We start from the raw sequence: 57,671 nt of genomic DNA, 5'->3' as shown, positions 1-57,671 counted from the left end.
GTCCGTACCCGTATTCACTCAAGATGCGCGTTGCCGGACCGAGCGGGCACCTGTCCAATCCGGACTGCGCCGTGTTTGCAGCGGATCTGGTGAAAAGCGGCACGCGAACGCTTGTGCTGGCGCACCTGAGTGAGAAAAACAACATGCCGGAGCTGGCGCGGCAGCAAACGCTGTCGGCGCTGCGCGGACTGCCCGCGTGCGAGGTGCTCGTTGCGCCGAAGGAGCACATGGAGCATCCGGTATCATTTGGGGAGGAAAGGCTATGCTCTCTGTCCGGCTGATCTGCGTCGGAAAGCTCGGAGAAAAATTCTGGGCAGACGCTGTAAAGGAATATACCAAGCGCCTCGGTGCATATTGTAAATTAGAGATCATCGAGCTGCCCGAGCAGCGCTTGCCGCAGACGCCCTCTGAGGGCGAGATCGCGCAGGCGCTCGAAAAGGAAGCCGCGCTCATCGAGAGCAAGCTGCTGCCCGGCGCGTCTGTGATTGCGATGTGCGTGGAAGGCAAGCCGATGTCCTCTGAGCAGCTGGCGGACTATTTCGGCAAGCTGACCGTATCGGGGACAAGCAAGATCTGCGTGCTCATTGGCGGCTCGTGCGGCCTGTCCGAGCGGGTGAAAAAGAAGGCGGCGCTGCGGCTGTCCATGTCACCGATGACGTTTCCGCATCATTTAGCAAGAGTGATGGTGCTCGAGCAGATTTACCGCGCGCTCAATATCGCGGCAGGCGGCAAGTACCACAAGTGAGAAGAGGGACAGCATGACAAAAGAACAGCTCGCGGCGATCGCCGTGGTGCTGCTGCTCGGCGTAGTCTTTTTTGTGCGGCTGTACCGTCGGCAGCAGGAACCGCCGAAAGAGCCGCCAAAGCCGAGGCCGCTGCCGAAAACCGGTAAAATGCGCTGTCCGATGTGCGGCGCGGAAGCAAAAGTCACGGGCAAACAGTGGGAGTGTCCGTGGTGCGGAGACTCCGGCTGGCTCAAATAAAGTTTGGGTATAAAAACAACCCGGTTAAATGTGGCTAACATCAAGAAAAACCATTTACTTTATTCATAAGATTTTGTAAAATGTAATATAGATGAGAACGCGGTTATTCGCACGGGACAAATGCGAAGCCGCGATGAGGGAAATTATATTTCAGGAGGGGCGTCCCATGATTATCACGATAACGCTTAACGCTGCACTGGACCGTACGCAGCGTATCGAGCACCCGCTGCAGGTGGGCAAGCTTAATCGCGCGGTGTCCAGTCATCTGGAACCGGGCGGCAAGGGCATCAACGTGTCGCGCGCGATCAAGGCGTTGGGCGGCAGCAGTATTGCGCTTGGCTTCAGTGCGGGCACGAACGGTCGCATTATGAAGGACATGCTGACAGCAGCGGACATTCACCACGATTTTGTTGATATTGCGGGACAGCTCCGTATCAATACGCAGATCATTGATGCGCAGGGCGGCCATACAGAGGTAAATGAGCCGGGCAACAAGCTGGATGATTCGGATTTCCTGCGCTTGCTCGACCGCATGGAGAACTATCTGGACGAGGGCAATATCTTCGTTCTGGCGGGTTCTACGCCGCCGGAGTTCCCGCTGAAGAACTACCGTAAGCTGTGCAAGACCATCAAGAAGCACGGCTGCAAGCTGATCATCGACGCACAGGGCGAGCTGCTGCAGGAGGCACTGAGGTGCGAGCCGGACTTTGTAAAGCCGAACATCTTCGAGCTGGCTGAGGCTGTAGGCGACAAGCCGTCCGCCGATCCCGAGGTCGTTGTACATTCCGCACGCAAGATGCTGGATATGGGCGCAAAGGCTGTCTGCGTTTCCATGGGTCAGGAGGGCGCTCTGCTCACCGCAAAGGACGAGCCGGAGTCGCTGTACGTTACCACCAACCCGAAAATCTACGACGAAGGTGCGGTCGGTACCGGCGATGCAATGGTCGGCGCAATTGCAAACGCTATGCACGCGGGCATGAAGTTTGACGAGGTGGCACGCTACGCTGTTGCGATGGGCCGTGCATGTGCCCGTCTGGCCGGCACCGAGATGGCCTCTCTCAAGAAGGTTTACGAGGTGTACGAGACCACGCAGGTTTACGTTCTCTGAGCTGTCGCGGAATCACGGTTCCGCCGACAAGCAGGAACGGACCGCAGGCCGTTCCAAAGTCGTCCGAAAGTTCCTATACAGAAACTTTCTTCCTCTTAAAGTCAAAAAGAGTGATATATGCTCCCTCTTTTTTGGCATTTGCAATGCAAATGCTATTTTATACGCGCTGCCGCGCGGGACGATGAAATCTGGTAGTTAGTTGAGAAATGGAGAGAACAACAGATTGTTGTTCTCTCTTTTACGCTTTTCGCAATTACTTTAAGGAGTTAACAAATATGGATAAAAAACAATTACAGCAGCGCGTCACGGAGCAGCGCCGCCGCGTACGCCGCAGACTGACCATTCGCGGCGTACTGTCGCTTCTGGTCGTGCTGACATTCATCCGCTGTGCGTTCATGCAGCGGTATGAGAATATGTTCGTGTGCGTGCTGTCGCTTGTGCTGCTGGCGATGCCGACGCTGATTGAAAAACAGCTTGCCATCGACATCCCGCCGATGATGGAAGCTATCATCTACTGCTTCATCTATGCCGCCGAGATCCTGGGTGAGATCAATTCGTTCTACACCATCATTCCCGGATGGGACACCATGCTGCACACGATAAACGGATTTCTGGTCGCGGCGGTCGGCTTCTGCCTGGTTGACCTGTTTAACCGAAGCGAACGGTTTACCTTCAAGCTGTCGCCGCTGTTCCTGGCTATCGTGGCGTTTTGCTTCTCCATGACGGTCGGCGTGCTGTGGGAATTTTTCGAGTTCACCGCCGATCAGGTGATGCACACGGACATGCAGAAGGACTATGTCGTGCACGAGGTCAACTCGGTGTCGCTCAACCCGGACGGCCTGAATGTGCCGGTGCATGTGCAGATTGAGTCGGTCAGCGTTAACGGTGAGGACTGGACGGAGCAGCTTGGCGGCTATCTGGATATTGGCCTGATCGACACGATGAAGGATCTGCAGGTCAACTGCATCGGTGCGATCGCGTTTTCCATCATCGGCTTCTTCTACGTCAAGCACCGCGGCAAGGGCAAGCTGGCAGCAGCGCTCATTCCGGTTGTGCTCGATCCCGAAAAAGAAAAAAGTAAAAAAGATGAGCGAAACAGGGAACCAAATGACGAGTGATTCCGTCTAATTCAATACTATCCCCGAAAACGATTTGAAGGAGAGTATGGAAGTATGATGAAAAAACGAATGACCGCAGGTGCGCTTGCGGCTTTGATGGCGGCAACTCTGCCGATTTCCGCGTGCGCGGCTCAGAATTCGGCACCGCAGCCGCAGCTGAATACCGCAGAGCACATGCAGTATATGAACGGCTACACGGACGGCACCTTCCGTCCGGATGCATCCATCACCCGTGCAGAGGCGAGCAAGCTGCTGGCCTCTCTGCTGGTGAACAAGGTCAAGAATGAGGACCATCTGTTTAATGACGTTTCGGTTTCCGCGTGGTATGCGGACGCTGTTCGTCAAATGACCGGTTTCGGTCTGGTGAACGGTTATACGGACGGCACGTTCAAGCCGAACGCTAAGATTACCCGTGCGGAGTTTGTAGCGATTCTGTCGCGCTTCCCGCACACCGATATCGGCACGGACAAGTCGTTCGCCGATGTACCCAAGACCAGCTGGGCGTACAACGCGGTGCAGACTGCTCTGGCTCAGGGCTGGATTTCGGCAGGCACGAATTTCCGTCCGAATGCGCCGATTACCCGTGCGGAGACGGTAACCATCCTCAACCGTGTGCTCGGCCGTCAGGCGGACGAGTTTACGATCAATACGAGTGAGGGCATCCGTATTATGCCGGACGTGCCGAACACGCACTGGGCATACTGGGATATGCTTGAGGCAACCACCGACCATAAGTTTGACAAGTCGAGCGGCTCCGAACAGTGGACCTCATTCGATAAGGAGACCACCGATTTGACGCCGGGCTGGCATAACATTGGCGGCAAGCTGTTCCATGTCAATGAGGACAAGCAGTTTGACCATGACAAGTTCATCGGCTCGCTCGAGCTTGACCACAACGGCTACTACATCACCGGCTCGACCGAACTGGACGCGCTGCTGGCTTCGGCAGTAAAGAGCGTTGTCAAGGACAGCATGACCCAGCAGCAGAAGCTGCGTGCGGTGTATGATTACGCGAAGAATACGTTCGGTTACCTCGGCATCGGCGCGGCTGACACTTCGAAGAGCGACTGGGCGCTGACCTCCGCGACTGATATGCTTAAGACCCACAAGGGCAACTGCTACTCGTGGGCGGCAGGCTTTACTTACCTCGCTCGTCAGGTCGGCTTTGACGCACAGGCGATTCCTGGAACCGGCGTTTCGCCCAAGGGCAGTGAATCGGTTCACGCGTGGACCGAGATCACCATTGACGGTACGGCGTACACCTTTGACCCGCAGATTGAAAGCGTGTATAAGAAGCGCTACAACGAGAATTACGATCTGTTCATGAAGAAGTACGGCGAGGCTGTCTGGGGTTATAAAAAGCCGGAGGTGAGCGAGCCGGAGCAGCCGGAGACCGTCAAGGTGGATAAGCAGCTTTCCGCGCTGGTGAGCAAGATTTACGGTGCGCATCCGTTCGGCGGCATGGGCGTTGCTGAGGAGGCGCTCTACAACGGCATGGGTGAGGACGGCATGAGCCGCGGCCTGTTCTGGTACCTTGGCACGGATGATATCAAGTTTGAGGCAGGCGTGGCCTCCGAGTCTATGATTACTTCGCAGGCACATTCCATCGTTGTTCTGCGCTTTGCGGATGAAAAGCAGGCCGCAGACGCAGCGGCTAAGCTCAAGACCACGGTCGACCCGCGCAAGTGGATCTGCGTAGGCGTTGATGAGGCCAAGGTTGTCTCCAAGGGCAAGCTGGTCTGCGTTGTGATGGACGACGAAAACGGCGATTACTACATCAATAATTTCAAGGCGAATGCCTGAAACTGACCTTGTGAAACTTGCGTGAACTGACACTTTCCTAAAGCCACAATATCGCATACAATAGGCTTACAGACAGAATTACTGGAAAAGAGGGTATGCGATATGACAGGAAAAAACATCAGAAAGCTTGTGCTGGCAGCACTGCTGGCGGCACTGACGGCAGTTGCTACGATGATCATCCGCATTCCGACACCGACACAGGGTTACATTCACCTCGGTGACGGCATGGTGCTGATCTGCGGCATTCTGCTCGGTCCCGGTCTGGGTGCACTGGCAGCCGGTATCGGCTCGATGATGGCGGACCTTATCGGCGGCTACATGGCATGGGTGCCCGGCACGTTTGCCATCAAGGCGCTGACCGCTCTGCTCGGCGGCTGGCTGTACCACCGCATGGCAGGCAAGGGCATGAATACGATTACCCGTGTGGTTCTGTGCGGCATTCCGGCAGAGATCGTCATGGTTCTGGGCTACTTTGTGTACGAGGTCGGCATGGAGGTCGTGATGGGCAGCAGCATGGGCGCTGCGGCAGCCGCGGTTGTTCTCGGCGTGCCGATGAATATCGTGCAGGGCATTGCGGGCATCATCGTTGGTGCGGTGCTGCTTCCGGTACTCAGTCACGCAAGCGCGGAGATGGGCGAGAAGATTCGCGCTTGATAAATGGATAGGAAAAACGGTTCCGTCTCCGGAACCGTTTTTTTATGCGAATTTTGATTTGTTATTGTGTGATTCTCTGTGGAACGGCGGGGGGACCTCACCCCGCTGTTTCTACTTGAATTGCACCAATCAACGTCGATGATATAAATGGATTTGACAAACGGTTTCACACCATACGGTTACGCAATTATCCCCAACCTGTGGATAAGAAAAAAGGACAGGAAATTTTCCTGTCCTTTTGGTCTATATGCGGTTACTCTTCCGAAGCAAATACGCCGTAAATCGCGCTTGCGAGCTTCTTGAAGATATTCACGATACGCGCGAGAACGCCTTCGTCGGCAGCATCCTGATCCGAGGTGATAGCATCATCGTCATCGTCGGTCGAAATCTCCTGCGTGCGCAGGATGAACTGCAGACTGCTCGGTGTCGGGTTCATATTGCTTGTGACAGACTGCAGGTCGGCCGAGGAGTCGATATTGAGGATGTTGGTATCGTCCTCAAGGTCGGTCTTAGCGTCGTCGATGGCATTATGAATATCATCGGTCGCGTTCTGCAGCTTATTCGAGCTGTTCGAGCGGGAAGCCTTATCAAGCACATCGAGCAGGCCGTCGATGGTGGTCTGCGTGCTGGCATCCGCGTCGCTGCGAACCGAACGCAGTGTGCTGTTGACCGTGTCGAGCAGCTGGTAGGACGCGGTGAGCGTTTTGGTAGTGGTGTTGATCAACTCGGTGCCCTTGTCGATGGAGGACGAGGTGATCGAGGTCAGCTGGTTGAGCGACTCGGTCAGTGCCGGAATCTCGGTCAGCTGCTGGTTGACGCGGCCGAGTGTGGTGTTGGCGAGTTCGGTCAGCTTTTTGCCCTCGGCGGTGAAGTCCTGACCGAGACCCTTGTAATCGTCCAGAATGTCGCAGATGTCATCGAGATTGTCGAGCACATCACTGGTGGTTCCCAGGAAATTGTTAAGGGAGCCGCTCAGGCTGGACAAATCGCTGCTCACATCCTGCAAAGAATCACCGAGATTAGAGCTGTTATTCTTCATGGTGTCCAGTGTGCCGTTAATACTGTTATAGCGGTCATCGGAAATGAGGCCGTAGTCGTTCAGGTCTTTCAGTACATCCTGTACATTACTGATTGCAGACACAACATCGGACGAAATACTGCCGACAGGGTCGCTGAGGTCATCCAAATCGTTGCGCAGTGCCTTGAGGTCTTTCTGCATATCGGAGATATTTTTCTTCAGGCTGTCGATATACAGCCACTCCGAACCGGTCTTATCGTCCAGATCGTCCATCAGGTTTTCAAGATTGCCCAGCGAGGTCTTGATGTTCTTGAGAAGTGTCTGATACTCGGTGATATCCGCACCGGACTCCTCGAGCGTATTGAGAATGCTGTTCGTAGTCGCGTTCAGCTTAACGAGCGTGTCCTTGGTGTTGTTCAGCTCCGGAATCAGCGAATCGCTTTCGCCGGTCAGCTTTTCCAGAGCGGTCAGCGCGGCATCCGTCTTGGGATCAATGGTGCCGCGGTCCTTGATCAGCTGCTGGCGCACGGCGTTGATACCCGAAATACCGCTCGACATCGTACCCATGCCGTTCTGCATGGACTGCATGGTGTCGAGCATGCTGCTCATGCCGGAGTACAGGCTGTCGCTGGAATCGCTCAGGCGGTCCTTGACGTCCTTCAGGTCGGAGATGATATCCAGCGAGGACAGAGTAGCCGGCGTCATAAACATGAACATACCCATGTTCTCAAAGTTATCCGAGCCGATACGCACGGTGAACGTGCTTTCCTCGCCCGGCATACCCATGAATACGACCAGCTTGTAGGTTCCCACGGACTGAACCTGTGCACCCGGTGCATCAATGGAAAGCGCCTTGCTCATGTCGATACCGGTGCCGCAGACGAGCATCATATTGTTTTTGTAGTAGTCGCTTGCGTAGCTGTTCGGTACTGCGTGAATGGTGATCTCCACCAGACCGTTTGCGCCTGCACAGTCCTCCGCCTTGACCGAAACGCCGTTCAGCTTGTAGGAAACATCAAAGTTCCACGGCATCTGGATGTTGACATTGTCGGTCGGGATGCACTCGTAGTAGAAGCGCTGCTTGCTGGTGTCGGACAGCTTCCAGTACACCGAATTGTCCTTGATGACCGGCTCGTCGTAGGTGCTCATGTTGTACACATCTGCGTAGCTGCCGAAATCGGTGAACTCGGTGTGGCCGTTCAGGCTGACACCCTTTACGATGCGCGTATTGGTCGGCGCACCGTAGTAATCCATGTTGATATATACCGATTCGTCGGTTTCTACCGTGGGCTCGGCGGCCTGTGCCGCCTGCGGCAGCGTGAACGCAAGAACAAGCGAGGCTGCGGTCAGTCGGCGCAGCTTATCTGTTTTCATGGTCGTTCTCCTCCGTATTATCGTTCTGGTTGTCATTCTGGCTGTCGTTCGGCTTATTCTTGTCGCTGCCGAGACGCTGGGCCAGCTGTTCAAGCTGCTCCTTACGCATCTCAATGCGGTTATGGATGCGCATACGCAACTTTTTGCCGATCATGCGCTTGTGTGCAGATTCTTCGGTCTGCTGCTGTTTGGACGGCTCCTGCGTCGGCGGCGTGTAGTTCTGCGGCAGCTTGAAGCCATCGCCGTTCATCAGGTTCTTGAGCTTGAGGCGCAGCTCCTTGTTGCGCGCCTTGCGGTTCTCGCGGATCTGGTTCTGCAGGTTGACGCGCTGCTGGTGCAGCTCGCTCAGGATCGGCAGCTTGATCTTTGTCGCGCGGATCTTGTTCATCTTGGCGTGTTTCTTTTCTGCGTAATCCGACTTGACGATCCAACGGTCGAACAGCATCAGGCACATCGGCAGGAAGAACAGTACGAGAATGACCGAGATCAGCGCACCGCGGCCGATCAGCTGGCCCAGACCGGAAATCGCTTCGACCGAGGTCATGAAGTACAGGCCGTAGGCAACCGTCATAACGATCAGACCGGAGGTCATAACCGATTCGGCGCTGACCGATACCGCCCGTATTGCGGCTTCTTTTTTATCTCCTTGTGAGCGGGCATCCAGATAGTTGCCGGTCATCAATATTGAATAGTCAACCGTCGCGCCCAGCTGGATACAGCCGACGATGATAAAGCCGAGGTACATGGTTCGCTGACCGTAAATGTACGGCAGAGCGGTGTTGATGAAGATCGCGCATTCAATCGGGATGAGCACGACGATCGGCAGGATCAGTGCCTTGTAGGTGATCGCGATAACGAGTGCTACACCCAGCAGGGAAACGATGTTGACGCGGTTGTAGTCCGGTACAATAATATCCTTAATATCCTGCGTGGACGGCGTTACGCCGACGAGATAGGTCGTTTCGTTCGGGTAATACTTGTCAATGATCGCGCGGATGTTGTCCGAGAATTTGAAGGCATCGTCACTTTCACCGGCGGAACGCACGTTGATGATCACGCGTGCCCAGTTTTTCGAGTGCATCAGGCTGGTGATGTTCTCCGGCAGGAAATCCTCGGGAATGCCTTCCGGCAGAACGGACGACAGGCTGAGCGCGTACTTGACGTAGGACAGGTCGTTGATCTCCTCGGTCATCTTTTTCTCGGTGATGTTGCTGTCGGGCGGGACAAGCGCGATCATCATGTTGCTCTTGCCGAACTTGGCATTCATCTGCTGCTCGGCCTCGTAAACCGGTGTACCGGGTGAGTTTGCAACGGCCTCGTTGCCGTAAGAGAAATTCGCCATACCCTGTGCAATGTAGCACGGAATGATGATGATAAGAACCACAAGAAATACGATGCGACGGATTTTGTACGCAAATTCACCGATGCCGCGGCCCTGTTTGGGGATAAACGGACGGTGCTGCGTCTTGGCAATGATGTTCTGCGAACGCAGGATGAGCGCCGGCATGAGCAGCAGCACGGTCAGCAGACTGAGCGCGATGCCCTTTGCCAGTACGAAGCCCATATCCGGGCCGATGCCGAAGTTCATCAGCGCCATGGCGGCAAAGCCGACGATGGTCGTCATGCCGGAAGCGCCGATGGACGAAAAGGCGGTTCGCCAGGCGTTCGCCATCGCCTGTTCGGGTTCTGCACCGGTTGCGCGCTCCTGCGTGAAGGCGTGCAGCAGGAAGATGGAGTAGTCCATCGAGCAGGCCAGCTGCAGCACCGCACCAACGGCGTTAGACAGGAACGAAATCTCGCCGAAGATGATGTTCGTGCCCATGTTGATGAGGATTGCAATGCCGAGCACGGACAGGAACAGCACCGGCTCAAACCACGAGGTGGTCGTGATTGTCAGAATGATGTAAATAATGACGACGGCCAGTGCCATAACACGGGCGACCTCTTTGTTAATGGTCGGGCCGAGGTTGGTATCCGATACAGCGGAGCCTGCTACCAGACCTTTGTCACCGACGATGTTTTCAATCTCATGCACTGCCTTGTGGGTCTGGTTAGACGAGTCCTTGTCGGTGAAGATAACATCCATGTAGGCGGTGTTATCCTTGTAGTAGTCGTCGATATTGTCGTAGTTGATGAATTCGCTCGAGCCGTAGATATTGGTGGCCATATCGCACCACATGACCATGTCCACACCGTCAACGTCCGCGATACGGTCCTTTATGTTTTTGGCTTCGTACAGCGTCACATCCTCGAGCATGACGCGTCCCATGCCGGGATAGGTAAATTCGTCCTCCATGATGTCCAGCGCCTGTGCGGACGGAGACGAATCCGGCAGGTATTTTGTTAAATCGTAGTTGATCCCAACCATCGGCACACAGATTAAACTGAAGATGATCAGTACGATATAGATCTTTTCAATCAGTTTTCGATTGTTAATGATCAGGTCAACAGGGCTATGTCCTTTAAGTTTCACAAAGAAAACACCATCTTTCTCAGAAATAGATATTGTGTAGGATTTCTTTTCGTGTTATAGTATAGTACATAAGGATAACGAACGCAATAATCAAATATGATAAGAGTGAATGATAACGCACAAAAATATTGTATATGTTCGTTAAAATGCGAATTACGGAAATGGAACGGAAAAAGCAATATGAATGGAGTGAAATACCATGGCAGAAGTGGAGGATAAGCGCATCCGACGAACGAAAAAGCTGCTGCGGCAGGCACTGACGCGGCTGATGCAGCAGAAGGACTTCCAGAGCATCACCGTGACCGACGTAGTGCGCGAAGCGGATATCAACCGCGGCACATTTTATGCGCATTATCGGGACGTGTATGACCTGCGCGATAAGATCGAGACAGGGATGATCGAGGATTTCCGCGGGATGATCGCAGCCATCCGTCCGAGCGAGACGGTAACGCTCAAGCTGGTGCTCAGCCGTCTGATGGATTATCTGGAGGAGAATCGTGAGATCGTCACCGCACTCATCAAGGTCAATGCACCGGATGGTTTCGGCAAAAAGATGATCGGCGTTATCGAGGAATGCCGCATGGAGCTGCTGCCGTACCGCAGTGTCGAGGATGCGTATGCTGCACGCTTCCTTGCGACCGGTGTCATCGGCATGACCGAAAAGTGGATCACTGAGTCGCAGCCTATCCCGAAGACCGAGATGGTCAGCCTGATCACTAAGCTGCTGACACCGCTGACACCGCTGGTGCCGCAGTCGGAGGCAGCGCAGAACTGAGTAAATCAGTAGGAATTTAACGGCACGAAAGGGAGTACCCGCAGGCGGGTACTCCCTTTCACTGTATTATCGTTTACGCAGGACAAATTCAGCCAGCCGTTCGGTGGCATCCGGATGGGCGATCTCGCTCATGGTTCTCCGCACGGTCTCCAGCCGCACCGGATTGCAGAACAGCTCGTACACCGCCTCGTCGATCGGGAAGTGCTTGGTAATGAGCGCCGCCATGCCGTTGTTGACCAGAAAATCAACATTGCGCTCCTCGTGCCCTGGAATCGGATCGAACAGCAGCATCGGCAGGTTTTTCGCCAGAGCCTCGGACACGGTAAGACCGCCCGGCTTGGATACAATGCAGTCGGACGCGCTCATCATCACCTCTACGTTGTGTACAAAGCCGTAGGGATAGATCCTGCAGCTGCCCTGATAGTGTGAGGCAAACTGCTCTACATGGTAGAGCATCTTTTTGTTGTTGCCGCATACCACAAGAAACTGGAACGGCGTACCGATCTGCGACAGGCTTTCGATGTTCTTCACATGGTCGGCGTGGCCCATGCTGCCGCCCATCAGCAGGATGGTTTTCTTATTCGGGTCAATGCCGAGCTGTGCCGCCGCGTCCTCGCGGGACAGCTTTTCGTTGAATTTCGGGTGCACCGGAATGCCGAACGGCAGGATGCGGTCCTCCGGAATGCCGCGCTGCACACAGCGGTAGGTGAGCAGTTCACTCGCAGTGACGATGTACTGCACGCGCGGCACATCCTCCCAGTACGGGTGGAGCGTGTAGTCGGTAACAATGCCGATGGTCTCAATATCGGCGAGTTTTTTGCGTTTTTTCAGTTCATCGACCATCTGCGCCGCAAAAACGTGCGTACAGATGATAACATCGGGCACATGGTTTGCAATGACCTTGGCAAACTTGGACGCACCGAGTGCGTTGATGATATTGATAATGCTCGGCGCAGAGTTAAAATAGCTTGCGCCGTTGTTCTCGGCCAGTTGGTAGACCAGACGGTACAGCGTCTGCATGTGTTTGGAGGAGAACAGATAGCCCTTGTCGATGGTGGTTTTGATCAGGTTGCTGATATAGGCGTAAACATCCAGTGTGTGAACTTCCGCGCCCTTGGATTCCAGCATGTCGCCGATGGCCTTTGCGGTGGCATGGTGGCCGAATCCGGCGGTGACGGATAAAATCAGTACTCTCATACAATGCCTCTCCTTATATTGCGGCGTTTGTGCTGACCGGACTGGTCAGCACGCCTAAAGATATTTTATCGTAAACATGTGAAAAAATCAAACTACACTTTAGTTAAATGTATGCGGATAAGCGATATGCAGCGGTATTTCCGGTATCATATATTCCTTTTTTTCAGGTCCGGCAGGAGTTTTTCTCGGTTAGCTATTTTATTCCGGGCGATTTTGTACTATAATAAATCTGATAAACAAAAATACAGGAGGCTTAGGGAAATGGCTCTGTCTATTAAGCCCTACATTGAAAATAAGGAACGCATCCACCTGATCGGCATCGGCGGCGTATCCATGAATTCACTTGGCGAGCTGCTGCTCAGCCGCGGTGTGCCGATTTCCGGCTCTGACCGTCTGCGTACGGATGTTACCGCACGGCTGGAGGCTCTGGGTGCAAAGATTACCTACGAGCACAAGCCGGAGAACGTCGAGGGTGCGTCGCTCATCGTGCGTACCGCTGCTGTGCATGACGAAAATCCGGAGATTGTCCGCGCCCATGAGCTGGGCATTCCGGTCATGGAGCGTGCCGAGGCATGGGGACACCTCATGCGCGACTACGATAACGTGGTCTGTCTGGCAGGTACGCACGGCAAGACTACCTCGACCTCGATGATGACACTGATGACCATGGAGGCGCAGATGGACCCGACCGTTATGGTCGGCAGCAACCTGCCTGCCATCGGCGGTACGCTCCGGATCGGCGGCAAGGGCTGTTTTGTGGCTGAAAGCTGCGAATACTGCAACTCGTTCCTGCGCTTTGCGCCGACCGTTGCGGTTATCCTCAATGTAGAGGAGGATCATCTCGACTTCTTCAAGGATATCAACGACATCATCCACTCGTTCCATGAGTTTGCCGAGCTGACCCCGATGAACGGTCTTGTTGTCGTCAACGGCGATGACCCGCATGCAATGCGCAGTGTGGCAGGCATCAACCGCAAGGTCCGTACCTTCGGCACGAGCGCAACCTCGGACGTTTACCCGACCGACGTGCGCGATGAGAACGGCTACTACCGCTTTACCGTTATGGTAGAGGGGAAGGAGTACGCTAAGGTGGCACTGTCCGTTCCGGGTCGTCATAACATGCTGAACGCTCTGGCGTGCTGCGCCGCTGCCGAGTTTCTCGGTGTGCCGGGTGACGCTGCCGAGCGCGGTCTGAACAAGTTCACCGGTTCGTCCCGCCGTTTCCAGCTGGTCGGCAAAATGCCGAACGGCGCAACCGTCGTAGACGATTACGCGCATCATCCGAGCGAGATGAAGGCCACGCTGAACACCGCGAAGGAAATGCACTTCGACCGTATCCTGTGCGCGTTCCAGCCGCACACCTATACCCGCACCAAGGCGCTGTTCCCTGAGTTCGTAGATGCGCTCAAGCTGTGCGATCAGGCGGTTCTTGCTCCGATCTACGCCGCCCGCGAGAAGAATACCATCGGCATTTATTCCTCGGATATCGCCAGGGAGGTGCCGGGCGCGGTATCGTTTGACAGCTTTGACGAGATTGCGGATTATCTCCGTAAGGAGGCAGGCCCGAATGATCTGGTGCTCACCATGGGCGCCGGCAATATCAATGAAGTCGGACCGATGCTGATCAAGAATAAGTAAAGAGATAACGAGAAAACCCGCTTTCGAGCGGGTTTTCTTTTGTCAAAATAGATACGGTGTGCCGAGTTGTACCCTGGGGCACCTTCTCTTGCCTTTCGGGCAATTCACCTTGTGCCCCTGCCGGGCAGGCAAGACCCGTTCGCTTTGAAGCGAAAACCAATCAAATTTACAGAATGAAAAAATTTTTGAATCCTACTTGACAAAAACGCATAAATGGTTCATACTACAGATATAGAGAATTGTACAATTTGTATAATTCCGGTTGGTAAGGAGGGTGCGTTATGAATAACAACTTGATTATTACTATTGGTCGTGAATATGGTACCGGTGGTCGTGAGATCGGTCAGAAGCTGGCGCTCCGTCTGGGCGTTCCGTTCTATGACCGGGAACTTATTACCCGTGCGGCTAAAAAGACCGGATTTGACGAAAAACTGTTTGAGCAGCTCGACAAGCGTGCGACCAACAGCTTCCTGTACTCGCTGACGATGTTCGGTTCGGTTGGTCTGAACGGCATGAGCCTGACCGATCAGCTGTATCTGGCTCAGTCCAATATCATCCGCGAGATGGCAGAGGATTCCTCGTGTGTTATCGTCGGCCGCTGTGCAGACCATGTACTGCGTGACTTCCCGAATAAGTTCGATTTCTTCATCCATGGCTCGATTGAGGACCGTGTAAAGCGCGTTCAGACCTGCGGTGATTACGTCATCGAGGGCAAGACGCCCGAGGCTGCTCTCGAAAAGATGGATAAGCAGCGTTCTACCTATTACAATTACTATACCGGCAAGGTATGGGGCAAGTGCGACCATTACGACCTCTGCATTAACGCAGGCCGTCTGGGCGTTGAATATTCCACCGATATTATTCTGGAGTACATCAATCGCCTGAAGAAGTAACTGCTGTATAGGGAAAAGAGAAAAGAGAGAGTGCGGAAAGGTCGTCCCTTGCGGACGGCCTTTCGCATTTTTACAGATAAAAGGATAGGAGAAAAACGATGAAAATACGAAGAATTATTGCTGTATTCGCAGCGGTTTTTGTACCGTTTCTGCTATTTCGTGTGGGATCGGGATTGACCGAGCAGCAGAATGTCACACTGCGCGATTATACGGTTTCCGAGGATGGGAAAACGCTGACACTCCATGCAGCTGTCTTTCCGCCGATTGAGGATATCCGGGATTATAAGGACGAGCCGAAGAACGGCGAACATTATCTCACATTTTACAACGCATTCGGCAGTGCAAACACGATGAGTGCGGGATACACCGTTGTCCTGCCGATTGAGGATATGGATAAGGCGGTTTATTTTAATGATGCCGACGGATTCCATCTGGTTCTGCAGAAGAATGCGCTGACCGGTGAGTGGGTACGACCGTAAATTTCCGCAGAACAGGGAACCAAACCGCCCCGATTTCGTCTAACCGAACAAAGGAGGAATCGCTATGAAAAGATTGCTTGCAGGAACACTCACAGCGGCGCTGGTGCTTGGATTGACAGGATGCGCTGAGCCGGCAGATGAGCCGTTAACTGAAAAACCCGTCATCTACCTATATCCCGAACAGAAGACAGCGGTTTCCGTGTCGCTGGACTACGCGGGCACGCTGACCGCGACCTATCCGGCGTATGAGAACGGCTGGCACGTAACCGCCGAACCGGACGGCACGCTGTATGACGAGGCCGGAAATGAATACTCCTATCTGTTCTGGGAAGGCGAATCGAAGCCGGACTACGATTTTTCCAAGGGCTTCTGCGTCGCGGGAGCGGACACGGCAGACTTCCTCCACGAAACACTGGCTGAGATCGGTCTGACTCCGAAGGAGTACAATGAGTTTATCGTGTACTGGCTGCCGAAAATGCAGGAAAACCCGTACAATCTCATCTCGTTCCAGTCGGAACGCTACACCGACATCGCAAAGCTGGATATTGACCCGACACCGGACAGCGTTCTCCGCGTATTCATGGCGTGGAAGCCGTTGAGCAAGCCGCAGACCATCGAGCCGCAGACGTTCACGCCGTTTGCAAGAGACGGCTTCACCGTTGTGGAATGGGGCGGCTGCGAGGTGAAATGAGCACAAAAAAACCGCCGAAATTTCGGCGGTTTTTTTTTAAAGGGATTTAATCCTGCGAGGTACGCAGCTGCGGCATTGCAGTGCACAGCGGCTTCCAAACCAGGATGGAAATAGAGTAGTCCAGCATGGAGTGAATGACCGTGCCGAGACCAACCAGCAGAACAACGCTTGCAACAAAGCCGTTTGCGAGCTGCTCAGCAGTGAACAGCGCACCGGACATAAAGAACGGCGTAACGATGATCATCTCGGCGGCAGCGTGCAGCAGTGCAATGATGAAGTTGAATACGGTGCTTGCAACCGGACGGTTGATGATATCCGGATTGCGCTTGAGATAGGCTGCACCGATGAACGCGAACACGATATGGGACGCCGCACGCAGTGCAATGATTGCCGGCGTGGTAAGGAAGAAGCCAATGGTTGTGCCGATGCAGACCGCTACGGCAACCGCCGGAGAGATGAACATGCCGAGGAATACGGCAACGTGGCTTGCCAGCGTGAAGGACATCGGGCCAAGTACGATACGCGGCATAAACATCGGGACAACAATGCCAATGGCACAAAGAATACCGGCCAGCACCATGTGGTACAGCTTGTTTTTCGTCATAGTCATAAGTGATACAATTCCTTTCCGATCCCTTTATTTGTGAACAGATAGAAGTATACAACACGGAGCAACACTTGTCAAGACACATTGTTCATAAAAAGTTTGGTTGCCTGAAAAAACAGGTTGTGATATAGTAAGGGCAGACAAGCAGCAAGGTCAGAAAGGAAGACAGGCATGATCTCGATTGACCGATTTGAAGAAATTTTATCCGATCTTGCGGAGGAGATTCCGCAGTCGTTTTACGAGGAGCTGAACGGTGGTATCGTCGTGGAACCCGGGTATCTTCTGCACCCGGAGGACCGCAACGGCACGCTGTATGTGATGGGGCAGTACCGCATTGATCCGGCGATGGGCAAGTATATTGTAATGTACTACGGCTCGTTCAAGCGGGCGTACCGCCATTTGGATGAGGACGAGCTGACCGAAGAAATGCGAAAAGTCCTGCGGCATGAATTCCGCCACCACGTTGAAGGACGAGCCGGTGTGCGTGATCTGGAGGTATGGGATGCGGAGCAGATCGCTATGTATAAGGAGCAGCAGGCAGATAACGAGTAAAAGAAAACCACCCGAACGAAATCTGTCGTTCGGGTGGTTGCGGCTGTCGCGAAACTACAGTTTCGCCGACAAGCAGGAACGGACCGCAGGCCGTTCCAAAGTCGTCCGAAAGTTCCTCCAGAAGTGTAAAAAGCCAGATATATGCTCCGGCTTTTTACGAATTTGCACAGCAAATTCTATTTCATGCGCGCTGCCGCGCGGCAGCGTCAGCATCGCGAAAACGGACTTTATTGATAGACTGAACCACCCGAACGAAATCTATCGTTCGGGTGGTTTTTAGTTATCCTCGAGCAGCAGAAAGCCTTTGTCCTTGAGCCCCTGAATTACGCGTTCGAGCGTTTTCTCATCCGTAGCGCGGATGGTGTGCAGGTGGATGCCGCCGGTCAGGTTGGACAGCGGCCGGGAACCGGACTGCTGAATCTTCTCGTTAAACGCGTCGGCGTCATACCGCGAGAAAATATGCAGCGGTGCACAGATCTGACCGTATACAGCGTGCTCGACCGTCACATCAATCACGGCTCCGCCGAGATCGACAACCGTGTATAGCTCCTCAAGCATGCGGCTGTTGTCGTGGTGGCTGACAATGTGCCGCTCCGCACAGGCCGGCGCCGAGGTGTTCTCCAGAATATATCCGCGCGGCGTAGCGAGCACGGCTAATCCGCCTGCACGCAGCAGCGCAACATCGCCTACAATAATCTGGCGGCTGACACCGCATTGCGCGGCCAGCGCGGTCGCCGATAACGGCCCGTTCGCCTGTGCAAGCAGGTGGGTGATTTTAGTGCGTCGTTCCGCAGCGTTCATGGTTAGTCACTCCTTACATCCTTATATGATAGCAAAAGTTGACGGAGTATGCAAGTGTCAAGATGGGAGAGATTATGCAAGGTAGGAGTGAGGAGGTAAGAGTTGAAGGATAGGTGTAATTCACAGGTGCCGTCCGTAGCCCCAGACGAACGAGTTGCGCGGTGCGAGCATCTCCCGGAGTGCCCTTCGGGCAATTCACCTTGTGTCGCGCCTGCGGAGAGTAGCCGATATGTGTAGCAGTAAGGTATCTGTGAACTGCGAATATTTTACGAAACAAACGCAAGAGTAACCCGACTGCCGTTCCCCTTTTCGAAGCGGTCGCCGGTCTCTGGTATGCGCCAGACTAACAAACAAAAGGAAACTGGAGTCCCAAGAGGATAGAAACCTTGGTGTCTATCCTTTTGGAACCCCAGCTAAGGGTTAGCACCTATTCCTAATTCGTTAGGCAAACAGCGCAAATAAAAATTATCTGCGCTGCACAATCTCATGCGGTCTCCCGCCCTCATACAGCTGCTGCCGAATCGCGGCAAACATCCGCTCTGCCATATCCAGATACCGGCGGACCTCCAGCTCATCAATCTCAAACGGCAGGTCGGTTGGATACCGCGTCTCAATATATAAATCGTTGAGCGCCGCACTCTCGTCCAGATATTCGGAGAACGCCTTCGAGTCCAGCTGGATCGCCTGACGGCACAGGTACGTCAGGTTGTGTCCGTCAAAATGCCGTCCGGTGCGGAACAGCAGATAACCTTTCAGTGCCTTTTCAATCGCCTGCTGGCAGTGGAACGCGATGTTGTAATGATCGCCGCCATAGGTCAGCAGCAGACGTGCGGCCTGCAGGTCGCACAGCGCCTTGTCCAGCCATTTGTAGTAAAAACAGCTGTCGGATGCACCTTTACGTCGCCTGGTCATAAATCACCTTGCCTTTCCGGGCGATCCATGCGGCATACGAGGTACTGTCCGTGCAAAGCTCCGCCCATTCCTCGGTGGTGTAAACGCTCAGACTGACGGGTACGGAAACCGTAATCGCCAGGTGCAGGTGTGTGCGCAGTGTGCGGCAGTTGGCGCTCTCCGGCACGATAATGCAAAGGCTGAATGCCTTGAGCTTGTCGGTTGCCATCGTACGCTTTTCCGCATACAGGATGATTTTGACCGGCTGGCACGCGTCCAAAATGTCGCATACAGCCTGCTCGATCGCTTGCGTCATACCAATCCCTCCTTCGGGTCGGGCAGCGGCGAAAGCGTGGCAAGCGCCTCGAAGCGGGTTCTGCCATCGGCTTCACCGCGAATGTAACGTGCGCTGTCCGCCGTGCCGGTCAGCAGCGAAAGCGATTCGCCGCAGGCGGTTTCGGCGGTGTAGTTGACCTGCAGCTCGGAGACAAAACCCGGCTGCTTGTACAGGTCGAGCGCGTCCGAGATCAGCTCGACCGCACGCACGTTGTTGACATGATTGTTGACATCCAGATCCGAATAACGGACCTCGTGAACATGATGCAGGCGTACATTGTCGCACGACAGCTTGGGCAGCGGCGCAAACAACTCTCCGCGGGAGGTGTGCAGGTACTGCTCGGCTTCGGGAAATGCGCTCGGACGCACAATGCGGTGCGTCTCCGGGTCGAGCGTTACCCACATAGACTGTGCGTCGCCAACCGGCTTGTTATCCACAAAAAACGAGAAACTGCGGTACCAGCTTGCACCCTTGATGCCCGGACACCACGTTTCGCACCGCAGCCGCTCATACGGCAGCAGCGGACGTGTCAGCCGCGCTTTCATGCGCGAGAGTACCCACACGATCCGCAGATCGAGCGGACCGATGTGCAGCGCTTCTGCGTGGACGGTCGCCGCGTCCTGCATGATATTCCATAGGAAGGACGGCTTGGCAATGCCGCGGTTGTCAATGTGGCTGTAATTCACCTCATATTCACGGGTGAGTAGATCGACCATGGGAATGCACCTCCGAAAAAATGTGCGGTTAGCGGAACAGGGAAACGATAAAGCGGGAAAGCATATCCAGCAGGGTAGCCTGCTGCTGTGCTTCCTCCTGGGTGATGGTGCCGGAATTGTCGGTATCCGGCTTGGTGACCGGCTTATCCTCCGCGTAGTGCGTGGTCAGGAAGGCCGGACAGCCGTCGATGGACTCAAGGGAGGCATAGCTGAAAAATACCTCGCCCTGAATATCTATGCTGTCATCGAGCAGAGTAAGCTGACGCTCGATTTCATCCGTGCCGTACCAGGTATCACCGGGCTGCGCTTCCGCCGAACGGTATGCGCCGATGCCGATGTACAGCGCTACATCGCTGGTGGAAACCGCCTTCTGCCACCACTTGACGAGCGTCTGGAAGTCAGCAGGCTCAAAGCCGATCGACCAGTACAGCTGCGGACAGATATAGTCTACTGTGCCGGCGTTGATCCACTGCAGGGAATCGCAGTATAGCTCGCTGTATGAGGACTGCCCCTGCGTGTTGCTGCCCTTGGAGTTTGCGCTCTTGTTTTCCCAGATACCGGCGGGACTGACACCGAACGAGAGGTTCTTATCCAGCGTATGCAGTGTCTCATCCAGAGCAGCGATGAGTGTGTTGACGTTGTCGCGTCTCCAGTCACCGATCCTGCTGAAATCCTGACCGTAGCGCTCGTAAGTCGCCTCATCGGCAAAATCCGTACCCGGATAGAAATAATCGTCCAGATGAATGCCGTCTACGTCGTAATTCTTGACGATCTCAGCCGCACCGTCTACGACAAGCTGCTGTACCGCCGGAATACCGGGATTGAAGTAGTAGTTGTCGTTGTATTTGACAACCCACTCCGGATGCTGCTTGGCCGGACTGGAATCCGGGATTGCATTCCATTCGTCCTCGCCGTCAATCGTAATGCGGTACGGATTGATCCACGCGTGCAGCTGCAGACCGCGCTCGTGCGCTGCGGTTACCCAGTAGCCGAGGGCGTCAAAGCTGCCGTTCGGCGCCTGACCGGCCGTGCCGCTGACATAGCGGCTCCACGGAAACAGCTCGGACGGATACAGTGCATCGGCGGAAGGCCGAACCTGAAGGAATACCGTGTTCAGGCCCATTGCGGCAATATTGTCCAGCTCGGTGTCGGCCTCGGCCTTGAGCTGGTCGGCGGTCATGCCCTGCTCGGAGGGGAAATCAATATTATGTACGGACGCGACCCAGACACCGCGCATATTGTCCTTTGCGGGCTGAGCGGCATAAGCGCCCGGTATCATCAGCATGGTCAGCGCCAGCACGATGGATAGAATGCGTTTTTTCAGCATGAAGAATCTCCTTTTATCCGGAAGCTGCTTTCATAACCATTGCATACTCTGCTTGTGAAAGCAGCTTCGCCAATTTGTTACCCTATATTATACCACAACCGCTCGGGAAATTTAAGTACATAATGTGAATTCTGGCAGACAGGTGCGTTGACAGAAAAGGTTTTTCATTGTATGCTGAAATACAGACAGGGCAATACCGAATAATTGAACAAGAGCGATTTGTGAGTAAATTTTGCGTACTGACAAGACGCGGTTTTGCAGCAATACTTGCCGTATTGCAAGAAATCTCGGCAGCGCGGACGGAACTCGCGCAAGGAACCGAAGCCAAAATCAGAACACAAAATTTTCGCAAAGCGCCGCGGCAGCGCGACCGGAGCCTGCGCAAGAAGCCGCGGCAGCGCGACCGGAGCCTGCGCAAGAAGCCGCAGCTTTAATTGTGCGGTGTTGCCATAGAGTAAGAAGGAGAGCAAATCCATGCAGAAAAAGGTTTTAGCGCTGCACGATCTGTCGGGTTTCGGACGTTCGTCGCTTGTGCCGATCATTGCAGCGATTTCGGCGGCAGGACACCAGTGCGTGCCGCTGCCGACCGCATATTTTTCCACGCACATGGCCATTCCCGGCTGGGAAACGGTCGATCTGACCGGTGTTATGCCGCGTGTCATCGACCAGTACGACCGGTTAGGGTTACGGTTTGAGTCGGTGTACGCGGGCTTTCTCGGCTCGGCAGATCAGATCGACTGCGTGCGGGATGCCGTACTGCGGCTGAAATCCGAAAACGGCACGGCGTTCATCGACCCGGTGATGGGCGACAACGGTGAGGTCTACGCCACCTATACACCCGAAATGTGCACGCGTATGCGCGAGTTGTGCGAAATTGCGGATATCATCACGCCGAATACGACCGAAGCGGCTATCCTGCTCGACCGCGACCCAGCCTCCGCACCGCAGAACGAAACGGAAGCACAGGAGTGGCTGCATGCACTTCACAGCCGCTACGGCGCACAGGTTGTGCTGACCGGTTTGGATTACGAGCCGGGGAAGGTCGGTTCCGGCTGTCTGTCTGCGGACGGCGGCACCATCAGCCTGCACGAGAGGATCGCGCAGTATTATCCCGGCACCGGAGACCTGTTTGCGGCGGTCGTGCTCGGCGCGCTGCTGAACGGCAGGGGGCTTGCCGATGCCTGTGCGCTCGCCGGCGAGTTCGTCAAGGACTGCATCGCCTACACTGCCGCGCAGCATACCGACCCTATGCATGGCGTGCAATTTGAAAAGCTGCTGCCGCGCCTTTTTTCTTGCCACGAGAACCAGACTGAGGTATAATATAGATAGATTCTCAGATATTCCCCGATAGGGGTGCGCTGTAAGAAAGGTGGTTTTTGTATGAAGCAGTCGATCCGCATCACCTCCCGTGTGAACAAGCGACTTTACGCGGACGCGATACCGGGGCATTTTGCCACGAATCATTCGCACATCAACTACTATATTGATATGTCCGAGATCAAGCACAGCATGGCAATGTCCAGAGAAGCCGCGCGCAGCATTGCATACCAGTTATCGTCCACCAGCATTGATACACTGCTGTGCATGGAAGGCACGGAGTACATCGGCGCGTATCTCGCCGGTGAGCTGTCGAGCGTGGGCATGGGCAATGTCAACAGCGGCAAGGATATTTATCTTGTCGAGCCGGACAGCAACGTCAACGGTCAGTTTGTGTTCTCGGATAACCTGCGCCATATGATCGAGCACCGTAATGTGCTTGTGCTGGTCAATTCCGCATCCACCGGTCAGACCTTCTCGCAGGCGAAGGAGTGCGTTGAGTATTACGGCGGCCGCGTTTCCGGCTTTGCGGCGTTGTTCTCCAATATCAGCGAGCTGAGCGGAAAAAAGGTTGTCAGCCTGTTCTCCGGCGCGGATTTCCCGCATTACCAGAACTTTGTGCGCGGCAAAGCCTGCCCGGACTGTGCCGCAGGCACTCCACTGGATGCAATCGTCACCCCGAGAGGGTACAATAAGCTGTAACGGGCAAGAGGAAAGCGTGAGCTTTCCTCTTTTTTATGCGTATAGAATGGAAAATTGAGAATGGAAAATGAACGCGATGGTTTCTCTCGCCCTTCGGGCAATTCACCTTGTGTCGCGCCTGCAGAGATGAAATGGTATGTGTAGCAGTATGGAATCTGACACTGCGAATAGGTAGAGAAATGGGCGCACTCTGTGCGCCCCTACGGAAGAAAAAATCCTCTGCCGTTCCCCATTTTCGAAGCGGTCGCCGGTCTCTGGTCTGCGCCAGACTATCTTAGGAAAGGGGTGATTCACAAGAGGGTGGAAACCTTGGTGTCTACCCTCTTGTGCCCCTGCCGGGCAGGCAAGATTTCGTTCGCTTCGCAAGCGCTCAACCACCGTCTGGCAGAGACTAACAAACAATACTGATAACCGGAACTTTGAAAAAGCAAAAGAGGAAGGTAAAAACCTTCCTCTTTCGTTTACTTTTTCAGAAATTCCGGCAGACGGCGGCGTGCCTCCAGACGATAAATCCGGTAGCCCTCCGCGGAGAACTTCTCCTCATACTCGGTCATGACATTGCCCTCAAAGTCCGAGTTATGCAGATCGAGCGAGATATTCTGAATCAGCCAGCCAAACTGGCAGATCTCCTGCAGACTCCACTCGAAAAAGCGCTGATTATCCGTCTTGAAGCATAGATCACCCTGCTGACGCAGGATTTCATCGTATACTTCCAGGTACGCACGCCACGTCAGCCGGCGCTTGCGCTGACGGTTGGGCGGCCATGGATCGGAGAAATTCAGGTAAATGCGGTCCACCTCACCGGGCGCGAACACTTCGCGCAGCTCAGCCGCGTCGAAGGATACAAACCGCAGATTGGGCAGCGGCTGCTGCTGGCAGCGCTCGGCTGCCATGATGAGCGCACCTTCCTCGCGCTCGACCGCGATAAAATTCACATCCGGGTGCTGCTCGGCCATGCCGATGGCAAAACGGCCCTTGCCGCAGCCGATCTCCAGATGGATCGGATTGTCGTTGCCGAACAGGGCGCGCCACTTGCCGCGTTTTTCCTTCGGCTCGAACGCCATAACGTCCGCACAGGCGGCAAATCGAACGTCCAAGTTTTTCTTTTTGCGCATTCTCATGCGTGATAAACCCCTTACATCAGTGTTATAGTACGGAAAACTGTCCTCAAACGGGACGAAAAAAGAGTAAGCTGCCGCAGAATACTCCGGTCTGCGGCACATCTTCTGCAATAATAGACATAATATTATACCACAGAGAGATAGTATGACACAACCGTTATCTCAGCCAAATTTACAGAAAGACCACAACTTTCACAAAAAATATGCAAATTTGCAGATAGTTCTTGGTTAAATGATACATCTGTGCTATAATAACAACAGATCCACTGACAGAGGGAGAGAAGGATATGTTTAAGCGTTCCAGCGGCGTGCTTGCGCACGTCACTTCACTGCCTTCGCCGCACGGCGTGGGCACCATGGGCAAAACCGCCCGTGATTTTGTAGATTTTCTGGCGGCGGCGCACCAGACCTACTGGCAGGTGCTTCCGCTCGGTCATACCGGCTTTGGCGATTCGCCGTACCAGTGCTTTTCGGCAGCGGCGGGCAATCCGTATCTGATCGACATGGATCTGCTCGTTGAGGACGGTCTGCTCACCGCGGATGAGGTTCGTCAGGGCGACTTCAACGCTTCGGCGGATACCGCGGATTTCGAGCAGCTGGCCGATACCCGCTGGCCGCTGTTCCGCAAGGCATACAGCCGCGTGACACCGGAAATGCGTGAGAAAATTGCCGTCTTCACTGAGAAGAACAGTGAATGGCTGCCGGATTACGCGCTGTTTATGGCGCTCAAGGAGGAGAAATACCATCACATGCCGGTCTACATGTGGCCGGACAAGGATGTGCGCGACCGCAAGCCTGCAGCACTCGAAAAAGTGACCGCAGAGCTGCGTGACGAGGTGGATTTCCGGATTTTTCTGCAGTATATCTTCTTCAAGCAGTGGACGGCACTGCGCGAGTATGCCAACGAAAAGGGCATTCAGATCATCGGTGATATCCCGATTTACGTTTCCGCCGACTCGTCCGATGTATGGACGCACCCCAAGCTGTTCAAGCTGAAGCCCGACCGCAGCCCCAAGCTGGTAGCAGGCGTACCGCCTGATTACTATTCTGCAACCGGTCAGCTGTGGGGCAACCCCGTGTACAACTGGACGGCGCACAAGGCGGAAAACTACGCGTGGTGGATCTGGCGCATGAAGAGCAACATGGCGCTGTTCGACGTGGTGCGTCTCGACCATTTCCGCGGTTTTGCCGCTTACTGGGAGGTCGGCGCGGACGAGGAGACCGCCATCAACGGAAAGTGGCGCAAGGGTCCGGGCATGGAACTGTTTAACGCCATCGAGAAGGCGCTCGGTCCGGTGCCGCTCATTGCGGAGGACCTCGGCGTGCAGACCGATGAGGTCAAGGAACTGCTCGAAGAAAGCGGTTTCCCGGGCATGCGCGTGCTGATTTTCGGCTTTACGCCGGATTACGACAACGAGCATCTGCCGCACAACTATAAGCCGAACAGCATCGTCTATACCTCGACGCACGATTCGCAGACCGTGTGCGAGCAGATCATGGACATCTGCTCCGAGCCGGAAAAGCAGTTTGCATACCGCTATCTGCGTACCTCGCACGCCGAGGCCATGGGCTGGAGTGCCATCAAGTGCGTATGGGCGTCCTCGGCGAACATCGCTATGACGACCCTGCAGGATCTGCTCTCGCTCGGTGCGGATTCCCGCATGAATACGCCTGCCACTATCGGCGGCAAGAACTGGCGCTGGCGCGTGCGCGCGGAAGCGCTCAACCCGACGGTTTCGTCCATGCTCGGTGAAATTACCAAGACGTATATGCGCGGGTAAGAAAATGTGCTATAATGATACCGCATCACGGGATTCTGTGGTGCGGTATTCTATTTTCACGGACAAGAAAAGGACGAATATGTATGAAAATGACAACTGCCATTTTTGATTTAGACGGTACGCTGCTCAACTCGCTCGGTGATCTGTGTGACAGCGTAACCCATGCCGTGGAGAAGCACGGCTTTCCGCCGGTGAGCATGGAGCAGACGCGCATCCGCATCGGCAACGGCGTGCGCAAGCTGGTCGAGCGCAGCATTCCCGAAGAGAGCCGCACGGACGAGATGATCGACATCTGTCTGGCGGATTTCCGCGCGTTCTACGGCGAGCACATGATGAACCGCACGCATCCGTATGAGGGCATTGTTTCGGTGCTCGAAACGCTCAAGGAGAACGGCGTGACGGTCGGGGTGCTGTCGAACAAGTACGATTCCGCCGCGAAAGCGCTGATTGAGCACTATTTCGGTGATTTAGTAAGCATTACCTATGGCGAACGCCCGAATATCCCGCGCAAGCCGGATCCGACAAGCGTGCTCGGACTGCTGGACGAACTGGGCGGCGACAAGGAAACGACCCTCTACATCGGCGACAGCGCGACCGATATGCAGACCGCAGTAAACGCAGGATTGACCGCCATCGGTGTTGCCTGGGGATTCCGCTCGGCGGAGGAACTGCGTGCATCCGGTGCGGACGCGCTTGCATATGAGCCGAGCGATCTGCTGCCGCTGTTTGCGTACGGCGTGCCCGATGTGAGCAAGGCGGAAAAGGCTCTGACCGATTACGGCTTTGGTTTCCGCTACTTTGAAACGAAAGATGAGGCAGTTTCCTACCTGAGAGACACCTGTGCAGGCAAATCCGTGTCGATGGGCGGCTCAATGACGATGAAGCAGCTTGGTTTTCCGGAGAACTTTGCGGACAGCACGGACGTGCACTGGCATTGGATCGACAAGGGCGTGTACTGCCAGACGCCGGACGTTTACCTGTCTTCAGCGAACGGACTGAGTGAGACTGGCGAGATCGTCAACATCGACGGCAAGTGCAACCGCGTGGCGGCCACGCTGTTCGGACCGAAGCGCTGCATTTTCGTGTGCGGCGTGAACAAGCTGCGTCCCGACCTGCAGAGCGCCATCGAGCGGGCAAGAAATATTGCCGCTCCGCTCAATGCCAAGCGGCTGAATAAAAAAACGCCTTGTGCAGTGGACGGCAGGTGTCACAACTGTAAGAGTCCGGAGCGTATCTGCCGCGCCATGGTCATTCATATGGGCGTGCCGAGCGGATTTGAAAGCTGTGAGGTCGTGCTCATCGGTGAAAAACTGGGCTTCTGACAAAAAGAAACCCGTGTATTTCATTTGAAATACACGGGTTTTTGTTAAATAAGCACCTCGAACACCCATACCATCAGCGGCATGGTGAGAATGGAAAACAGCGTTGTGAGCACATACAGTGCGCTGGAATACTCAGCATCGCGGTCATAAAGCTGCGCCATCGAAGTAACCGTAGCGCATGCAGGCGTGATGCACGCGAGATACACGGTCAGCAGAATGCTGTGTCCATCCGGAATCCAGTTTGCCGCACCGATGACGCGAAGCAGCAGTACTGTGATAATCGGGCAGATAATCAGCCGCAGCAGCACAGGAACATAATGCCGACGGCGCATAAACAGCTGGCGGAGCGGCGTGTCCGCAATAACGATACCGGCCAGCAGCATGCCGATCGGGCCGACCATCGCGCCAAGCTGAGAAAACAAATCGTTCACCAGACCGGGCAGCGGCAGCCGCAGGATGAACAGTGCACCGCCGATCAAAATAGCGATGATATTGACATTGCCGATGATCTTTTTCCACTCGAAGCCGCGCGTACCGCAGAGCAGACTGCGGCAGTGCGTCCACAGGAGAACCTGCTGTACGACGAGGAACGCACAGGAATAGATCACATAATCCTCGCCGAGCAGCGCTCGCACCAACGGAATGACCAGAATGCCCGCATTCGTGTAGATGATGCAGGTGCGCTCGATCACATCCAGCCGCAGCGGACGGCGTAGCAGCCGCGCCAGCAGAAGAAGCAGCGCGTGCAGCGCAATCGCCAGTACAAAGGCGTACAGCAATCCGGTAACAACGGCAGGGGTGTAATCCACCTGAAAGGCGTTGATGATGACGCATGGCATAACCGCATACACCATCACGACCGACAGCACGCGGCTGTCCGCACTTTTGAGCAGCCGGGCCTTGACGAGCACGCAGCCGATCAGAAGAATGAGAAACAGCTCGGCAATCTGCTGCGCTAAAATAAGACTGATTTGCATAATATCACTTTCACAGCAAAAAAGAGGGAAAAGTGGAGAGCATACCGCAGCCGGTGTTCTCTCCACTCTTCATTTGCATTGTATTTAGGGCAATACCGCCGCAGCTTTAATTGTGCGGTGTTGCCTTAGAACAGACCGGTGATCTTACCGTTGCTGTCTACGTCGATCTTCTCTGCAGCCGGAACCTTGGGCAGACCGGGCATGGTCATGATCGAGCCGGTCTCTACAACAACAAAGCCTGCACCGGCAGCCAGACGAGCGGTGCGTACGTTGACAACAAATTCGGTCGGACGGCCGAGCAGCGATGCGTCATCGGAGAGTGAATACTGCGTCTTTGCAACGCAGACCGGCAGGTGGCCGTAGCCCATCTCGGTGATGTTTGCCAGCTCCTTCTTTGCGGCAGGCGCGATGGTCACGCCGAGTGCACCGTAAATCTCCTTGGCGATCTTGCGGATCTTGTCCTCGAGCGGGAGCGAATCCTCATACAGCATGTGGAAGTCGGCCTTGCCCTCGTCGAGCACAGCCAGAACCTCGTCGGCCAGCGCCTGACCGCCTTCGCCGCCCTTGGCAAATACCTCGGAGAGTGCTACGCGCACACCGCGCTCGGCACAGTGCTCGCGGATGAAATCCATCTCCTCGTCAGTGTCGGTCGGGAATGCGTTGACGGCAACAACGACCGGTACGCCGAACTTCTTCATGTTATCCAGATGTGCATCCAGATTGCAGATACCGTGCTTCAGCGCATCCATGTTCGGCTGATTGAGATCAGCCTTGGCTACACCGCCGTTGTACTTGAGCGCGCGGACGGTCGCAACCAGTACGATGCAGTCCGGAGCCAGTCCAGCCTTGCGGCACTTGATGTCCATGAATTTCTCTGCGCCGAGGTCAGCACCGAAGCCTGCCTCCGTGATGGCAATATCGCCCAGTTTGAGTGCCAGCTTGGTTGCCTGCACGCTGTTGCAGCCGTGTGCGATATTGGCGAACGGACCGCCGTGCATCAGACAGGGCGTGCCCTCGAGCGTCTGAATCAGGTTGGGCTTGATGGCATCCTTCATCAGTGCCGTCATGGCGCCCTCTGCATGCAGGTCGCGTGCGTAGATCGGCTTGCCGGTGTAGCTGTATGCCACCAGAATATCACCGAAACGCTTTTTCAGGTCGTCCAGATCAGCGGCCAGACACAGGATAGCCATAACCTCGGACGCTACGGTGATCATGAAGTGGTCCTCGCGCGGCACACCGTTCACCTTGCCGCCCAGACCGATGGTGATGTTGCGGAGAGCACGGTCGTTCATGTCCATTACGCGGGTGAACACAATACGGCGCGGATCAATGTTCAGCAGATTGCCCTGCTGCATGTGGTTGTCCAGCATGGCGCACAGCAGGTTGTTTGCTGCCGTGATGGCGTGCATATCGCCGGTAAAGTGCAGATTGATGTCCTCCATTGGAACAACCTGCGCGTAGCCGCCGCCTGCCGCGCCGCCCTTGATGCCGAATACCGGACCGAGAGACGGCTCACGCAGTGCGATAATCGCGTTTTTGCCCTGTTTGCACAGTGCCTGACCCAGACCGACCGAGGTCGTGGTCTTGCCCTCGCCGGCAGGCGTCGGGTTGATGGCGGTAACGAGGACCAGCTTGCCGTTTTCCTTTTCCTTCACCTTGGTCCACACGTCTGCGGACAGCTTTGCCTTGTACTTGCCGTACAGTTCCAGATCATCGGCATCCAGACCGGCAGCGGCGGCAACCTCGGTGATCGGGCGCATCTGACAGCCCTGTGCGATTTCAATATCGGATAACATGAAATTCCTCCTCTATTTTGCAGCGGGTAACATAATATATTCATTATATCAATACTTCGTCCGGTTTTCCATACAAGCACGCGAAAAATTTGCCGAAATTGTTACTCGCAAAGAGGGGTGTGTTGTGGTATCATATAGAAATGTAATTGAGGATGGAAAATGAGTGTGGCAGTGCAAAGCACTGCAATTTAAGGCAACACCGCACAATTAAAGCGGCGGCTCCTTGTGCAGGCTCCGGTCGCACTGCCGCGGTGCTTTGCGGAAATTTTGTGTCCTGACTTTGGCTTCGGTTCCTTGCGCGAGTTCCGTCCGCGCTGCCGAAGTTTTACGGTAATACATCAAGTATTACCGCAAAACTGTGCCTCGTCAGTACGCAAAATTTACTCGCAAATCACTCTTGTTCAATTATGCGGTATTGCCTTAATTCCGCCGCTTTGCGGCGATACCTTAATTTCCGATGCTCAATTCTCAATTTTCCATTTTGAAAGGGAGGGGTTTGATGGACACTGCTCGTTCCATTGTACACTCTGTTACGCATTATATCAAAAACACCGACCTGTATCTGATGCTGCTGGGACTGATCTGCTCGATCTACGGCATGTTCCTCATTTACTCGGCAACGCTCAACCCGGTGACGGCACTGGACGGCTCGACGAAAAACCTGTATGTACAGGGTGCCGCGATCATTCTCGGTCTGGCGGCATTTATTGCGCTCAGTCTGATTGACTTGGAAAATCTGGGCGACCTATGGAAAATATTCGTGATCGGCAACATTCTGCTGCAGTTTCTGCTGTTTACGCCGCTCGGCACTGAGGTCAACGGCCAGCGTGCATGGCTCAATCTGGGCGTGACAAGCCTGCAGCCGGGTGAGCTCGGCAAGCTGATCTTCATCTTCACGATTGCCGCGCACATGACCGAAATACAGGATCATATCACCGAATGGCGCGGACTGGTTTCGGTCGGTCTGCACACGCTGGTAATGATGGGGGCGGTCGTGCTCTCGTCGGGCGACACCGGCATGGCGATCCAGTACCTGATGATCGCGGTTATCATGCTGTTCTCGGCCGGTCTGCCGCTCAAGTGGCTGGGCATTGCTGCCGGAGTCGGTATCGCAAGCGTGCCGATCCTGTGGAATTATGTGCTCAAGGATTACCAGAAAACGCGCATCCTCGTGCTGTTTGACCCGTCCATTGACGTGGAGCAGTCCCGACAGGCGACCTACGGCAAGATCGCCATCGGCTCGGGGCAGTTCACCGGTCAGGGCTGGACCAACGGCACGATGACCCAGATGCAGTATGTGCCGGAGAACCAGACCGACTACATTTTCTCGGTCGCAGGTGAGGAACTGGGCTTCCTCGGCTGCCTGCTCATCATCATTCTGCTGATGGCGCTGATCATCCGTTTGTTTTATGTGGCGTACCGCGCCTCCACGCCGTTTTCGGCGCTGATTGCGGTCGGTGTAAGCGGCATGCTGCTGTTCCAGACCTTTATGAATATCTTTATGAATGTCGGTCTGCTGCCTGTCATGGGCCTGACGCTGCCGTTCTTCTCCTACGGCGGTACGTCTATCGTAACCATGTTCGCCGCGCTCGGCATCGCCGCAGGCGTCAGAATGCGAGAAAAGCCAAGCTGGCTGCAGAACTGATATGGGCACTCCCCCTATGCATACATTGAAAATGCCAGAAAGGATTTTGTAAAATGACCAGACAACAAGCATGGGAGCTTCTTCGCAGGTACAACGCGGAGCCGTTCCATTTACGGCATGCGCTGACGGTTGAGGGCGTCATGCGCTGTTTTGCGGAGCAGCGCGGCTATGACCCGGAATTCTGGGGCATTGTCGGCCTGCTGCACGACATTGATTTCGAGCAGTGGCCGGAGCAGCACTGTGTCAAGGCATCTGAGCTGCTGCGCGAAGGCGGTGCAGATGAGAGCATTATTCATGCGGTATGCAGCCACGGATGGGCGATTTGCGTGGACATCAAGCCGGAGCACGAGATGGAAAAGCTGCTGTATGCAGCCGATGAGCTGACTGGTCTGATCGGTGCGGCGGCGCTCATGCGCCCGTCCAAGAGCGTGCAGGACATGGAGCTCAAGAGCCTGAAGAAGAAATACAAGGATAAAAAGTTCGCGGCAGGCTGCTCGCGTGAGGTCATCGAGCGCGGCGCAGAGCTGTGCGGACTGACGCTCGAGGAGTTGTGGCAGCAAACGTTGGACGCCATGCGTTCCTGCGAGGATTCCATCAACAGGCAGATGGAAGAGATTTAAGGCAATATTGTACTTATATGGAATAACCGGGGCATTTGTAATATTACAAATGCCCCGGTTTCGTCATATTTCGTTGAAATGTGCCCCGTTTTGTGGTAAAATACCATCAAGAATGCCCGCAGCGGGCATGCAGGAAAGCAACCCATCGGCGAAACAGCATGGAGGTTCAAGAATGCGTTTCAAACGAATGATCGCGGTATTTCTGAGTGCGGCGATATATATGACAGCGGGTGCGGCGGCCGCAGAATTGCCGCAGGATGCTGTGGAGGCAGAAACCACAGCCGTCACGACCGAGACTGCCGCCGAGCGGGATCTGACACAGGATCTGCCGCAGGCGAGAGCGGTCGTCAGCGCGGCAAAGACCACGCACGCGTTTCAGCTCAACGGCAAGGCGGTGACCAATCCGCAGGCGTACTTAATTAACCGCTATAACTATTTTAAGCTGCGTGACGTAGCCTATCTGCTGCGCAACAGCACCGCAGAGTTTGAGGTGGGCTGGGAGAAATCCACCAACGTCATCACCCTGACGACCGGCAAAAATTACACCGCGGTCGGCGGAGAGCTGAATACGGCAGCACTGTCCAGTGCGGCAGGCAAACCCACCACGGCTATCGTCAAGGTGAACGGCAAAAAGGTTTCGTTTGACGGTTACATCATCAACGGAAACAACTACTACAAGATTGCCGATATGGCGGCTGCACTCGGTTTTACGGCGGATTACGACGTACCCAGCCGCACGGTTTCGCTTAAAACACCGACACCTGCACCGATTCCGGCTTCGTTCACGACCGGTGTGTACCGCGTTAACGTCCATTCGGCGCTGACCGTGCGCAGCGGTCCGGGCAAAACCTATTCCGAAGTCGGTGAGTACGCCAAGGATGCGCTGGTTATCGTGGACAAGCTGTCGAACGGCTGGGCACATCTGCTGGACAGCGCAGGCGGCAGCGGCCGTTACTGCAGCGCGGACTATCTGGTGCGCGTAAGGGATTACAATGCGGCGGTCGATAAGCAGACCGAGCCGACTATCTCCAAGCCGAGCGCACCTTCGACGCCGAGTACACCGGCGACTCCTGACGAGCCGACGACGCCGACTGAGCCGACAACGCCGGATACGCCCGCCGAGACGTTCACAAGCGGCGTGTACCGTGTAACCGTGGACTCCGAGCTGTCTGTCCGCTCGAGCCCGAGCACCTCCGGCACGCTGGTCGGCGTGCTGAAAAACGGCGCGGAAATCGCGGTTGACAGCATCAGCAACGGCTGGGCACATATTATGGATAACGCTTCGGGCAGCGGCCGCTACTGCAGTGCGGCTTACCTGACGCGCGTGCGCGACTACGTCAGCGGCGACGAGGATAACGATCCGATACAGCCGCCGCGCACCTCGCACATTGATGGCGTGATGACGGTCATTATCGACCCAGGTCACGGCGGCAGCGATGTCGGCGGGAACAACGGCGGTTCGCTCGATGAGAAGCATGTCAACCTGTATGTGGCGCAGTACCTCAAGCAGTATCTTGAGGCAGCCGGTGCAAAGGTTATCATGGTGCGCGATACCCTTGAGGAAGGCAGCGAGCTGACGCTGCGCGGCGCTGTTATGAAACAGTATGCGTCCTCGGCGGACCTGTTCTTTAGTATCCACCACAATGCAGCCAACACCACTGCACGCGGAGCGGAAATTCTGGCGCAGATTGCGGACAAGAACGGCGGCCCGACCAAAATTCTGGCGCAGGCGCTGCTCGACGAGTACGAAAAGCTGGGGGTTCCGATTCGCCAGATCGTGTTCCGCGAGGGCAGCCACGGCGATTATTATTACACCAACCGTGCAGCGGCGGCGCTGAATATTCCGGCGCTGACGAGTGAATTCTGCTTCATTGATAACGAGGAGGACCAGAAGTTCATCGACAGTGAGGAGGACTGGCAGAAGCAGGCGCGTGCACAGCGCAATGCGATCCTGTATTATTTCACGCAGGTACAGTATTAAATAAGTTGACCGCGTCGTTTACGGCGCGGTTTGCTTTGAAAAAGGAGATATTTGTTATGACAGAACGGGCAAAACTGGCACAGGATTTTCACGATCAGGGCTACAACTGCGCACAGGCGGTGGTCTGCGCGTACTGCGATCTGGTTGGTCTGGATAAGGAGACCGCCTATAAAATGTCGGAAGGCTTCGGCTTCGGCATGGGCTGCATGGAGATGTGCGGCGCGCTGAGCGGTGCGTTCATGCTCGCGGGCATGAAGAACAGCGCAGGAGCGGATCAGCCGGGCACGACCAAGGGTCAGACCTATAAGGTCACGAAAATGCTCAAGGAGAAGTTTGAGCAGAAGAACGGCGCGTATCTGTGCCGCGACCTCAAGGGCGTAGCCGACGGCAATGTACGGCGCTCCTGTCCGGGCTGCATTGAGGATGCGTGTGAGCTGATTGAGGAATACCTCACGAAATAAAAAGAAAATCCCTTTCTCGACTGAGAAAGGGATTGAGGCTGTCGAAAAACTTCGTTTTCCGAACAGCCTCTCGCTCGAAACCACGCTTTCGAGCGAATCTCGAAGAAAAACCGCGTCCTGCGGACACATTTTTTCTTCCCTTGTATAAATCCCGAGATACATGCTCCCGGAATTTATGAATTTGTAAAGCAAATTCGATTGAATGCGTGCTGCCGCACGAAGCATAAAAATCGAATATTGCTTTTTCGACAAGCTGAATCCCTTTCTCGACTGAGAAAGGGATTTTTTTGTGCAATTCGGAGGGCAGCGGCGGGATGCCCCATCCCGCCGTTCCACAGAGAATCTGCACGATAACAAATCAAAACTTACAGGTTAAACACCACACCGCACACCGCGCCAATCAAAATAAAAAAGATCGGGTGCAGCTTTTTGAGCTTCCAGATACCGAGCGACAGCACGAGAAAAATAATGATCGCCGGAACATTGATGACCGAGCCGAGACTTGCGATGCCTGACCAGTTTTCCGTATGCAGCAGCGCTGCGACAAACACCTCGAGCATTGCGCCGAAGATCAGACCCGCGGACGCCGGACGCAGGCCGTAAAAGCCGTTCTGGACCAGTGGAGAGTCACGAAACTTATCAAGCGCACGCGACACCAGAATGATGATGATGACCGACGGCAGCACAAGCGAGCAGGTCGCCATGAGGGCACCGGGAATGCCGGCCGCGTGGAAGCCGGCGTACGTTGCCGAGTTGACACCCATCGGACCGGGTGTGGATTCGGAGACTGCGATCATGTCCATCAGATCGTTCGGCGTGAACCACGGATACCGCAGCGAAATCTGCTTGAGGAAGGGCAGGGTCGCCAGTCCGCCGCCGATGGCGAACAGACCCGCCTTGAAAAATTCGTAAAACAGCTGAAGGAAGATCATGCGCGTCTCCTCCTGATCATGCCGATAGCGATACCGGCAATGGCGGCCACAATGACCATCACAACCGGCGATACGCCGAAGAAGGCGACAGCCGCGAACGTAACGAGCAGGATAACGCTGGTCGGCACGTCAACAACGCCCTTTTTCGCCATTTTCCACACGGACTGCAGCACGAGCGCGCAGACCGCGATGCGGATTCCGGCAAACGCGTGCTGCACGACAGCGAGATGCGCAAACTGCTGGATAAATGCGGCGATAATCGTGATAATAATCAGCGATGGCGTGATCATGCCCGCCGTGGCGGCAATGCCGCCGAGAATGCCGTGCGTTTTGTAGCCGATGAACGTGGCGGTGTTCACCGCGATAACGCCCGGGGTGCACTGACCGATGGCGTAGTAGTCCATCAGCTCGTCCTCAGTTGTCCAGTGGCGGTTTTCAACGACCTCGCGCTGCAGAATCGGCAGCATGGCATAGCCGCCGCCGAACGTGCATACGCCAATCCGTGCACATGTGAGGTATAGATCAAGGTAAGGATTCAAATGATACAGTCCTTTCGTCAGGAGATAACTTCAATAGTATACACCCGTTGTCGAAAAATGAACAGAATAATCCTGTTAAGAGAATGAAAAAAACGCTCAAAGCAGCAGCTCCAAGCGTTTTCTGTTTACTTTGCGGGAATGACCTCCAGCCAGTAGCCGTCCGGGTCGGAGATGAAATAGATGCCCATTGCCGGATTTTCAAAGCAGATGCAGTCCATTTCCTTATGCTTTGCGTGCGCGGCATCGAAATCATCCACGCGGAAGGCAAGGTGGAACTCGTTGTCACCGAGGTTGTACGGCTTGTCCCAGTCGCGCAGCCACGTCAGCTCGAGCAGATGCGGCGTTACGCCATCGGTCAGGTATACAATAATGAAGCTGCCGTCCGGTGCGTTGATGCGGCTGGATTCGGTCAGACCGAGAGCCTCCTTATAAAAAGAAAGCGAGCGGTCCAGATTGCAGACATTAAAATTGTTGTGTGCAAACGAAAATTGCATAATGATATCCTCCTGAATGCGAATCTACGGTTACTGTACCATGAAGCCGCAGAAATTGCAAGCGGACGGCGAAAAGATACAAAACCGGTTTGCATTTAGTGTTGAAATTTCTACAATGGCTTGCTATAATTAGGTTGAATATTTGCGTCCCCAAAAGGAGGCAGGGGTTTGAAAAAGAGATTACAGAAGATGCTGGCTCCCAACAGCGTAATGTTTTATGTGCTGTTTTTCCTGTTTGCGGTCGTGGGACTTTATTTCTCCCGCGTGTACGGTGCGGCGGGTATTGTGGTGTGTATCATCCTACGGATTGTTTCGCTGCGCATGAATGCGGCACGGCGGCGGCAGGTGCAGGAGCTGATGAACAACATCGAGGTAGATGGCGGAGAGATCCGTCCGGCGGTGACACGCTCGCCGCTGCCGACAGCTGTTGCGCTGGCTACCACGGGCGAGATCGTATGGGCGAATGACGCATTTGCGGAAATCAGCGGTCGGGGGACTGCGGTAAGCGGCGTTCGCATGGGCGAGATCGCACCGACGTTTGAGACCGGCTGGCTCATCAAGGGACAGACCGCGTTCCCGGGAGAGCTTGGCATCGGCAAGCGGCAGTACCATGTATTCGGCAGTATGGTGCAGAGCGGTGCGGGACAGCTGATGATGCTGCATTTCATCGACTGCACCGAGTTTGTCCGTCTGCGGGATGCGGCTGAGACTACCCGTCCGGCTATCGCGGTTATCGCAATCGACAACTACGAGGAGCTGGTCAAGAACACCACCGACTCGGAAAAATCCAACATTCTGGCGGGCATTGATAAACGTCTGTTTGCTTGGGTGAAGGACTCGAGCGCCGTACTGCGCAAGTACGACCGCGACAAGTATATCTTCGTGATCGAAAACGCCGAGCTGGACAAGCTGGTCGCGCGCAAGTTCTCCGTTCTGCAGGAGGTGCGCGAAATTGAGAACCACGAGGGCGTTGTAGCTACCCTGTCCATCGGTATCGGACGCGACGGCGAAACGCTTGCAGAAAGCTATCAGTTTGCCGGACTCGCTGTCGACATGGCGCTGTCCCGCGGCGGCGACCAGGCGGTTATCAAGAATAAATTTAACTTTGCTTTCTTCGGCGGATTGAGCGAGGAAGTCGAGAAGCGCACCAAGGTCAAGAGCCGCGTGGTTGCCAACGCACTCAGCCAGCTGATCCGCGACTCGTCTCAGGTGCTGGTCATGGGCCACAAGAACAGCGATATGGACGCCATCGGCGCTGCTGCCGGTATGGTCTGTGCCGCGCGTGTCAAGGGCAGACCGGTGCACATTGTTGTGGACCGTCAGCACACCATGGCAAATGACCTGATCGAACGGCTGGAAACCCAGTCTGAGTACAAGGGCGTGTTCATCAGCGCCGAGGATGCGATGATCGCGTGCGATTTCAACACGCTGCTTATCGTGGTGGACGTAAACCGTCCCGGCTATGTGGAGAGCGCGGCGCTGCTCGAATCCATCAACAAGATCGCAGTCATTGATCATCACCGCCGTGCGGCAGATTATATCGAGAACGCAGTCGTATCCCTGCACGAGCCGTATGCGTCGTCCGCATCCGAGCTGGTCAGCGAGCTGCTGCAGTATCTTGTGCCGACCAGCGGCATCCTCACCTGCGAGGCGGAAGCCATGCTGGCAGGTATTTATCTGGATACCAAGGGCTTTGCAACGCGCACCGGCGTCCGCACATTTGAGGCGGCAGCGTATCTGCGCCGCGCAGGTGCGGAGTCGAGCGATGTCAAGCGCCTGTTCCAGTCCAGCTTTGACCAGTATATGGAACGTCAGAAGCTGATCTCGTCCGCGCGCAACTGCGGTCAGGGCGTTATCTTCGCTATCACCGGCGAGGAGGTAGACCGTATTGCGGCCGCACAGGCAGCAGACGAGCTGCTGTCCATCATCGGCACACATGCAAGCGTTGTTGCGTTCCGCAGCGGCGATGATATGGCGGTTTCCGCTCGTGCGGCAGGCCACGTCAATGTGCAGCTGCTGATGGAGAGACTCGGCGGCGGCGGCAACCATTCGGCGGCCGGTGCACAGCTAAAAAACACCACGCCGGAGGAGGCCGACAAGCTGATCACGGATGCCATTCGCGGCTACTTCGACGATCAGCGGACCGAGAAACAGGACGAAAACAAATAACAGTCTGTCGGAAAAGGCGTTTCACGACAGCCGTAATTAGACCGAAAAGCAGGCGAAGCTGTTCGCCGCATTCGATATAGCAAACACAAAAGGAGTAATCACCATGAAAGTAATTCTCAAGGCCGACGTTAAGGGCAAGGGCAAAAAGGGCGAGCTGATCGAGGTCAGCGAGGGCTACGGCCGCAACTTCCTGATGCCGCGCGGTCTGGCAGAGCCGGCAACCGCGGATAACCTGAACGTCAAGAAGGCGCAGGATGAGGCACACGCACGCAAGATCGCACTCGAGCAGCAGGCAGCCCGCGAGGCAGCCGAGAAGCTCAAGGAGAGCCCGGTAAAGGTTCCGGCCAAGGGCGGCACGGGCGGCCGTCTGTTCGGCGCTGTTACCTCCAAGGAAATCGCTGAGGAGCTGAACAAGCAGTACGGTCTGAACGTACCGAAGCAGAAGATCGTGCTCGAGGAGCCGATCAAGACCTTCGGTGTACACCGCGTAAAGGCAAAGCTGTATCAGGATATCGCAGGCGAGATTCTGGTGCAGGTAGTCGAGGCCTAACCTGCACCTATAGGGGGTATCCAATACCCCCTATATACGCCGGTCGGTTCCGGAGAAACCGACCGGCGATACCCCCGGACGCGCCCCAAGGGCGCTGGGTCGAGGTGTAAAAAGTCACGCGCATGTCGCGACTTTTTACGGACACGGCAATGCCGTGTCCTATTTCATGCCGTGCGTGGAACGCACGGTCGCTGCGGCGGGACCGAGATGCTCGCCGTACCATTCGGTACGGCTGCATCTGAGGTTGCGCTTTGCAAGCAAAGCGGGATTTGATTGACGCAGGCTATGCCTGCGTTGTCATTTTTCGTTCTTCATTCGCAATTCTCCATTTTCCATTTTCCATTTTTATTTTTTAGCGGAGGGAGGTAAGTAAGTGCCCGACGAACTTTTGATGCGGCAGGTGCCGCAGGATCTGACTGCGGAGCAGTCGCTTTTAGGCGCGATGTTGGTCGATCCGAACTGCATTCCCGAGGTCATCGAGCAGGTGCGCGCCGATGATTTTTACGCGGAAGAAAACAAGCGCATCTTTGAGACTATCTACTCGATGTTCAACGGCGCACAGCGTATTGACCCGGTAACCGTTCTGGATATGCTCACGCGCATGGGCTACTACGACGAGGCCGGCGGCCGCGCGTATCTCTTTCAGCTGATGGAGGTCACGCCGGGTGCGCGGAACGTCAACGAGTACGTCCGCATCGTGCGTGACAAGAGCCTGCTGCGCCAGCTGGCGGATGCGGGCAGCGAGATTCAGCAGAACGCCCTCGAAGCCCACGGTGAAGCCTCCGGCATTGCCGAGCTGGCGGAGCAGCGTATTTACAGCATCCGTCAGGGACGTGAAATTAAGGGTCTGTCACGGCTTTCTGAGGTTATCGCTGATCTGTATACCGAACTGGACGAGCGTGCCCGGTCGGACAGTGAAATTCCCGGCATGTCCACCGGCTTCCACGCGCTGGACACGGCGCTGACCGGTCTCAATAAATCCGACCTGATTCTCATTGCGGCACGACCCGGCATGGGCAAGACCGCGTTTGCGCTCAATGTGGCGCTCAATGCGGCTAAGGCAAGTGTTAAGAATAAGGAGCGCGGCGACAAAAAGGGCACCGGCGTGTGCGTGTTCCAGCTTGAGATGGGCAAGGAACAGCTGGCCAGCCGTTTCCTGTCAAGTGAGGCGCTCATTGAGTCGCAGAAGCTGAAAACCGGTAATCTGGACGGTGACGATTGGGTAAAGATCGCGCGTGCGTCCGGCGTACTGGCAGGACTGAATATCTATGTGGACGACAATCCGGCCATCACGGTTGCGGAGATCAAGGCGAAATGCCGCAGACTGGGTGACGAACTCGGTCTGATCGTCATCGACTATCTGCAGCTGATGCACGTCGGCGGCCGTCACATGGATAATCGTGTGCAGGAGGTCGCAGAGATTTCACGTTCGCTGAAAATTATGGCGAAGGAACTCAATGTTCCGGTCGTGTGTCTGTCGCAGCTGTCGCGTGCGTCCGAGCAGCGCTCGGATAAGCGCCCGATGCTGTCCGACCTGCGAGAGTCCGGCGCGATCGAGCAGGACGCTGACATCGTTATGTTTATCTACCGCGATGATTATTACGATGACGAGAGCGAGAACAAAAATATCGCAGAAATTATCATTGCGAAAAACCGTCACGGTGCGACCGGCACCATTGAGCTGCAGTGGGTCGGTCAGTACACGACCTTCTCCAACCCGGACCGCATTCACGAGGAGTAAGCCATGCTGGATACGGTAAAACGAACGATTTCCGACTATACGATGCTCGAAACCGGCGAAAATGTGCTTGTCGCCCTGTCCGGCGGTGCGGATTCCGTAGCGCTTCTGCTGAGTCTGCGCGAGCTGGGGTATCCTGTGCGGGCGTTTCACCTCAACCACTGTCTGCGCGGTGCAGAGTCCGACCGGGACGAAGCCTTCTGCCGCAGGCTGTGTGAGAAGCTCGGCGTGAAACTGACGGTCGAGCGCGTGGACATAGCCGCTGCCGCAGGCGATTCCGCGGTAGAGGAGACCGCGCGGCGTATTCGCTATGCACGGCTGGAGCATGCCGCACACGGAGCCAAAATCGCGGTGGCGCATAATGCGGACGACAATCTGGAGACCATGCTGTTCCATTTGGTGCGCGGCACAGGTGCGAAAGGTCTCACGGGCATTCCGCCGGTGCGCGGACGCATCATTCGGCCTCTCATCGAGGTTGAGCGGCGGGAAATCGAAGCCTTTCTGCGCGAGCGCGAACAGGATTTCGTGACTGACAGCACCAATGCGGACACAGCTTATACGCGCAACCGCCTCCGTCAAGAGGTCGTTCCCATTCTGCGGGAATTGAATCCGCAGGCGGTGCAGGCGGCAGCACGGCTTTCACGTCAGCTTCGGCAGGACGAGACTTGCCTGCAGAGTTATGCACAGACCTGTGTACAACTTTGTGCAGTCGGGAACGGCGCGTGGAAGATTCAGCCTCTGCGGGAAGCCGCACCGGCGGTTCGCAGCCGAGCGCTGCGGTTGCTGCTCGAAAATGCGGATATGCCGCTTAAAGACGTAACCGCAAAGCATATTACTGCGCTCGAGCATCTGTTGGAAACCGCGTCTCCGTCTGCGGAAGCCGATTTGCCGAACGGCTATTTCGCAAGACGTGAATATGACGTTCTGCGCATCATTCCCAAGGCTGAAACTGCGGTCGAGCGGCCGGAAATCCCGCTTACCCTACCATTTGCAGGGACGATCTGGAAGGACACGGTAAAGCTCGCCGCAAAAAAAATAGAAAAATCCGAAGTTTTTTACAAAACATTCAATACTTTTTGTCTGGATTGTGGTACAATAGATTTTGAATCGCTGTGTGTTCGCACGCGGCGCACTGGAGATACCCTGCGGCTGACCGAAAACGGCGGCAGCAGATCGCTCAAAAAGCTGATGATCGACCGAAAGATTCCGCGCTATATGCGGAATGCGATGGCCGTCATCGCGGATAAAAACGGCGTGATCGCGGTGCAGGATATCGGTGCGGACTGCAGTAGAACAGCCAAAAATAACGCAAATACACTGCAGATTACAGTAAAGGGGTTATCAAAAAATGGCTTATAATATGCGAGATGACATCAAGGAAGTTTACTTTACCGAGGAGCAGCTTCACGAAAAGGTAGCAGAGCTAGGTGCGCGTATCACGGAGGATTACCGCGACAAGAACCCGCTGATCGTCAGTGTGCTCAAGGGCTCCTATGTGTTCATGGCCGACCTGACCCGTGCCATTGATACGCCGTGCAACGTGGATTTCATGGTCGTATCCAGCTACGGCAAGGGCACCAAGACTTCCGGCGAGGTGCAGATCATCAAGGATATCGCACAGCCGATCGACGGCCGCGACCTGCTGATCGTGGAGGATATTCTGGATTCCGGCGTAACGCTGCACTATCTCATGCAGATTCTGGCAGCACGCGGCGCGAACTCCATCCGCCTGTGCACGCTGCTCTCCAAGCCGGAGCGCCGCAAGATCAACGTCGATGTGGATTACCTCGGCTTTGAGATTCCGGACGAGTTCGTAGTCGGCTACGGCCTCGACTACGCGGAAAAGTATCGCAATCTGCCGTATATCGGTGTACTTAAGCCGTATGTTTACGGCGGCGAGTAATTTAGGGAAGAGGTGTTAAACCGATTTGAAAGGCAAAATGAAAGGCTTCGGCCTTTACCTGATCATACTGGTGTGCCTGTTGGCAGGTGTCAGCTATGTGGTCAGCCAGACACAGCAGACAGAAACGCTATCCTATAATCAGATCTACAACTATTTTATGGATGGCGATGTTGACCAGTACGACGTGGACGACACCACGCTGACCATGCATCTGAAAAAGGAAAACCGGACGTACACCTACGATCTGGGTGACTACAGAAGCGTGTTCTATAACGATCTGGGCGAGACCATTCAGCAGCAGATGCGGGATGGCACGCTGACCAAGGTCGATTACCGCACGGCAACCATTCCGTGGTGGGCACAGTTCCTGCCGTATGTGATCCTGATCGTGCTGCTGATCGCGTTCTGGTACTTTATGATGAACAAGCAGTCCGGCGGCGGAGCAGGTCCGATGCAGTTTGGCAAGGCCCGTGCAAAGCTGGCGCAGGACGATAAGCGCAAGGTCACTTTCAATGATGTGGCAGGCGCGGACGAGGAAAAGGCCGAGCTGCAGGAAATCGTCGAGTTCCTCAAGAATCCGCAGAAGTTCGTGCAGATCGGCGCGCGTATTCCGAAGGGCGTGCTGCTGGTCGGCCCTCCGGGCACCGGTAAAACCCTGATCGCGCGTGCGGTTGCAGGCGAAGCGGGCGTACCGTTCCTGTCTATTTCGGGTTCGGACTTCGTTGAGCTGTACGTCGGTGTCGGCGCATCGCGTGTGCGCGACCTGTTCGAGCAGGCCAAGAAGAACGCGCCGGCTATCGTATTCATCGACGAGATCGACGCAGTAGGCCGTCAGCGCGGCGCAGGTCTTGGCGGCGGCCATGACGAGCGCGAGCAGACCCTGAACCAGCTGCTCGTTGAGATGGACGGCTTTGGTGCAAACGAGGGCGTTATCGTCATCGCAGCCACCAACCGCAAGGATATTCTGGATAACGCGCTGCTGCGTCCGGGCCGTTTCGACCGTCAGGTCTATGTCGGCGCACCGGATGTCAAGGGCCGTGAGGCTGTCCTCAAGGTACATGCCCGCAACAAGCAGTTCGACCCGGATGTCAAGTTCTCTGAAATTGCCAAGACGACTGCCGGGTTCACCGGTGCAGACCTCGAAAACCTGCTCAATGAGGCAGCGCTGCTTGCGGCACGCCGCAACAAGAAGCTGATCTCGCAGGAGGAGATCGAGGAGTCGCTGCTCAAGGTCGTAATGGGCGTGGAGAAGAAGAGCCACATCATCAACGAGCACGACAAGCGCCTGACCGCGTACCACGAGGCCGGTCACGCTATCTGCTTCCACGTTCTGCCGACGCAGGATCCGGTACACCATGTTACCATCATCCCGCGTTCGTCCGGCGCAGGCGGCTTTACCATGCCGCTGCCTGAGGAGGATCAGGCCTACCGCACCAAGAAGTATATGGAGGAGTACATCATCGTTTGTCTGGGCGGCCGCGTGGCCGAGCAGCTGACGATGGAGGATATCTCCACCGGTGCTTATGGCGACATCAAGCAGGCAACCCAGATGGCACGCGCCATGGTCACCAGCTACGGCATGAGCGAGCGTATCGGCCCGATCGACTACGGTTCGGATAACGGCGAGGTGTTCCTCGGCCGCGATCTGGCAGCCGGCAAGGGCTATTCCGAGGTTAAGGCGGCGGAGATCGACGACGAGATTCACCGCATTATCGAGCACGCATATCACGCCTGTGAAAAGCTGCTGAGCGAGCACATGGACGAGATGAAGCGCGTTGCTGAGTATCTCATCCGTAACGAAACGATGGACGGCGAGACCTTTGTTAAGGTCTACAACGGCGAAATCGTTCCGGATAAGATCGTCGGCGAGGATCTGATGACCGAGCTGCAGCAGGAGCTGCATGCCAAGGTAAGCAAGCCTGCGGAATCCGCAGAGGAGCTTGCCAAGGTTGAAGAAGCCGAAAAGGATCTCGACCCGGATAAGCAGGATCAGTAAACATTCACAAAACCCCACAGAAAATTCTGTGGGGTTTTTCTTTGCTTGAAATGTCAAATACTCTTGACATTTTGTTGTCCGTCTGTTATCTTGAGGATGTAAAGAGAACTTTACATTTTAGCAAACAGCATCAAGGGTAGGAGGTGCTTTTATGCGGTGGGATTTGTACACATCAGCCGAGAAAATGCAGGTATTGTGGGTCTGCATCGGTCTGCCGGTGCTCCTGCTGGCGGCATGGCTGGTAAAAGACTGGATGGATGCCGGAAGATCGAAAAAGGCCCGCAAAGCCGCCAAAGCACTCGACAGCAGGACCGATGAGATGGAGCACGCCATCATCACACAGGCGCAGGCGGTCGCGTACCGCGTGACGCAGGCGGGAATCTCGGCGTGCCTGTATTATCGGCTGCTGGTAAAAGGGCAGGCGGCAATGGAGTTGTGTGCGCTGCTGGTCGTGTCCGGCATGGCGGAGGCGGCTGTTATACTTGTGCAGACGTTCCGCAAAGCAAAGGGTGATGAGGAGCATCCGCCGAGACTGGCTTTCCTTATCGCAAAGCTGACGTTCTGCGCGGCGCTGATCGGATTGGCCGTCGGAATGACGGTTCTAACGCAAAACTGGTAGGAGGTGCGCTTATGAGCTGGGATATGTACGATATGACACAGAAGGTGCAGGTTGTTGTGGTTGCGATTGTGCTGCCGCTGGTTATTCTTGCAGCGAGTCTGTGGCACGACTGGGTAGAAGAAGGACAATCGCCGCGAGCGAGAAAAATCATGAAGGACTGGGAATGGAATATTGATGAGATGGCGCACGCCGTCAATGTGAAGGGCCGCTTGATCGGCTACCGTGTGCTGCAGGCCGGTGTTATCATTTATCTTGGTTACAGCCGCTTGTTCCGTGATTATCGCTCGATTGAACTCAGTGTCCTGGCAATCGTGTCCATTGTTGCTGAGGTGCTGTTTATTATCATCAAAACCATTCGCAATATGGCGGGCGATGAGGATAAAACGCAAATGTGGAAACAGATGGGACACAGTGTGTTCAATAATCTGATGTATCTGTGGATTGTGGTGAAGGTTTTCTGGATGTAGGGAGGTGCACCTATGTTTACAACCGAAACCGGTATAGGCGTGGTCGTAATGGTTGTTTTTGCGGCATTCTGGCTGGCTTTTATGCTCTGGGAGGACTGGGGACAGGCCGGAAAGACTGCTCGTGCACGCGCTTCTGCGAAGGCCAACGGCTGGGCGCAGGACGAAATGCAGAACACGATCACACGCAATGGTGCGATTATCGCCTATCGCTTGATGACGGTCGGGCTGTTCGTGGTGATGTTGGTGGATATCATTGCATTCGGCAAAAATGTGAGCGAGTTTGCGATTCTGTGGTTCGTGTGCATGGTGTTCGAGGGTGTTTACAGAACAATCGTGACCTACCGTGCCGCAAAAGACGACGAGGAAAATCCACCGTCTAAAAGTGCGCTCGCTGGGGATATTGTAAAGCGTATTTTCATTCCGGTCGTGATATTCGCAGATTTGATATGGAAGTTCTGGCGCTGAAGATGAAGAACAACATTAAAGAACGCCGCAAGGCGCGCGGCTTGCGGCAGGAGGACATGGCAAAGCTGCTCGGGGTATCGCGGCAGACCATCGTGGCGATGGAGAACGATAAATACGACCCGACCCTCGAGCTGGCGATTAAAACCGCGCGGCTGCTGGAACAACCGGTGGAGAGTATATTCTTCCTCGATGAAGAATCGTAATTGAGAATTGAAAATGGAGAATGCACGTATAGATGGGGCATTTCCCATTCTCCATTCCTGCATGAAAAAAGGACTTCCCGCAGGAAGTCCTTTTTTATAGCACAGATTTACCCAATACCGCCCGGGATAATAAAGCTGAAGAATACGACGAGTGCGGCAAGGAAGATATACACATATTTCGCAAGCGGCGCAAAGGCGCGGCTGAGCGGCTTGCTGCGGCCGTTCATCAGCTCCTGCTCCATCTTGTTAATGCCGAGCACCCAGTACGCCATAACCGCACCGAGGATTGCACCGATCGGCACGACGTAAATGGTGATAACGTCCATCAGCGTACCCATGAGCGTATCGCGCTCGATAAACAGGCCAACCGCCAATGCGGCGCCGCACGACAGCAGGACAGCGGCCTTTCGGCTCAGCTTGAGGCGCGTCTGCGCGGCTTCAGAGACTGCTTCCAGCATGTTCGCCAGTGAGGTAATGCCCGCGAACAGCACGGAAATAAAGAAGAAGAACGCGAACAGACGGCCGAACGGCATCTGCTGGAATACACGCGGCAGGGTGATGAACAGCAGCTTGGGGCCGGAGGCCGGGTCCAGACCGAACGCGAATACGCTCGGCAGGATGGCGAAGCCGGCAAGCATAGCGGCGCAGGTGTCGAGCACAGCGGTCATGCACGACGAATGTACAACATCCTCATTTCTCGGCAGGTAAGAGCCGTAAATGATCATGCCCGAGCCGGTGATCGACAGCGAGAAGAACGCCTGACCCATCGCCATGATCCATGTGCGCGGGTTGAACAGGTATTCCCACTGCGGTACGAGCAGGTATTTGTAGCCTTCGATCGCATTCGGCAGGAAGGCTACGCGGATAGCAATAATGATGAACAGGATGAAGAATGCGGGCATCATCACCTTGTTGATCTTTTCAATGCCGCCGGACACGCCGAAGATCAGCACAGCCGCCGTCAGCAGGATAACCAGGGTGTGCCACGGCACACTGGAAAAATTCGTGCTGCTCATTTCCGTGAAGAACTGCTCCGGTTCGGTGCTCATCAGCGAGCCGGTCAGTGCACCGAACGCGCTCCGCAGCACCCAGCCGACGATGATGGCGTAGCCGATGGCGATACCGAGCGAGCCGAGCAGAGGAATCGTACCGAGGATGGCGCCGCCCTTTTTACCGCGGGACTTCATCGCAAATTCATACGAGCCGATCGGACCTGTGCCGGTCATACGGCCGAAGGCGAACTCGCCGGACAGGCCGACATAGCCGAACAATGCGATAAACAGCAGGTAGGGGATTAAAAAAGCCGCGCCGCCGTATTGACCGGTGCGGTAAGGGAACATCCAGATGTTGCCCATGCCGACCGCAGAGCCGACCGCCGCCAGCACAAAGCCGATTTTTGAGGTAAAGGTTCCGTTTTCGTTTTTCTGATGCATAATAAAACTCTCCGATTGTTTACAGATGTAAACATAGTATAACACAAAATAAAGCAAAAAGCCACTTACACTTTTCACAGGAAAAGCGGGAGCTTTTGACAGAAGTAACAAAACACTCGTCGGAATTTAGGGAAATTTATCAGTTATTCTCTTGCGCTCGGTGGATGGATATGGTATGATAGATGAGCGTGAAAAAGACAAGTGTCTTTTTAGGGAGGACAGACATCGCATGATAAAACCAAAGTATTATCTCGTGGAGCGCACCCTGCTGCCGGAGGTATTTCAGCGCGTGATCGAAGCGAATGAAGCCATCGCTTCGGGCAAGGCGGCTACGGCAAGCGAAGCGGCAAAGATCGCCGGTCTGTCGCGCAGTGCGTATTACAAATATAAGGACGGCGTTCGCCCTTTCTTTGAGGCAACCACCGACCGTATCGTCACCTACCATTTCATGCTGCACGATCAGCCGGGTGTTCTGTCGAGCATTCTTGGGCTGATGGCACGCTCGGGTGCAAACCTGCTGACGGTGAACCAGTCCATTCCGATGAGAGGAATGGCATCGGTCACTATTTCGGCCCGCACCGGTGAGATGAAATACTCATCCGAAGAGCTTGTGCACCGTGCAGAAGCAATGGAAGGCGTCAGCAAAGTGGAAATTCTGGCATCTGAATGACCGTCCGGCGGTATACAGAACGCTAATTTAACTGATGAAAGGAAATCAGCATATGATTAAAGTAGCAATCATGGGACACGGCACTGTCGGTTCGGGCGTATACGAGGTTTTCGACATGAACGCCGACAAGATCGCCAAGACCGTTGGTGAGCCGGTTGAGGTAAAGTATGTCCTCGACCTGCGCGACTTCTCCTCTCTGCCGTATGGCAATAAATTTGTAACCGATTTCTCTGTCATCGAGAACGACCCCGAGGTAACAGTCGTTGCCGAGGTAATGGGCGGCGTGGGCGCTGCGTACCAGTTCACCAAGCGCTGCCTCGAGGCTGGCAAGAGCGTATGCACCTCCAACAAGGAGCTGGTTGCTACCAAGGGTGAGGAGCTGCTCAAGATTGCCGAGGAGCACGGCGTAAACTACATGTTCGAGGCATCCGTCGGCGGCGGCATTCCGGTCATCCGTCCGATGCTGCAGTGCCTGGCTGCCAACGAGTTTAACGAAATCTGCGGCATTCTGAACGGCACGACCAACTACATTCTCACCCAGATGATCCACAACGGCGTTACCTTTGCGGATGCGCTCAAGCAGGCACAGCTCAACGGCTATGCCGAGAAGGACCCGACCGCTGACATCGAGGGTCACGACGCCTGCCGCAAGATCTGCATTCTGTCCGACCTTGCTTACGGCGATAAGTTCGATCCGGATCAGGTTTCCTGCGAGGGCATCACTAAGATCACCCTCGAGGACGTAGCAAACGCCGACAAGCTGGGCTGCGTTATCAAGCTGCTGGGCCGCTCGGTCCGCTGCGAGGACGGCACCGCTTACGCTTATGTTGCACCGCATCTCATCCACAAGGAAAGCCCGCTGGCCGCTGTTGAGGATGTATTCAACGCCATCATGATCGACGGCAATGCGACCGGTGAGGTTATGTTCTACGGCAAGGGCGCCGGCAAGCTGGCTACCGCTTCCGCTGTTGTTGCCGATATGTTGGACAGCATCGAGCACAAGGACAACCGCCGTCGTATCTTCTGGGGCGATGGCTCCAAGCACCTGCTCCGTCCGCTGGATACCCTGCAGAGTGCATGGTACGTTCGTTTCAAGGGCGCACAGAAGGATGTTGAGGAGCTGCTGCCGGTTGAGAGTCTGACTGAGCCTGCTGAGGACGTATTCGTGGTTCAGACCCGCAAGCTGTCCACCGCAGAGATGAACGCCGCAGCCGAAAAGCTGAACGCACGCGGTGAAGTTCGTGCGGCAATGCGTATTCTGTAAAGGAGAGAAATACAATGGTTCGTGTAACCGTTCCTGCTACGAGCGCCAATATGGGCTCGGGCTATGACAGCATCGGCATTGCGCTCGAGCTGTACAACGTGATCGACCTCGCAGAGAACGATCATATTGATATTTCGGATAAAAACGGTCAGTATGTTCCGCAGGACGAGAGCAATCTGATCTATCAGTGTGCAAAGCGCGTTTACGACGAGTGTGGCAAGCCGCTTTCCGGCTTGACCATCGTTGAGGACTGCGCTATCCCGCAGACCCGCGGCCTTGGTTCGTCCTCGGCGTGCACGGTTGCGGGCATCATGGGTGCAAACATGCTGCTCGGTGAGCCGCTCGACCGCAACGCGGTCATTGATCTGGCGGCTACCATCGAGGGTCATCCGGATAACTCCACACCGGCGATCCTCGGTGGCTTCTGCGTGGCGCTGCTCGAAAACGGCCATGTGCATCACGTTCGCGTGCCGGTTCACGGTGCGATCGACTTCGTGGTATTCATCCCGGATTTCCAGCTGTCCACCGAAAAGGCGCGTGCGGCGCTGCCCAAGACCATCGACCATCACGATGCGGTTTACAATCTGGCGCGCGCAGCGCTGCTCGCGGGCAGCCTGACCACCGGCAAGCTGGAAAACCTTGACGCGGCAACCGGTGACTGTCTGCACCAGCCGTACCGTTTCGGTCTGATCGAAAACGGCGAGGACATCGTGCGTGAGGCCAAGAAGCTGGGCGCGCTCGGCGCGTTCATTTCCGGCGCAGGTCCGTCCATCGTGGCTATCGTCTACAAGGGCGACCGCGACTACATCACCCGTGCACAGGAGCTGTGCGAGAAGCAGTATCCGCACTGGAAGGCCGTGCAGCTGCGCTGTGATGAGGTTGGTGCGACCGTAAAACGACTGTAATAGGGGACGGATGAGTGCTCTCGTCCGTGTATATAAGGAGGAAACATAGTTAGTATGAGTCTTATTGTGCAAAAGTTCGGCGGCACTTCGGTTGCCAACACCGAGCGACTGAAGAATGTTGCGGACATTGTTACCAAGACCGCACAGGCAGGCAATCAGGTTGTTGTAGTTGTATCCGCGCAGGGCGATACCACGGATGATCTGATCGAAAAGGCCGCAGAGCTCAACGAGCGCCCGTCCAAGCGTGAGATGGACGTTCTGCTCAACACCGGCGAGATGATCTCCATGTCGCTGCTGGCCATGGCCATCCAGAAGCTGGGCTTTCCGGTCGTATCCCTGACCGGCTGGCAGATCGGTCTGGAAACCAACAGCAATTACTCGGATGCCCGCATCAAGCGCATCGCGGGCGATCGCCTCAAGGCAGAACTGGATAACGGCCGCATCGTTATTGTTGCAGGTTTCCAGGGCATCAACAAGATGGGCGACGTGACCACGCTCGGCCGCGGCGGCTCGGACACCACCGCAGTTGCCATTGCAGCAACGCTCGGCGCGGACCTGTGTCAGATTTACACCGACGTAGACGGCGTTTACACTGCCGATCCGCGCATCGTAAAGGATGCCAAGAAGCTGGACGCCATCACCTATGATGAGATGCTGGAGCTGGCATCTCTGGGTGCACAGGTGCTGCACAACCGTTCGGTTGAGATGGCAAAGAAGTACAATGTCGATCTTGAGGTCGTTTCGAGCTTTACCCGCAATCCGGGTACCAAAGTCAAGGAGGGTTCTAATATGGAAAAACTGCTGGTTTCGGGTGTTGCCCGTGATAATAACTGCGCGCGTGTAGCAATCATCAATCTGGACGATACGCCGGGCACTGCATTCAAGGTATTCTCGCTGATGGCGAAGCACAATGTCAACATCGACATCATCCTCCAGTCCGTCGGCCGCGATAACAAGAAGTCCATCTCGTTCACCATCCGTCAGGACGATGCAGAGCGCGTCGAGAAGATCCTGCGCGACGCGAAGGAGATGCTCGGCTACGAGGATATTTCCATCAACACCAAGGTCGCAAAGGTTTCCATTGTTGGTGCAGGCATGGCTTCCGCTACCGGCGTTGCTTCCAAGATGTTCGAGGCTCTGGCAAGCGCCGGCATCAACATCCGCATGATCTCCACCTCTGAGATCAAGATCTCTGTCCTCATCAACGAGGAGGACAGCGAGAAGGCTGTTAAGGCTATCCACGAGGAGTTCTTCAACGCCTAACCGATACGGCATATCAAAAAGTCCCGAAATACACATTTCGGGACTTTTTTGCAACCGGAAAGACGTCCGCAACCGTCGGTTGACAAAAAGAAACGATGGGTTGGTGGCGTTTTTGCGGCATTTCAGGCACACTGGAGACAGAAAAGAAAGGCAGGTGGCAGAAATGACAACAGGTGAGAAAATCGCGGCACTGCGAAAAGAGCAGGGCATGAGTCAGGAGGCGCTCGGCGAAAAGCTGGGCCTGAGCCGTCAGGCGGTCAGCAAGTGGGAGGCCGATCAGGCGGTGCCCACGATGGATAATTTAATGGAACTGAGCAAGCTGTTCGGTGTTCCGGTGGATACGTTGCTGCGTCCGGATGCGGAGTTAATGCCAAAGGCAGAGGACTCGGATGAATCGTGGCCGGGTGCAGAGAACCAGCCGGTCAGGAACGGAAACCGCAAGTGGAAAATTGCGGCAATCGCAGCGGCAGGGCTGCTGTGCGTCAGCGTTGTGTGCAGCGCGGTCAGCCTGTGGCGCGTGCTCGCCATGCAGCAGCAGATCGACACGCTGCGGATGCAGAGCGGGCCGAGTACGATTTACTATCCGGATAATACGAGCGCTGAGAACAGCGATTTAGCCGACTGGTCGGAGAACGTGACCGTAGATCCGCAGAACGCGGATAATCTTCTTGTCACAGTGAGCGCCGTGCCGAAAGAAATGCTGGACGGCGAAACCGCAAAGTTCGTTGTCCGCAGCGGTGACCAGTCGTGGGAGTGCGACGCAGAAAACAAGAACGGTTACAGCGGCAAAATCAGCGTGCCGCTGGTGGATACGTTTTCTGTCTATTTGACGCTGACAAGTACGGACGGAGAAATCCGTAATATTATGGTTGCCTCTGAGTATGACCTGAAGCAGCGTTTTTCTCTCGAAGTGCGTGCGTGGTGGGAGAACGGTAGCTTTAGCTTTAATGGTAAGACCACATCAGCCAGCGGCAATGTGGCAACGCATATTTACTGCGGCGATGACAGTGTGACACCGGTCAGTGGTCGTATATTGCTGTATCAGAACGGCAAGCAAATCAAAGAGAAGAAGATCGAGAATATAGAAACAGGAGTCAGTGGAGACGTTTATTATTATACACAGGTTGACTGGCGTGATCTGGAAGGTGGATTTGATCAGTACCAGCTGAAAGCTGAGATTACCGACAATTACGGCAGAGTGTACAGCAGTGAGTTTTTCCAATAACAAAAAAGACCGCGAAAGCGGTCTTTTTTGTTATTTCATCGGTGTAAATGTCGCGGCGAGGACGTAAACACGGCTTGCGCCCATCTCCCGCAGAGCTTTGACGGCAGCAGCCGCCGTTGCGCCGGTGGTGATAATATCATCGACCAGCACAACGGATTTTCCGGTCAAATCTACGCTGCCCTTCGGCAGAACGGCATCTTTTGCGTTGCTCTGCCGCGCGGCATAATCCTTCTGCGCGGACTGCTTTTTCACGAACCATCGCTTACGCAGTGCCGCCTTACACGGCAGAGAGAGCGGCTTTGCGATGAGCTTTGCAAGCAGCTCGGCCTGATTGTACCCGCGCTTGCGGTAATGCAGAGATCCAATCGGCATGTAGGTAACCAAATCCGGCTGCCAGTCGTCCAGCCGTGCGGTGAGAGCCACGGACATTTGCGCCGCGAACCAGTCCGCGCAGTAGGCGGCGCTGCTGAATTTGAACCGTTTCATGGCATTGCGTACTGTGCCGCGGTAATACAGCGGAGCGATCGTACCGTCCGCTCCGGCAATGGAGATGACCTCATTGCAGCGGTATTCCCGCCGGACTGCGGCGGCACAGTCCGGACAAAGCTGCAGCGTGCGGCTGGTCGTCACCGGAAAATCCGCGCCGCATAAAACGCACCTGTGACCATAAAGAATGCCCATCGAATCACCTCAACTATGCAAAAAGAGCTGTCCGCGCGGGACAGCTCTTTGATTATGCGATATTGCGGAAACTTACTTCTGGAGCAGCTTCTTCAGACGCTCAGCAGCTTCCTTGGTGCGTGCCTGATCGCCGAATGCGGTCAGACGGAAGAAGCCGTCACCATTCTTGCCGAAGCCTGCACCCGGCGTACCAACGACGTTGGCATTCTCAAGCAGGTAGTCGAAGAACGTCCACGAATCCATGCCGTTCGGGCACTTGAGCCACAGGTACGGGCTGCTCTTGCCGCCGGTGTACCAGATACCCAGCTCATCGAGGGTCGCAGCGAGAACCTTAGCGTTCTGCTTGTAGTAGCCGAGGGTCTCCTTGATCTGCTTCATGCCTTCCTCGGTGAAGCAGGCAGCAGCGCCCTTCTGTACGATATACGGAACGCCGTTGAACTTGGTGGTCTGACGGCGCAGCCACATCTTGTTCAGCTTGCCGTCCAGCAGAGCGGTCGGAACAACGGTCCAGCCGCAGCGGGTGCCGGTGAAGCCTGCCATCTTGGAGAAGGAGCAGAACTCGATCGCACAGGACTTAGCACCTTCGATCTCGTAAATGGAGCGCGGCAGAGTCTCATCCTCGATGAAGCACTCGTAAGCTGCGTCATACAGGATAACGGCGTTCTGCTTGTTGGCGTAATCTACCCAAGCCTTCAGACCTGCACGGTCATAAGCAGCGCCGGTCGGGTTGTTCGGAGAGCAGATATAGATGATGTCGCACTGAACGGACTCGTCCGGCAGCGGCAGGAAGCCGTTTGCCTCATTTGCGTCAGCGAATACGATCTTGCGGCCCGCCATAACGTTGGTATCAACGTAAACCGGGTAAACCGGGTCCGGAACCAGAACAGTGTTGTCAGTGCCGAAAATGTCGAGAATGTTGCCGAGGTCGCTCTTTGCACCGTCCGAGATGAAGATCTCATTGGTGGCGAGCTCTACGCCGTGGGACTTGTAGTAGCCGACCAGTGCTTCGTGCAGGAAGCCGTAGCCCTGCTCATCGCCGTAGCCGTGGAAGGTCTCCTGCTTGGCCTGATCCTCAACGGCTGCGTGCAGTGCGTCGATAACAGCCGGTACCAGCGGACGGGTTACGTCGCCGATACCCAGACGGATGATATCAGCCTCCGGATGTGCTTCGGAGTACTCACGCACCTTGCGTGCGATGGTGGAGAACAGATAGCTCTGCTCGAGATTGTCGTAGTTCTTGTTAGTCTGCATTGTTGTTCTGGCTCCTTTTCAGAGATGCCGCGACGAACGCCTTGAACAGGGGATGAGCGCGGTTGGGACGGGACTTGAACTCGGGGTGGAACTGTACGCCGATATAGAACGGATGGTTCGGGATCTCAACGGTCTCCACAAGCTCGCCGGTCGGCGAGGTGCCCGTGATCTGCATGCCCTTATTTTCAATCTCCTCGCGGAAATTGTTGTTGAACTCGTAACGGTGGCGGTGACGCTCGGAAATCATTTCCTCGCCGTACGCCGATGCCATGATAGTATTCGGACGGATCTTGCACGGATAAGCGCCCAGACGCATCGTGCCGCCCTTCTTGGAGATGCCCTGCTGGCTCTCCATCAGGTCGATGACCGGATGGGTGGAATCCGGGTCAAACTCGCTGGAGTTTGCATCCGCGTAGCCGAGCACGTTGCGTGCGTAGCTCATAACCGCGATCTGCATGCCAAGGCAGATGCCGAAGTAGGGGATACCCTGCGTGCGCGCATAGTTTGCTGCACAAATCATGCCTTCCACGCCGCGTGCGCCGAAGCCGCCCGGCAGGATGATGCCGTCAACCTCACCGAGCAGCTTGTCCACGGTGGAGTCGTTGATCTCCTCGGAGTCTACCCAGTCGATATCGACGAAGCAGCCGGTCTCGTAGCCGCCGTGCTGCAGTGCCTCTGCAACCGAAAGGTATGCGTCGTGCAGCTTGACGTACTTGCCGACCAGCGCGATTTTCACATGGTCCTTGCGGGCTGCGATGCGCTCGAGCATTTCCTGCCACTCGGTCATATCGCCCTTGCCTGCGCCGATGGACAGCTCACGGCAGACGATGTCGGACAGATGGCTCTCCTCGAGCATCATCGGTGCCTGATACAGAACCGGCAGGGTGCGGTTTTCGATTACGCAGTCCTCCGGTACGGTGCAGAACATGGAAATCTTGCGCTTGATATCGTCATCCATCGGCTGGTCAACGCGGGCTACGATGATGTCCGGAGAGATGCCCAGACCGCGCAGCTCCTTAACCGAGTGCTGGGTCGGCTTGGACTTCGGCTCATTGGAGCCGGAGATGAACGGAACCAGTGTTACATGGATGAACAGGCAGTTGCGGCGGCCAACCTCAGCAGCAACCTGACGGATCGCCTCGAGGAACGGCTGGGACTCAATATCGCCGGTGGTGCCGCCAATCTCGGTGATAACAACGTCAGCCGAGGTCTTTTTGCCTACCGAGTAGATGAAGGACTTGATCTCGTTGGTGATGTGCGGAATAACCTGCACGGTCTCACCGAGGTACTCGCCGGCGCGCTCCTTGTTCAGAACATTCCAGTATACCTTGCCGGTGGTCAGGTTGGAGAACTTGTTCAGGTCCTCGTCGATGAAGCGCTCGTAGTGGCCGAGGTCGAGGTCGGTCTCTGCGCCGTCGTCGGTAACGTAAACCTCGCCGTGCTGGAACGGGCTCATCGTGCCCGGGTCTACGTTGATGTAGGGATCGAGCTTCTGCGCTGCAATTTTCAGGCCGCGGCTTTTCAGCAGACGGCCGAGAGATGCGGCAGTAATGCCCTTGCCCAGACCGGAAACTACGCCGCCGGTCACGAAGATGTACTTTGTCATATCTCAATTTCCCCCTTGAATACGGTCGTTGCCGCGCCCGTCATGAACACGGTTTCATCTGTATAGCGAATGGTGAGGTCGCCGCCGCGCAGGTGCACGACGATATCCTCGTTTTTGTTTGCAAAGCCGTTCAGACATGC

Annotated in this window: 56 protein-coding genes (2 of these 56 cut by a window edge); 36 read left to right on the top strand and 20 right to left on the bottom strand. The window is 55.3% G+C overall.

Annotated features, from left to right (window positions below; all coding sequences use genetic code 11):
• The 7 genes from DW806_RS03735 to DW806_RS03705 form a co-directional block, all read left to right on the top strand.
• Positions 1–281, top strand: the end of a protein-coding gene (locus DW806_RS03735; RefSeq protein ID WP_118360657.1) for an MBL fold metallo-hydrolase. The gene continues 529 nt to the left of window position 1, outside the view; only the last 281 of its 810 coding nucleotides appear in the window; its start codon lies beyond the left edge, outside the window; the stop codon is at positions 279–281.
• Positions 263–745, top strand: coding sequence for a 23S rRNA (pseudouridine(1915)-N(3))-methyltransferase RlmH (gene rlmH / locus DW806_RS03730; protein WP_110436090.1), 483 nt, complete (start codon positions 263–265; stop codon positions 743–745). Before DW806_RS03735 ends, rlmH begins: the two co-directional genes overlap by 19 nt.
• Positions 746–758: 13 nt before the next feature.
• Positions 759–983, top strand: coding sequence for a hypothetical protein (locus DW806_RS03725; RefSeq protein WP_118729133.1), 225 nt, complete (start codon positions 759–761; stop codon positions 981–983).
• Between the two features lie 166 nt (positions 984–1,149).
• Complete coding sequence (locus tag DW806_RS03720; RefSeq protein WP_158578277.1) at positions 1,150–2,091, top strand: 1-phosphofructokinase family hexose kinase; 942 nt, start codon at positions 1,150–1,152, stop codon at positions 2,089–2,091.
• A gap of 275 nt (positions 2,092–2,366) precedes the next feature.
• Positions 2,367–3,209, top strand: coding sequence for a hypothetical protein (locus DW806_RS03715; RefSeq protein ID WP_118646382.1), 843 nt, complete (start codon positions 2,367–2,369; stop codon positions 3,207–3,209).
• Between the two features lie 54 nt (positions 3,210–3,263).
• Positions 3,264–5,012: an S-layer homology domain-containing protein gene (locus DW806_RS03710; protein WP_118729131.1), complete on the top strand. Its 1,749-nt coding sequence runs from the start codon at positions 3,264–3,266 to the stop codon at positions 5,010–5,012.
• A 102-nt stretch (positions 5,013–5,114) separates the two neighbouring features.
• Entirely contained in the window at positions 5,115–5,666 is a 552-nt protein-coding gene (locus tag DW806_RS03705; protein WP_118360663.1) for an ECF transporter S component, read from the top strand.
• A 253-nt stretch (positions 5,667–5,919) separates the two neighbouring features.
• Here the strand turns inward: DW806_RS03705 and DW806_RS03700 are convergent, their stop codons facing one another.
• Positions 5,920–8,058 carry a hypothetical protein gene (locus DW806_RS03700; protein WP_118729130.1) on the bottom strand — a complete coding sequence of 713 codons (2,139 nt, stop codon included), beginning with the start codon at positions 8,056–8,058 and terminating at the stop codon, positions 5,920–5,922.
• Positions 8,045–10,531, bottom strand: coding sequence for an efflux RND transporter permease subunit (locus DW806_RS03695; protein WP_243022620.1), 2,487 nt, complete (start codon positions 10,529–10,531; stop codon positions 8,045–8,047). The genes DW806_RS03700 and DW806_RS03695 overlap by 14 nt, the downstream gene beginning before the upstream one ends.
• A 199-nt stretch (positions 10,532–10,730) precedes the next feature.
• Between DW806_RS03695 and DW806_RS03690 the strand changes: the two genes are divergently transcribed.
• A complete protein-coding gene (locus tag DW806_RS03690) occupies positions 10,731–11,306 on the top strand; it encodes a TetR/AcrR family transcriptional regulator (RefSeq protein WP_116705151.1) in 576 nt (191 codons plus the stop codon).
• A 66-nt stretch (positions 11,307–11,372) separates the two neighbouring features.
• On the opposite strand, the gene DW806_RS03685 is transcribed toward DW806_RS03690, so the two are convergent.
• Positions 11,373–12,503, bottom strand: a complete 1,131-nt coding sequence (locus tag DW806_RS03685) for an MGDG synthase family glycosyltransferase (protein WP_118729129.1) — start codon at positions 12,501–12,503, stop codon at positions 11,373–11,375.
• 261 nt (positions 12,504–12,764) lie between these two features.
• Between DW806_RS03685 and murC the strand changes: the two genes are divergently transcribed.
• From murC to DW806_RS03665, 4 genes are all read left to right on the top strand, one after another.
• Complete coding sequence (gene murC / locus DW806_RS03680; RefSeq protein WP_118729128.1) at positions 12,765–14,141, top strand: UDP-N-acetylmuramate--L-alanine ligase; 1,377 nt, start codon at positions 12,765–12,767, stop codon at positions 14,139–14,141.
• Between the two features lie 281 nt (positions 14,142–14,422).
• Positions 14,423–15,034 (top strand): cytidylate kinase-like family protein, encoded by a 612-nt coding sequence (locus DW806_RS03675; RefSeq protein WP_110436100.1) that lies wholly within the window; start codon positions 14,423–14,425, stop codon positions 15,032–15,034.
• Positions 15,035–15,132: 98 nt separating this feature from the next.
• Positions 15,133–15,513, top strand: coding sequence for a hypothetical protein (locus DW806_RS03670; protein WP_118729127.1), 381 nt, complete (start codon positions 15,133–15,135; stop codon positions 15,511–15,513).
• 64 nt (positions 15,514–15,577) lie between these two features.
• Positions 15,578–16,204 (top strand): hypothetical protein, encoded by a 627-nt coding sequence (locus DW806_RS03665; protein ID WP_118729126.1) that lies wholly within the window; start codon positions 15,578–15,580, stop codon positions 16,202–16,204.
• Positions 16,205–16,250: 46 nt separating this feature from the next.
• On the opposite strand, the gene DW806_RS15105 is transcribed toward DW806_RS03665, so the two are convergent.
• On the bottom strand, positions 16,251–16,814 hold the full coding sequence (locus DW806_RS15105; protein ID WP_158578276.1) for a hypothetical protein: 564 nt from the start codon (positions 16,812–16,814) through the stop codon (positions 16,251–16,253).
• A gap of 168 nt (positions 16,815–16,982) precedes the next feature.
• Between DW806_RS15105 and DW806_RS03650 the strand changes: the two genes are divergently transcribed.
• Entirely contained in the window at positions 16,983–17,363 is a 381-nt protein-coding gene (locus tag DW806_RS03650) for a metallopeptidase family protein (RefSeq protein ID WP_117751551.1), read from the top strand.
• Between the two features lie 276 nt (positions 17,364–17,639).
• Here the strand turns inward: DW806_RS03650 and DW806_RS03645 are convergent, their stop codons facing one another.
• From DW806_RS03645 to DW806_RS03625, 5 genes are all read right to left on the bottom strand, one after another.
• Entirely contained in the window at positions 17,640–18,164 is a 525-nt protein-coding gene (locus DW806_RS03645) for a transcription repressor NadR (RefSeq protein ID WP_110436105.1), read from the bottom strand.
• 465 nt (positions 18,165–18,629) lie between these two features.
• The gene (locus DW806_RS03640) at positions 18,630–19,076 is read right to left on the bottom strand and encodes a HEPN domain-containing protein (RefSeq protein WP_117489955.1); all 447 of its coding nucleotides are present in this window, start codon (positions 19,074–19,076) and stop codon (positions 18,630–18,632) included.
• Positions 19,060–19,371 carry a hypothetical protein gene (locus tag DW806_RS03635; protein WP_118729124.1) on the bottom strand — a complete coding sequence of 104 codons (312 nt, stop codon included), beginning with the start codon at positions 19,369–19,371 and terminating at the stop codon, positions 19,060–19,062. The genes DW806_RS03640 and DW806_RS03635 overlap by 17 nt, the downstream gene beginning before the upstream one ends.
• Entirely contained in the window at positions 19,368–20,108 is a 741-nt protein-coding gene (locus DW806_RS03630) for an acyl-[acyl-carrier-protein] thioesterase (protein WP_118729123.1), read from the bottom strand. Before DW806_RS03630 ends, DW806_RS03635 begins: the two co-directional genes overlap by 4 nt.
• 28 nt (positions 20,109–20,136) lie before the next feature.
• Entirely contained in the window at positions 20,137–21,435 is a 1,299-nt protein-coding gene (locus DW806_RS03625) for a glycoside hydrolase family 10 protein (protein WP_118729122.1), read from the bottom strand.
• Positions 21,436–21,909: 474 nt separating this feature from the next.
• Between DW806_RS03625 and DW806_RS03615 the strand changes: the two genes are divergently transcribed.
• Both DW806_RS03615 and DW806_RS03610 read left to right on the top strand, forming a co-directional pair.
• Positions 21,910–22,755, top strand: a complete 846-nt coding sequence (locus tag DW806_RS03615) for a PfkB family carbohydrate kinase (RefSeq protein WP_118729120.1) — start codon at positions 21,910–21,912, stop codon at positions 22,753–22,755.
• A gap of 60 nt (positions 22,756–22,815) precedes the next feature.
• Positions 22,816–23,454 (top strand): phosphoribosyltransferase, encoded by a 639-nt coding sequence (locus tag DW806_RS03610; protein ID WP_118360675.1) that lies wholly within the window; start codon positions 22,816–22,818, stop codon positions 23,452–23,454.
• A 461-nt stretch (positions 23,455–23,915) separates the two neighbouring features.
• Here the strand turns inward: DW806_RS03610 and trmB are convergent, their stop codons facing one another.
• Positions 23,916–24,575, bottom strand: coding sequence for a tRNA (guanosine(46)-N7)-methyltransferase TrmB (gene trmB / locus DW806_RS03605; RefSeq protein ID WP_110436112.1), 660 nt, complete (start codon positions 24,573–24,575; stop codon positions 23,916–23,918).
• A gap of 287 nt (positions 24,576–24,862) precedes the next feature.
• On the opposite strand from trmB, the gene malQ reads away from it, so the two are divergent.
• Positions 24,863–26,356, top strand: a complete 1,494-nt coding sequence (gene malQ, locus DW806_RS03600) for a 4-alpha-glucanotransferase (protein WP_118729119.1) — start codon at positions 24,863–24,865, stop codon at positions 26,354–26,356.
• Between the two features lie 83 nt (positions 26,357–26,439).
• Positions 26,440–27,678, top strand: coding sequence for an HAD-IA family hydrolase (locus DW806_RS15625; protein ID WP_243022619.1), 1,239 nt, complete (start codon positions 26,440–26,442; stop codon positions 27,676–27,678).
• A 44-nt stretch (positions 27,679–27,722) separates the two neighbouring features.
• Here DW806_RS15625 and DW806_RS03590 read toward each other — a convergent pair whose 3' ends face one another.
• Together DW806_RS03590 and DW806_RS03585 are read right to left on the bottom strand one after the other, a co-directional pair.
• The gene (locus DW806_RS03590) at positions 27,723–28,655 is read right to left on the bottom strand and encodes an AEC family transporter (RefSeq protein WP_118729118.1); all 933 of its coding nucleotides are present in this window, start codon (positions 28,653–28,655) and stop codon (positions 27,723–27,725) included.
• A gap of 125 nt (positions 28,656–28,780) precedes the next feature.
• Positions 28,781–30,451, bottom strand: a complete 1,671-nt coding sequence (locus DW806_RS03585; RefSeq protein WP_118729117.1) for a formate--tetrahydrofolate ligase — start codon at positions 30,449–30,451, stop codon at positions 28,781–28,783.
• A 499-nt stretch (positions 30,452–30,950) separates the two neighbouring features.
• Between DW806_RS03585 and DW806_RS03580 the strand changes: the two genes are divergently transcribed.
• From DW806_RS03580 to DW806_RS03565, 4 genes are all read left to right on the top strand, one after another.
• Entirely contained in the window at positions 30,951–32,096 is a 1,146-nt protein-coding gene (locus DW806_RS03580) for an FtsW/RodA/SpoVE family cell cycle protein (protein WP_158578275.1), read from the top strand.
• Between the two features lie 53 nt (positions 32,097–32,149).
• Complete coding sequence (locus DW806_RS03575) at positions 32,150–32,716, top strand: hydrolase (protein ID WP_118478860.1); 567 nt, start codon at positions 32,150–32,152, stop codon at positions 32,714–32,716.
• A 172-nt stretch (positions 32,717–32,888) separates the two neighbouring features.
• Entirely contained in the window at positions 32,889–34,697 is a 1,809-nt protein-coding gene (locus DW806_RS03570) for an N-acetylmuramoyl-L-alanine amidase (RefSeq protein WP_158578274.1), read from the top strand.
• Positions 34,698–34,753: 56 nt separating this feature from the next.
• Entirely contained in the window at positions 34,754–35,158 is a 405-nt protein-coding gene (locus DW806_RS03565; RefSeq protein WP_118729114.1) for a C-GCAxxG-C-C family protein, read from the top strand.
• Between the two features lie 365 nt (positions 35,159–35,523).
• Here DW806_RS03565 and DW806_RS03560 read toward each other — a convergent pair whose 3' ends face one another.
• The 3 genes from DW806_RS03560 to DW806_RS03550 form a co-directional block, all read right to left on the bottom strand.
• Positions 35,524–36,090, bottom strand: coding sequence for a chromate transporter (locus DW806_RS03560; RefSeq protein ID WP_118729113.1), 567 nt, complete (start codon positions 36,088–36,090; stop codon positions 35,524–35,526).
• Positions 36,087–36,629: a chromate transporter gene (locus DW806_RS03555; protein WP_118729112.1), complete on the bottom strand. Its 543-nt coding sequence runs from the start codon at positions 36,627–36,629 to the stop codon at positions 36,087–36,089. Before DW806_RS03555 ends, DW806_RS03560 begins: the two co-directional genes overlap by 4 nt.
• A gap of 125 nt (positions 36,630–36,754) precedes the next feature.
• Positions 36,755–37,123, bottom strand: a complete 369-nt coding sequence (locus tag DW806_RS03550; RefSeq protein ID WP_118360685.1) for a VOC family protein — start codon at positions 37,121–37,123, stop codon at positions 36,755–36,757.
• Positions 37,124–37,291: 168 nt separating this feature from the next.
• On the opposite strand from DW806_RS03550, the gene DW806_RS03545 reads away from it, so the two are divergent.
• From DW806_RS03545 to DW806_RS03500, 10 genes are all read left to right on the top strand, one after another.
• Complete coding sequence (locus tag DW806_RS03545; protein ID WP_118729111.1) at positions 37,292–39,292, top strand: DHH family phosphoesterase; 2,001 nt, start codon at positions 37,292–37,294, stop codon at positions 39,290–39,292.
• Between the two features lie 103 nt (positions 39,293–39,395).
• On the top strand, positions 39,396–39,842 hold the full coding sequence (gene rplI, locus DW806_RS03540) for a 50S ribosomal protein L9 (RefSeq protein WP_110436125.1): 447 nt from the start codon (positions 39,396–39,398) through the stop codon (positions 39,840–39,842).
• A gap of 373 nt (positions 39,843–40,215) precedes the next feature.
• Positions 40,216–41,583, top strand: coding sequence for a replicative DNA helicase (gene dnaB, locus DW806_RS03535; protein ID WP_188886039.1), 1,368 nt, complete (start codon positions 40,216–40,218; stop codon positions 41,581–41,583).
• A gap of 3 nt (positions 41,584–41,586) precedes the next feature.
• Positions 41,587–42,939 carry a tRNA lysidine(34) synthetase TilS gene (tilS, locus tag DW806_RS03530; protein WP_118729110.1) on the top strand — a complete coding sequence of 451 codons (1,353 nt, stop codon included), beginning with the start codon at positions 41,587–41,589 and terminating at the stop codon, positions 42,937–42,939.
• Positions 42,929–43,483 carry a hypoxanthine phosphoribosyltransferase gene (gene hpt / locus DW806_RS03525; protein WP_243022094.1) on the top strand — a complete coding sequence of 185 codons (555 nt, stop codon included), beginning with the start codon at positions 42,929–42,931 and terminating at the stop codon, positions 43,481–43,483. Before tilS ends, hpt begins: the two co-directional genes overlap by 11 nt.
• A gap of 37 nt (positions 43,484–43,520) precedes the next feature.
• Positions 43,521–45,479, top strand: a complete 1,959-nt coding sequence (gene ftsH, locus DW806_RS03520; protein WP_118285015.1) for an ATP-dependent zinc metalloprotease FtsH — start codon at positions 43,521–43,523, stop codon at positions 45,477–45,479.
• A gap of 151 nt (positions 45,480–45,630) precedes the next feature.
• On the top strand, positions 45,631–46,098 hold the full coding sequence (locus DW806_RS03515; RefSeq protein WP_118729109.1) for a hypothetical protein: 468 nt from the start codon (positions 45,631–45,633) through the stop codon (positions 46,096–46,098).
• Positions 46,099–46,109: 11 nt separating this feature from the next.
• Positions 46,110–46,565 carry a hypothetical protein gene (locus DW806_RS03510; RefSeq protein ID WP_118729108.1) on the top strand — a complete coding sequence of 152 codons (456 nt, stop codon included), beginning with the start codon at positions 46,110–46,112 and terminating at the stop codon, positions 46,563–46,565.
• Between the two features lie 12 nt (positions 46,566–46,577).
• The gene (locus tag DW806_RS03505; RefSeq protein WP_118729107.1) at positions 46,578–47,030 is read left to right on the top strand and encodes a hypothetical protein; all 453 of its coding nucleotides are present in this window, start codon (positions 46,578–46,580) and stop codon (positions 47,028–47,030) included.
• Between the two features lie 2 nt (positions 47,031–47,032).
• Positions 47,033–47,233: a helix-turn-helix transcriptional regulator gene (locus tag DW806_RS03500; RefSeq protein ID WP_118729152.1), complete on the top strand. Its 201-nt coding sequence runs from the start codon at positions 47,033–47,035 to the stop codon at positions 47,231–47,233.
• A 107-nt stretch (positions 47,234–47,340) separates the two neighbouring features.
• Here DW806_RS03500 and DW806_RS03495 read toward each other — a convergent pair whose 3' ends face one another.
• Positions 47,341–48,666 (bottom strand): sodium-dependent transporter, encoded by a 1,326-nt coding sequence (locus DW806_RS03495; RefSeq protein WP_118360691.1) that lies wholly within the window; start codon positions 48,664–48,666, stop codon positions 47,341–47,343.
• 229 nt (positions 48,667–48,895) lie between these two features.
• Here DW806_RS03495 and DW806_RS03490 point away from each other — a divergent pair, with 229 nt between their 5' ends.
• From DW806_RS03490 to DW806_RS03470, 5 genes are all read left to right on the top strand, one after another.
• Entirely contained in the window at positions 48,896–49,336 is a 441-nt protein-coding gene (locus DW806_RS03490; RefSeq protein WP_117489913.1) for an ACT domain-containing protein, read from the top strand.
• A gap of 52 nt (positions 49,337–49,388) precedes the next feature.
• On the top strand, positions 49,389–50,600 hold the full coding sequence (locus DW806_RS03485) for a homoserine dehydrogenase (RefSeq protein WP_118729106.1): 1,212 nt from the start codon (positions 49,389–49,391) through the stop codon (positions 50,598–50,600).
• A 14-nt stretch (positions 50,601–50,614) separates the two neighbouring features.
• The gene (gene thrB, locus DW806_RS03480) at positions 50,615–51,505 is read left to right on the top strand and encodes a homoserine kinase (protein ID WP_117489909.1); all 891 of its coding nucleotides are present in this window, start codon (positions 50,615–50,617) and stop codon (positions 51,503–51,505) included.
• A 54-nt stretch (positions 51,506–51,559) separates the two neighbouring features.
• Positions 51,560–52,768, top strand: coding sequence for an aspartate kinase (locus DW806_RS03475; RefSeq protein WP_118729105.1), 1,209 nt, complete (start codon positions 51,560–51,562; stop codon positions 52,766–52,768).
• Between the two features lie 163 nt (positions 52,769–52,931).
• Positions 52,932–53,993 (top strand): helix-turn-helix domain-containing protein, encoded by a 1,062-nt coding sequence (locus tag DW806_RS03470; RefSeq protein ID WP_118729104.1) that lies wholly within the window; start codon positions 52,932–52,934, stop codon positions 53,991–53,993.
• Positions 53,994–54,023: 30 nt separating this feature from the next.
• Here the strand turns inward: DW806_RS03470 and DW806_RS03465 are convergent, their stop codons facing one another.
• The 4 genes from DW806_RS03465 to dapF all read right to left on the bottom strand — a co-directional run.
• Positions 54,024–54,674, bottom strand: coding sequence for a ComF family protein (locus DW806_RS03465; protein ID WP_118729103.1), 651 nt, complete (start codon positions 54,672–54,674; stop codon positions 54,024–54,026).
• A 72-nt stretch (positions 54,675–54,746) separates the two neighbouring features.
• Positions 54,747–55,925, bottom strand: a complete 1,179-nt coding sequence (locus tag DW806_RS03460; RefSeq protein ID WP_110436138.1) for an LL-diaminopimelate aminotransferase — start codon at positions 55,923–55,925, stop codon at positions 54,747–54,749.
• Positions 55,915–57,531 carry a CTP synthase gene (locus DW806_RS03455; RefSeq protein ID WP_117489902.1) on the bottom strand — a complete coding sequence of 539 codons (1,617 nt, stop codon included), beginning with the start codon at positions 57,529–57,531 and terminating at the stop codon, positions 55,915–55,917. The genes DW806_RS03460 and DW806_RS03455 overlap by 11 nt, the downstream gene beginning before the upstream one ends.
• Positions 57,528–57,671, bottom strand: the final stretch of a protein-coding gene (dapF, locus tag DW806_RS03450; protein ID WP_318261265.1) for a diaminopimelate epimerase. 702 nt of this gene lie beyond the right edge of the window; 144 of the gene's 846 nt are visible here — the last part of the coding sequence; its start codon lies off the right edge, out of view; it ends in the stop codon at positions 57,528–57,530. Before dapF ends, DW806_RS03455 begins: the two co-directional genes overlap by 4 nt.

This window comes from Butyricicoccus sp. AM32-19, assembly GCF_003480365.1.
Lineage (GTDB): Bacteria > Bacillota > Clostridia > Oscillospirales > Butyricicoccaceae > Agathobaculum > Agathobaculum butyriciproducens.
This window is presented reverse-complemented; position numbering and strand designations above follow the sequence as displayed.

Excerpts from the sequence above, each read along its gene's own strand:
- DW806_RS03635 (WP_118729124.1), bottom strand. The coding sequence starts at position 19,371 with ATGACGCAAGCGATCGAGCAGGCTGTATGCGACATTTTGGACGCGTGC.
- hpt (WP_243022094.1), top strand. The coding sequence starts at position 42,929 with ATGGCTTATAATATGCGAGATGACATCAAGGAAGTTTACTTTACCGAG.
- DW806_RS03670 (WP_118729127.1), top strand. The coding sequence starts at position 15,133 with ATGAAAATACGAAGAATTATTGCTGTATTCGCAGCGGTTTTTGTACCG.
- DW806_RS03570 (WP_158578274.1), top strand. The coding sequence starts at position 32,889 with ATGCGTTTCAAACGAATGATCGCGGTATTTCTGAGTGCGGCGATATAT.
- DW806_RS03485 (WP_118729106.1), top strand. The coding sequence starts at position 49,389 with ATGATTAAAGTAGCAATCATGGGACACGGCACTGTCGGTTCGGGCGTA.
- DW806_RS03640 (WP_117489955.1), bottom strand. The coding sequence starts at position 19,076 with ATGACCAGGCGACGTAAAGGTGCATCCGACAGCTGTTTTTACTACAAA.
- rlmH (WP_110436090.1), top strand. The coding sequence starts at position 263 with ATGCTCTCTGTCCGGCTGATCTGCGTCGGAAAGCTCGGAGAAAAATTC.
- DW806_RS03625 (WP_118729122.1), bottom strand. The coding sequence starts at position 21,435 with ATGCTGAAAAAACGCATTCTATCCATCGTGCTGGCGCTGACCATGCTG.
- thrB (WP_117489909.1), top strand. The coding sequence starts at position 50,615 with ATGGTTCGTGTAACCGTTCCTGCTACGAGCGCCAATATGGGCTCGGGC.
- DW806_RS03550 (WP_118360685.1), bottom strand. The coding sequence starts at position 37,123 with ATGCAATTTTCGTTTGCACACAACAATTTTAATGTCTGCAATCTGGAC.
- DW806_RS03575 (WP_118478860.1), top strand. The coding sequence starts at position 32,150 with ATGACCAGACAACAAGCATGGGAGCTTCTTCGCAGGTACAACGCGGAG.
- DW806_RS03615 (WP_118729120.1), top strand. The coding sequence starts at position 21,910 with ATGCAGAAAAAGGTTTTAGCGCTGCACGATCTGTCGGGTTTCGGACGT.
- DW806_RS03495 (WP_118360691.1), bottom strand. The coding sequence starts at position 48,666 with ATGCATCAGAAAAACGAAAACGGAACCTTTACCTCAAAAATCGGCTTT.
- DW806_RS03610 (WP_118360675.1), top strand. The coding sequence starts at position 22,816 with ATGAAGCAGTCGATCCGCATCACCTCCCGTGTGAACAAGCGACTTTAC.
- DW806_RS03645 (WP_110436105.1), bottom strand. The coding sequence starts at position 18,164 with ATGAACGCTGCGGAACGACGCACTAAAATCACCCACCTGCTTGCACAG.
- DW806_RS03705 (WP_118360663.1), top strand. The coding sequence starts at position 5,115 with ATGACAGGAAAAAACATCAGAAAGCTTGTGCTGGCAGCACTGCTGGCG.
- DW806_RS03580 (WP_158578275.1), top strand. The coding sequence starts at position 30,951 with ATGGACACTGCTCGTTCCATTGTACACTCTGTTACGCATTATATCAAA.
- rplI (WP_110436125.1), top strand. The coding sequence starts at position 39,396 with ATGAAAGTAATTCTCAAGGCCGACGTTAAGGGCAAGGGCAAAAAGGGC.
- DW806_RS03710 (WP_118729131.1), top strand. The coding sequence starts at position 3,264 with ATGATGAAAAAACGAATGACCGCAGGTGCGCTTGCGGCTTTGATGGCG.
- ftsH (WP_118285015.1), top strand. The coding sequence starts at position 43,521 with ATGAAAGGCTTCGGCCTTTACCTGATCATACTGGTGTGCCTGTTGGCA.
- DW806_RS03510 (WP_118729108.1), top strand. The coding sequence starts at position 46,110 with ATGAGCTGGGATATGTACGATATGACACAGAAGGTGCAGGTTGTTGTG.
- tilS (WP_118729110.1), top strand. The coding sequence starts at position 41,587 with ATGCTGGATACGGTAAAACGAACGATTTCCGACTATACGATGCTCGAA.
- DW806_RS03490 (WP_117489913.1), top strand. The coding sequence starts at position 48,896 with ATGATAAAACCAAAGTATTATCTCGTGGAGCGCACCCTGCTGCCGGAG.
- DW806_RS03590 (WP_118729118.1), bottom strand. The coding sequence starts at position 28,655 with ATGCAAATCAGTCTTATTTTAGCGCAGCAGATTGCCGAGCTGTTTCTC.
- DW806_RS03560 (WP_118729113.1), bottom strand. The coding sequence starts at position 36,090 with ATGATCTTCCTTCAGCTGTTTTACGAATTTTTCAAGGCGGGTCTGTTC.
- trmB (WP_110436112.1), bottom strand. The coding sequence starts at position 24,575 with ATGAGAATGCGCAAAAAGAAAAACTTGGACGTTCGATTTGCCGCCTGT.
- DW806_RS03630 (WP_118729123.1), bottom strand. The coding sequence starts at position 20,108 with ATGGTCGATCTACTCACCCGTGAATATGAGGTGAATTACAGCCACATT.
- DW806_RS03500 (WP_118729152.1), top strand. The coding sequence starts at position 47,033 with ATGAAGAACAACATTAAAGAACGCCGCAAGGCGCGCGGCTTGCGGCAG.
- DW806_RS15105 (WP_158578276.1), bottom strand. The coding sequence starts at position 16,814 with ATGACTATGACGAAAAACAAGCTGTACCACATGGTGCTGGCCGGTATT.
- malQ (WP_118729119.1), top strand. The coding sequence starts at position 24,863 with ATGTTTAAGCGTTCCAGCGGCGTGCTTGCGCACGTCACTTCACTGCCT.
- DW806_RS03690 (WP_116705151.1), top strand. The coding sequence starts at position 10,731 with ATGGCAGAAGTGGAGGATAAGCGCATCCGACGAACGAAAAAGCTGCTG.
- DW806_RS03470 (WP_118729104.1), top strand. The coding sequence starts at position 52,932 with ATGACAACAGGTGAGAAAATCGCGGCACTGCGAAAAGAGCAGGGCATG.
- DW806_RS03460 (WP_110436138.1), bottom strand. The coding sequence starts at position 55,925 with ATGCAGACTAACAAGAACTACGACAATCTCGAGCAGAGCTATCTGTTC.
- DW806_RS03665 (WP_118729126.1), top strand. The coding sequence starts at position 15,578 with ATGAAAAGATTGCTTGCAGGAACACTCACAGCGGCGCTGGTGCTTGGA.
- murC (WP_118729128.1), top strand. The coding sequence starts at position 12,765 with ATGGCTCTGTCTATTAAGCCCTACATTGAAAATAAGGAACGCATCCAC.
- DW806_RS15625 (WP_243022619.1), top strand. The coding sequence starts at position 26,440 with ATGAAAATGACAACTGCCATTTTTGATTTAGACGGTACGCTGCTCAAC.
- DW806_RS03515 (WP_118729109.1), top strand. The coding sequence starts at position 45,631 with ATGCGGTGGGATTTGTACACATCAGCCGAGAAAATGCAGGTATTGTGG.
- DW806_RS03685 (WP_118729129.1), bottom strand. The coding sequence starts at position 12,503 with ATGAGAGTACTGATTTTATCCGTCACCGCCGGATTCGGCCACCATGCC.
- DW806_RS03720 (WP_158578277.1), top strand. The coding sequence starts at position 1,150 with ATGATTATCACGATAACGCTTAACGCTGCACTGGACCGTACGCAGCGT.
- DW806_RS03455 (WP_117489902.1), bottom strand. The coding sequence starts at position 57,531 with ATGACAAAGTACATCTTCGTGACCGGCGGCGTAGTTTCCGGTCTGGGC.
- DW806_RS03505 (WP_118729107.1), top strand. The coding sequence starts at position 46,578 with ATGTTTACAACCGAAACCGGTATAGGCGTGGTCGTAATGGTTGTTTTT.
- DW806_RS03465 (WP_118729103.1), bottom strand. The coding sequence starts at position 54,674 with ATGGGCATTCTTTATGGTCACAGGTGCGTTTTATGCGGCGCGGATTTT.
- DW806_RS03715 (WP_118646382.1), top strand. The coding sequence starts at position 2,367 with ATGGATAAAAAACAATTACAGCAGCGCGTCACGGAGCAGCGCCGCCGC.
- DW806_RS03475 (WP_118729105.1), top strand. The coding sequence starts at position 51,560 with ATGAGTCTTATTGTGCAAAAGTTCGGCGGCACTTCGGTTGCCAACACC.
- DW806_RS03675 (WP_110436100.1), top strand. The coding sequence starts at position 14,423 with ATGAATAACAACTTGATTATTACTATTGGTCGTGAATATGGTACCGGT.
- DW806_RS03565 (WP_118729114.1), top strand. The coding sequence starts at position 34,754 with ATGACAGAACGGGCAAAACTGGCACAGGATTTTCACGATCAGGGCTAC.
- DW806_RS03725 (WP_118729133.1), top strand. The coding sequence starts at position 759 with ATGACAAAAGAACAGCTCGCGGCGATCGCCGTGGTGCTGCTGCTCGGC.
- DW806_RS03650 (WP_117751551.1), top strand. The coding sequence starts at position 16,983 with ATGATCTCGATTGACCGATTTGAAGAAATTTTATCCGATCTTGCGGAG.
- DW806_RS03585 (WP_118729117.1), bottom strand. The coding sequence starts at position 30,451 with ATGTTATCCGATATTGAAATCGCACAGGGCTGTCAGATGCGCCCGATC.
- DW806_RS03700 (WP_118729130.1), bottom strand. The coding sequence starts at position 8,058 with ATGAAAACAGATAAGCTGCGCCGACTGACCGCAGCCTCGCTTGTTCTT.